The sequence below is a fragment of the Actinomyces israelii DSM 43320 genome (assembly GCF_000711965.1).
Classification (GTDB): domain Bacteria; phylum Actinomycetota; class Actinomycetes; order Actinomycetales; family Actinomycetaceae; genus Actinomyces; species Actinomyces israelii.
The window spans coordinates 1-57,671 of record NZ_JONS01000025.1 but is presented as its reverse complement, the minus strand read 5'-3'; the positions used below and the strand labels follow the sequence as shown (position 1 = coordinate 57,671).

Sequence of the window (57,671 nt, the reverse complement as noted above, 5' to 3'; positions counted from 1 at the left end):
CCAGGCCGGCGGCCCACTGCCCGATGGCCAGCAGGCTGCGCGCTCCGGACAGCACGGCCCCCACCGCCACGGCCAGGATCACCTCCAGCCGGTGCCTCATTCCCCGGGCGCACCTGGGATCGGGCACGGTGGACAAGACCTGCATCAGGCTCGGCTGGCGCCCAGCAATGTTGATAGGGGAAGATGGCATAGCGGCGCGGCTCCTGACGACGAAAGGGTGCGTAGGACACACCCATCGTCACCCCAGGAACCGCGCCGCACCCCCACCAACACACCCACGACTACGCCGACCCCCTGAAGTCCAGGTCGGTTGAGTAGCGCGGCAGACCATAGGCCAGCAGCAGGCCGGTGCCGCCCTTGAGGATCAGGTTGTTGCCGGTCTGGGTGGTTATCTCTTGGGCGACATGGCGCATCAGGTTGACGTGGCGCTGCCGCTCCGGAGTGAACTGGATCTTTTCGAAGGGAGCCGGGTCAACGTCCCAGCGCTCAGCAGGTGGAAGTGAAGGTTGATCCTCCTCCCCCATGCCTAGGCCGCTGCCAGCTCCTTACTGACCCAGTCAGCCAGGTGCTGCTGAGACTCCTGCGGCAGGAATGGCGTCATTCGCGTAGCCTGCTCCAGTACATACTGCTGCTGCTCAGGGGTGTCAAGCCAGTCCGTGGTGGCGCCGGTTAGGTTATAGACCCGCCTGTAATGGGTCAGCGAGTGATAGACCATGTCCAGGATGGCCCGGAAGTGGTTGGCCACGTAGACCGACGCCGTCTGACCAGGTATCTCCAGACCTTTAGCCAGCAGACTGTCCTTGCCATTGTAGATACCAAGGTCGCCATAAATATGGTTGGTGTCCACTTCGGCACTGCCACCGAGCATCACCTCGTCGGGATCATCCACGCCCTCGCGCCAATGAAACACATCATGCCAGTCCCCACTGGTCCCCTCTGGCGCCTGGACGTTCAGAGCATAGATGCCGGTGATATAGCGCTCTGGCGTAGTCGGAGGGATCTCGACCTGACGGGAGGGCACGATAAGGTACTCATGAGCAGACTGAGTGGATGATGACGTCACGAGCACCTCCTTTCGCGGACTGCTATTAAACTGGTATTGATGGGATTATAGCATATTCATGACCGCAGCGAAAACGATACGAGATGCAAGGGATGGTCGCAGACAGTTTGAATAGCTATTCCGTGGACATCGCGTTGGTGCTTTTCTGCGCAAGATGATGATACGCATTATCATACTCCGTACTACACGCCATCCAACGCCTCTACGGTATCCTCAACGAAATCGCCGATACGCTCAACATGAGCCAGTTCAACCTCGCTTAGGCTACGCTTGTCAGATTCGCACTGCTTTCGGATCAGCTCTAAGTGTTCTATCCCCAGAATCGCTCCCTCGAACTTCACCCATCGTGCTCGCGACAACGCCTTGGCCATGACTTCTGCATACTGGCGGCAGACCTCAGTCGACAGCGGCCGCCGTTCATTGCCCCATGCGCCAGATTGACGCACCGGTTCCACGAAAGCCAAGAAACGCTTTAAATCGCTACAGACCAATCGATTTGCTGCGCGGTACTCAATCTTGTGCTGCCGCCACTCAAGTACATAGTTAACCACCCCAGTGCAGATGACACCGAGAACAACACCTATAACACCGAATATGGCTGGGGACATAGAAGGTTATTCAGGTGTAGGTGTAAAGGACTAGTGTGGCTGTGATGGTTTCTTTGAAGGTGTGTAGGGGGCGCCTGTAGTCGTGGGCCAGGATCTTCCAGGCTTTGATGTGCGCGATGGTTCTCTTCACGACGTAACGGATCCTGCCCAGGGCCTTGCTCACCTGTCTCTGGGCCTGGGTGAACTCGCCGTTGGGAGATTTCTTACAGAGGGTGACAACCCCGGTTCCGATGTAGCCTTTATCGGCGATGCAGCAGGAGGGGTCGATCTGCTCGAGCACGCCGGAGGTGGTGATGGCCCTGGAGTCGTGGGTGGCCCCGGGCAGGGGGTCCGAGGCCCACCGCAGGTGCCCGGTGAGGCTGACCAGCACCTGCAGGCTCATACCGGTGCGCCTGTGCCTGCCCGACCACAGATCGGGCCGGTCCTTCCAGCTCCAGCACGGCAGGAGGGTCCCGTCGATGATGTGCACGCCCCCATGAGGGACCTCCTCGACGGTCGCCAGCACGGGCCCCAGGGCCCTGGCGATGATCCGGGTGACCACGCTGATCGTCCGCGAGATCGTGGGCTGGGACACGCCCATGATGTCGGCGATCGCCTCCTGGGAGGTGTTGGTGCGCAAATACATCAACGTCGCCCGCACCGCGGCCAGTGGGTTGAGGATTCTTGGCGCCAAGGCGATCTCAGCATCTTGTACCACCAGTTCCACCAGGCGACTCAACTGCGTTCTGTCCAGGCCTGTGATACCCTTACCCATGACGGCTCGTTCCTGAGAGGTTTTCTTTAGCATCTTGATTCTCTCAGATCAACGAGCCGTCACCTATTCAACACGCCGAACCACTAATTCCCCATACACACCCCCTGAATAACCTTCATAGAATCCTCCAATCTATAAATAACTGTCTAATTCTTCCACAAGGTAGGGAAGCCTATTCATGGAGCTACTTGCGGCAAGCATCTTAGCAGGTCAAGACCAGTTGGGATCGGACTGTGAACAACCCTCAGGGTATTAAAGCTCAAATATGACATACTTCATGATCACAGTTGCTCGGCATCGCATTTCTGAACCTTCCTCAAAATTTCTAGAACCATCACAATAATCGCCGCCATCCCAATACTTCCTAGTATGCACCGCCAGGGCAGCGATAATACATGTGGAACTTCATAATGAATATCAACTAGAATCCACATCCCTGCTATTAACATGATGACCGCCCCAATGGCGAGTATTATCAAAAGTTCTTTGCGATGCCTCTTACTAAAGCTATGTCTCCATGTTTCTATTCTCATTATTTCGGACAAGAAGAAAACGGCTATTGACCACTCGAAGAAACCGACAGCTATCGATATGTTATCAAACCACACAACAGATCTAGGATTATGCAACACTGCTGCCGTAAGGGTATAAAATAATGAAGCCACAATTCCCATGACAAGAAGGAGGCGGCGTAGGCCTAAAGCAATACTCACCTGCTCATGTTCTTCATTTAAGGCAAGGTAGGTCGCAACGACCGCCGGGGTTAGAGCTGCAACCGATAGAACGTCGGACCATTGATCGACATTAGTGGAAGTCGTAGGAGACATCTGCCGACTCCCATATATGACGCAGCATACAACAAAAAATGATACCAGCGATGAGAAGAATGCTGGGAACGCAAATAAACCACGTTTAGCGTTCATGAACACTCTGAAATCCACATCGATTGGTGCGGGTCGCTGACCATGCCCTGCGAGTCCGACGCACCCAGCTGGAGGACCAGCGCCGCAGCCTGCTCCAGGCCCACTACGCCGGAGCCGTCCCCCTGGAGCTGCTCAAGGAGGAGCAAGACCGCATCAGCAGAGAACTCCACACCATCCAGTGCCAGTTCGATGGCTACCAGGCCAACACCGCCCAGGTCCGCCAGCACCTCCAGCAGGCCCTGGACCTGCTCGAAGACTGCCACCGCATGTACATCGCCGCCCCCGACCACCTCAAGAAGCTGCTCAACCAGGTCTTCTTCAGCCGCATACTGATCAACCCCAAAACAGACCACCGCGGCAACGTCATCTTCCCGCCAGACAGGCTCAACCCCACAGCCACGCAGCCACCGACGGCACCAGACGCAGCAGACGACCCAGACCCGGCCCACGCCACCGACAGCGCGGCCATCATGACCAAGCTGCCCCTAGCCAAAGACACAGCCGTCGCCACCAGCGCCCTCGGACTGCTCACCCCGCTGTTCGACCAGCTAGCTAGCCCTGCCCTGCGCTCCGCCGCCCAGCACGCCCATGCCACCGCTCAACAGACACCCACTGACCAAGGCGCGCCCATAAGCGACCGGCCATCGCCAGGTACAGACCAAGACGCACCGGGCATCGGCCAGCAGGAGTCAGGCATAGGCCACGAGACGAAGATCACCAGCCTGCAGGCGCTAGGCACGGACCGGGAGACGCCTGCTACTGACTCTGACATGTGGGAGGCAGACACGGATCGAGAGACGTGTCTCGCCGACCAGGGACCTGATCCGGAACACAGGCCCCACGGACCTAGCAGCGGCAACGGCCAGTCTCCACAACGCAAAGCACCTGCCCTGAAGGGCAGGTGCTTGCAGACCCCCGACACAGACCCCAACCATGCGCTGCATGACGAGGGTTTGAGTAGGGGGGTTGTGGTGCCCCCTGTGGGGCTCGAACCCACGACCTTCGGATTAAAAGTCCGCAGCTCTAACCGACTGAGCTAAAGGGGCATGCCGTCGTGCGCGGGACGGCCCGGACCGGGCGGCGCGCCCCAGCATAGTCGCCGCCACCGCCGTCGGCGGCATGTCCCGGCGGCTTGCTCCACCCGCACCCGGCCGGGCGGCCCGCATCCGGAGACCCCGGTTCGCCTCGGTCCCTGCTCCCCGTCCGGCCGGGCGACCCCCCGCGCCTGGGGCTCGTTCCAGCGCCAGTGGATCCCTGGTCCGCACCCGGCCGGGCGGCTCCCAGGCGGCTGACTCCGGGGTTGGGGGCGCTGGTGGTGGGGAAAAGTGATCATCCCACGCAGCTTTAAGGCGATTGGTGTCATCGGGTACGACGGGAAACGGCGTGATTCCGCGGTTTTGTGGTGCAGGTCGGGCGGGGCAGGGGACTAAAGGTGCGTGGGATGATCACTTTTCGGGACGTCGGCATCCGGCCGGCATCCGGCTGGTGCCCGTCGGGCGCCCTGTCAGACTCCTTGGACCGTTCTCGGAGCGGAATTACGCTCGGGCTCAACGAAGGGCGCCACCCGAGGCCTCGGCGCGGCCGACAACCGCAGCCGATGCCGCACTGACCTGCGGGCCATGACACTGGCCGCCCTGCACCGCTTCGCCCGTGACGGGTGGGAGGGCTGCTCGTCGTGGGCGGTACTCAGCCCGATGCCGGCGCCATGCTCAGCCGGGTCTCCCAGAGGCTGCCGGCTCGAAGACCCCATCGAGATAGACATTGTCGTACGAGATCGGCGGTGGCACCGTCTACCTCGTACGAAAATGTCTATCTCGACGATGCGGGGCCGGCTAAGCGGGCCGGCTAAGCAGGCCGGCCAAGCAGACCGCCCGTCACGGCCGGATGGTCCACCCGGCGGCCGCGCGGCGCTCGCGCCAGAAGTCGGCGTAGCGGCCTCCTGCCGCCAGCAGGGCCTCGTGGTCCCCGGCCTCGACCAGGCGCCCGCCGTCGAGGAACAGGATGCGGTCGGCGTGCCGGACGGTCGCGATCCGGTGCGCCACGACGACCACGCTCCGCCCCTCCGCGACGAGCTCGCGCACGCCCGCGCCGACGGCGGCCTCGTTCTGCGGGTCGAGGGAGGAGGTGGCCTCATCGAGCAGGACGATCGGGGCGTCCTTGAGCAGGGCGCGGGCGAGGGCCACCCGCTGCCGCTCCCCGCCGGACAGGGCGACGCCGCCCTCGCCGGTGCGGGCCCGCCAGCCGTCGGGGTGGCGCTCGACGACCTCGTCGAGCCGGGTGGCGGCCGCCGCCCGCCGCAGCTGCGCGTCGGTGGCCTCCGGGGCGGCGATGCGAAGGTTGTCCTCAATGGTGCCGTCCAGCAGGTAGGCGTCCTGGAAGGCGATGGCCAGCGTGCGCATGAGCTCAGGCGTAGGGATCTCGCGCAGGTCGGCGCCCCCGATCCGGATGGAGCCGGCGTCGACGTCCCAGAACCGGGCGATGAGCCTGAGCAGCGTGGTCTTGCCGGACCCGGACGGCCCGACGACGGCGGTCAGGCCGCCCTGGGGGATGGCGACGGTGAGGTCGTCAAGGACGCGGGCCTCCTCGTAGCCGAAGCCGACGCCCTCCAGCGAGATACCGTGCCCGGCGGGGGCGCGTCCCGGCGGCGACGGCTCGGGCAGGGGCCGGGCCTCCAGGATGGCGCTCACCCGCTCCAGGGCCACGTCGGCGGCCTGGACCGCGCCTGACAGGCCGGCGATCTGGACGAGCGGCTCGATGAAGCGCGCGGCGAGCACGAGCACCGCGACGGCGTCGGGCACGGCGAGCTCGCCGCGGGTGGCCAGCCAGGCCCCGGTGACGATGATGAGGGTGAAGCCGGCCTGGACGACGCCGACGTAGGCGTACTGCGGCGCGCTCTGCCGGGCGAGGGCGCGGCGGAAGGCCCGCCGCTGCTCGTCCAGGGCGTGCTCCATGGGGGCGAATCCGGCGCCGGCCCGCCCGGTGGCGCGCAGGACCGGCTGGGCCTGGGCGAACTCGATGGCGCGGGCGGCGGCCTCCTCGGAGGCGTCGTCCAGCCGGCGCTGGGTGTCGCGGATGACCGGCGTCGCCCAGCGCATGACGAGCCCGACGGCGGGCACGGCCGCCGCGAAGGCCAGGCCGAGCCGCCAGTCGACGGCGAGCACGCCGACCGCGATGGTGGCGGGGGTGGCGATGGCCGCGATCCGCTCGGGCCACAGCAGGGAGACGACGCTGGCGGCCGAGGGCGCGCTCTGTGCGACCACGCGGGCGATGCGCCCCGGCGCCCGGCCGACGTACCAGCCGAGCGGGAGCCGTCCGAGGTGGTCGCCGAGGTCGTGCTGCAGGTCGCGCATAATCCGGTTGGCGGTCGGGTAGCCGACTGCGTGCCCCCGCCACACGCCCGCCAGGTGGGCGGCACCGACCGCCCCGATCGCGAGCAGCCACCCCGCGGCCTGGCGTGTGCGGACCGGCTCGGACAGCAGGGCGCGCAGCAGCGGCAGGAGCATGACCAGCACGACGCCCTGGCCGACGCCGGCCAGCGCGTAGCGCACGGCGAGTGCGCGGATCGGGCCGCGGTGCGGCCACAGCCTCAGGATGCGGCGGATCATCGGGTTGTCTCCCTCCCGCTCACGGCGGGCCCGGGGCGGGCCGCCCCGGATCGGTCGGCCCCGCCCGGAGCGCAGTCGTGCGGGGCGGGATCGCCCGGGGTCCGACGCCGGCTCCGGGGCTCGCCGTCGCCCCGACGCCGGTACCCGGGCGCGGGCCCATTCCGACGCCGGTCCCGCCTCCCGGCCCGGCCGCTGTCCTCCCCGCCCTGGCCTTGGCCGTCGTCCCCGCCCTGGGCGTCCCACATGTCCCGGTAGCGGTCGCCGGCGGCCAGGAGCTCCTCGTGGGTGCCGCGCTCGACCACCCGGCCGGCGTCGAGCACGACGATCTGGTCGGCTCGGCGGATCGTGTACAGCCGGTGCGCGATCACCACCAGCGTGCGCCCGCGCGTCAGGGCTCCCAGCGCCTCCTGGACGGCGCGCTCGTTCTCGGGGTCGACGTGGGCGGTCGCCTCGTCCAGCAGCACGATCGGGGCGTCCTGGAGGAGGGCGCGGGCGATGGTGATGCGCTGCCGCTGCCCGCCCGAGAGCGCCCCGGAGCGGCCGGTCACCACCGTGTCGTAGCCCTGCGGCAGCGCCATGATCGTCTCGTGCACGCGGGCCGCGCGGGCGGCCGCCTCGACCTCGGCGTCGCTCGCGCCGGGGCGGCCCAGGCGGATGTTCTCCCGGACCGTGTCGCGCACCAGTACGACGTCCTGGAACACGGTCGCGACCAGGGCCAGCAGCCGCTCCTGCGGGATGTCGCGCACGTCGACGCCGCCGATCCGCACCGCCCCGGCGTCGACGTCGAAGAACCTCGGGACCAGGAGGCTCAGCGTGGTCTTGCCGGACCCGGAGGGCCCGACGACGGCGGTGACGGATCCGGCGGGGCACTCCAGGTCCACCCCGCGCAGCACGGGGGAGGCGCCCTCGTAGCCGAAGGTCACCGCCTCGAAGCGGATGCCGTGGGCGCCCGGCACGGCCGGATCGCGCGGGGCGGGCAGGGGCGGCTCGGCGAGGACACCGAGCAGGTGCGCGGCGGCGGCCCGTCCCCTGCGCAGCTGCTGGGCGCCCTGGATGATCGTCATGAATGGCGCGGGCAGGCCCACGCCCACCAGCAGGAAGGGCAGGAGGTCCGCCGGCTCGAGCGCCCCGGCGAGGATGAGACCGGTGCCGGCCCCGGCGACCACCAGCAGGACCAGGGCGGGGGAGAGCAGCATCCTGGAGGCGAACATGGCGCGGCCCGCCTCGGCGACCCAGGCCGCCAGCGAGTCGCCCAGGCGGTCGACGGCGTCGGCCAGCCGCCGGCGCGCCCGCCCCGCGCCGCCGTAGGCCTTGACGACCTCGATGCCGTCGACGTACTCGACGACCGCATTGTTCAGGTCCACCTGCGCCCGGGTGAGCTCGGCCATGCGCACCGGCATGGTCCGGTGCGCCGCGCCGAGCGCGAGGGCCGCGGCCGGGAGCGCCGCCAGGGTGAGCGCGGTCATGCGCCAGTCGGTCGCCACCAGGTAGACGAGCGCGGCCGCGGGGAGCCCGACCGCACCGGCGAGGTCGAGGACGGCGTGGGCGACCATGTGGTGCATGTCCTCGATGTCGTCCTCCATCGCCTTCTTCAGCTCACCGGAGCCGCGTCCCGTGAACCAGCCCAGCGGCAGGGCCGCGGCGTGCCGGGCCAGCCGGGTGCGCAGCAGGCGCTGCTGGTCGGCGTCGGCGTAGTGGGTGATGAGGTTCGCCGCCACCATGAGCGCCAGGCGCCCGGCCGCGCCGGCGACGCCGACCGCCACCCACGCCCACACAACGGCGTCGCGGCGTGCTCCCAGCAGCTCGCGGCCGATCTGGGCGACGGCCGCATACGGCAGCAGGCCCGACGCCGAGCCGACGAGCGCCAGGGCGGCCCCGAGCGCCAGGCGCCCGCGGACGGGGCGCAGCAGCTCGGCCACCGCCCTCCACGACCCGGGCTCTCGGACGCCGTCCGACGGCGGGGCCGCGTCCGGGCTGTGCAGTGCCATACGACGCTCCTCCACGTACCAATATCGATGACTGACCGTCGGTCACTAATATAGTATGTGCTTCGCGCCGCGGAGAACAGGAGCGGAGTCGCGGGGGTAGGCTGTCGGCCTGCGGTCCGGGACTCGCGCGAGCCCGGGGCGGGACGACCCGGAGCCGGACCCGGCTCGGACAGGACCTGAGCGGGGCCCGGCCGAGTCCGGGACGGGCCGAGCCGGTGTGCGCCCCCGGCACCGGGGGGCGGCGGCGATTCTTGGAGGTGGCTGCATGGCACGGACGAGGCCGAAGGCGGAGCGCCGCGCCAGCCTGCTGGACGCGGCGGAGCGGCTGCTCGTCGAGAGGGGGATCAACCAGCTCACGGTCGAGGAGGTCACGACCGCCGCCGGGGTGTCCAAGGGGACGTTCTACCTGTACTTCTCAACCAAGGACGACGTGATCGCCTCGCTGCGCGAGCGCTATGCGACCCGCGTCCTTCAGCGCCAGGAGGTCGTCGTCAACCGGCTTGCCCCCGCCGACTGGGCGGGTCGCGTGGAGACCTGGCTCATCGCCGGGGTGCAGGACTACCTGGCGGACCCTGGGCTGCACGACGCGCTGTTCCACCACGCCCGCCACGCCGGGGCGCAGTCGTCCATCTACGCGGACGGGCAGTCCGGCGACCCCCTCTCGGGACCGGTCGCCACGCTGTCCGCGCTCCTGGAGGAGGGGGCCCGCGCGGGGGCGCTCGCGATCGCCGACCCGCTGGCCACCGCGGTCCTGCTGTTCGGTGCGGCCCACCACGCCGCCGACTACCTGCACCATGCGAACGACGAGGCCATGACCGACCGGGTGCTCATGGAGCTGCGGCACTGGTGCCGCATGGTCGTCCGCGCCGGCTGAGCGGGCGGACGGACGATGGCGGCGGGTCCCGCCGCGAGCTCCTCCGTGCCCGCTCCGTGCTCGCCCGTGCGAAGGAGCCTCCCCTCGCAGCTTCCGCTGAGGCTCGCCTGTGCTATATGATGACTGCCGGTCAGTCAGTAAGAGGAGGCGAAAGCAGTTGGGCGCGGTCACCATCGATGTCACGGCATTCCGCTACTCGGAGGCGGAGCGCCCCGCCCTGCGCGACGCCCACCTGACTATCGAGCCCGGCCAGTTCGTCCTTGTCACCGGTCCGAGCGGCTCCGGCAAGACCACACTGGCCAATCTGTGCAACGGCCTGATCCCGCACGTGCGGGGCGGCCTGCTCGAGGGCGGCGTCGTCGTCGACGGCCGAGACACACGCCAGACGTCCATCGGGGACCTGGGCCTGCGCGTCGGGACCGTGTTCCAGGACCCGCGCACCCAGTTCTTCACGCTCAACACCGCCGAGGAGGTCGCCTTCGGCTGCCGCAACCACGGGCTCGACCGCCCGCGCATCGTCGAGCGCGTGACGCAGGCCTTCGTCGAGCTGGGCATCCCGGCGCTCGCCGACAGGGGCGTCCTGGGCCTGTCCAGCGGCGAGAAGCAGAAGGTCGCCCTGGCCGCCTGCTACGCCCTGGGGCCGGACGTGTTCCTGCTCGACGAGCCCTCCGCGAACCTCGACCCCGCCTCGACCGCGCACCTGACACGGATACTCGCCGGCCTCAAGCGGCGGGGCGCGACCGTCATCGTCCTGGAGCACCGCCTGCACTACCTGACCGGGCTGGCCGACCGCGTCGTCTACCTCGCCGAGGGCCGCATCCGCAGGGACTGCGCCGCCGCCGAGTTCCTGGCCCTGAGCGCCCCGGAGCTGACCGCGCTGGGGCTGCGCCGCCTCGACCTCGCCGACCCGCCCGCCCGGCCCGGTCCGCCGCCGTCGAGCCCCTCCGCGGGCCCCGCCCCCGGCGGGGGCCTCCGCCCCGACCCCGCCGGCGTCTCCTTCGCCTGCGAGGACATCGTCTTCCGCCACCCGCGGCGGCGCGGCGACCGGCCGGCCGGGGAGGCGGGCGGGGCGGCGGGCCTGAGCGGGGTCACGCTGAGCGCCCGGGCCGGCGAGGTCATCGGCGTCGTCGGCCCCAACGGCGCCGGCAAGACGACCCTGGCGCGCGTGTGCGCCGGGCTGGAGAGGGAGCGGGCCGGGCGGATCCTGCTCGGCGGCGCCCCGGCGTCGGCGCGGGACCGGCTGGGGCGGGTGCACCTGGTCGTGCAGGACTCCGGCTACCAGCTCTTCTCCGACTCCGTGCTCGGCGAGCTGCACCCGGGACGACGGGGCGCCGGCGCGCAGGAGACCGACCGCCGCATCCTGGCCTCCCTGGGCCTGTGGGAGCTGCGCGACGCCCACCCGGCGGCGCTCTCGCGCGGGCAGCAGCAGCGCCTGACCATCGCCGCGGCACTCGCCGCCGACGCCGACGTGCTCTTCCTCGACGAGCCCTCCAGCGGGCTGGACCACCGGGCCATGACCGCCGTCGCGCGGGCGATTACCGGCCTGGCGCGTGGCGGGAGGATCGTCTTCGTCATCTCCCACGACCACGAGCTGCTCGCCGCCTGCTGCACCCGCCTGATCGCGATCGAGCAGGGGCGCGTGGCCCTGGACGCGCCCGCGGACGGGGTGTCCCTGGCGGCCGTGCTTCCGCGCTTCGACGACGGCGCCCCGCCGGTCGGCGGTCGGGGCGCGGGCGGCTCCGGCCCTGGCTCGCCGCGCGCCCCGGGGGACGCGTCCGTCCCGGCCGTGTCGCAGCGAGTCGCCCGGGCGCTGACGAGCACCGTGCGGATCGACCCGCGCATCCGGCTGCTCATCGCGACGGCCGTGACCGCGGGGTCATTCCTGGTCTCCGCGCCGGTGCCCGCCGGAGCGGTCGTCGCCCTCGCCGCGGCGCTGCTGGTCGTGGTCGGGCGGTGGCGCGCCGCCCTGGCCACGACGGCGGTCGCCGCTGCCGCTGCCGCCGGCGCCGCGGCCGTCCCCCGGATGGAGAGCAGCATGCTCATGCTCACGCTGGCGATGATCGTCTACCTGGTCCAGAAGCTCGTGGTCATGACCATGATGGGCCTGTTCCTGGCCGCCGACATGAGCGTCTCCCTGGCCGTGTCCGCCCTGGAGAGGCTGCGCGCCCCGGCCGCGGTGAGCGTCCCCTTCTCCGTGGCGCTCCGGTTCGCGCCCACCATCGGCCAGGACTGGCGGGCGCTGACCGACAGCCTGCGCGTGCGCGGGCTCGCTCCGGGGCCGTGCGCCTTGGCCGCCCACCCGCTGCGCACCCTGGAGCAGCTCGTCGTCCCCATCCTCATGCGCGCGCTGCGCAGCTCCGACGAGCTGGCCTGCGCGGGCCTGGTCCGCGGGCTCGACGCCCCCGGGCCGCGGACCGTCCTGCACGACCTGCGCATCGGGGCCGCGGACCTTGCGCTGGCCGGGCTCGCGATCGGCGTCACCGCGGCCGTCGTCGTCGTCCAGCGCCTATGAGCGTCCGAGCCCCGCGGCGCCGGGCTCGCCCCGCGGCCGCCGCCGTCCATGCGATCGGCCGGCCCTGCGGCCGCCGGCCTTCTCGCGCGGCCGCCCGCCGCCTTCCGACGGCGCCGGGGCCCGGCGGCCGCGCCGGCTCGCCCGGCACCCCCCGACCCCGCCCCGATCGCTCATTCGAAAGGACCACCGCATGGCCTCCCCCGACCAGCCCATGGCCTCCGCGCCCGCAGCCTCCCGGCCCCGTCAACGGCTCGGCGTCCGAGACCTCGTCACCATTGGCATGCTCTCCGCCATCGCGCTCGTCATCAGCACCGTCGTCGGCATGATCTGCGCGACGACGATCATCGGGGCATTCCTCTACATCGCTGTCGCCGCGTTCTTCGTGGCCATCGTGTTCCTGCTCGGCGCCGTCCGCATCCGCAAGCCCGGCACCATTTTCCTCATGGGGACGATCGTGAGCCTGCTCGGGATGATGAGCGGCAATGTTGTCGGCGTCGCCGGCTGCGTCGCGGGATGGCTCGTCGCGGATGCCATCGCCGGTCGTTACGCCAGTCGGGGGCGGATTATCGCCGCCTATGTCGTCGGGAGCGCGCTTCAGTTCGTCGGCTTCATGCTGCCGATCTTCCTGTCCGCCGGAGACTACCTGGCCGCGCGCAAGGACCTGTTCCACCTCAGCGACGAGGCCATTCAGGAGTACCTCGGCTACGTCAGCTGGCCCGTGTTCGCCGGTGCCACCGCACTCGTGGCCGTCCTCAGCCTCGCCGGGGCCCTGGTGGCGGCCAGGATTATCAGGAGGCACTTCGTGAAGGCAGGCCTGGTCCGGTAGCCAGGCGCCTGCGCGGGAGCATCGCCCCGCAGCCCGCCGGGGCGCCGTCGTCCCGGTGGCCTTCGCGAGGGCCGCCGGGACCGCAGGCCGCCATGGGGCCGGCCCCGCACCTGATGAGGAGGACCTCCATGACGCCCCGGGCTGACCACATCCACCACCTCCCGCTGATCCATGACCGCCGCAGGGATATCGCTTACTACGCTCCTTCGTGCCTTACTACGCTCCTCTTAGCCGTACAGAAAGGAACAAAGGAGCGTAGCAAGCGATGGCGCGCTCGCGTTGACGCCGCCGGGCTCACTGCGCCGCCTGCTGCTCGGCCCAGCGGCCGAGGCCCTCGCCCTGGATCGCGGCGGCGATCAGGTCGGGGAAGGCGTCCGGGGTGCAGCCGAAGGCGGGCACGCCCATGGCCCCCAGCGAGGCGGCGACCCCGTGGTTGTAGGAGGGAAGGCCGTCGTCGGACAGCGTGAGCAGCACGATCACCCGGACGCCGTCGCCCTGGATCCGGGCCACGTGCTCCAGCATGCGCTCGGGGCTGTAGTCGTAGAGGTCGCTGATGAGGATGAGGACTGCCGCCGACGGCCGGGTGATGGTCCGCCGGCAGTACTCCAGCGCGGGCGAGGTGTCCGTGCCGCCGCCCAGCTGGGTCCCGAAGATGACGTCGACCGGGTCCGCCAGCGCCGCTGTCAGGTCGACGACGTCGGTGGAGTAGGCCACCAGCGAGGTGCGCAGCGACCTCAGCGAGGCCATGACCCCCGCCATGATCGAGGCGTAGACCACGGAGGTCGCCATGGAGCCGGACTGGTCCAGGCAGATGGTGAACTCCCGCTGGACGCCCAGGTGCCTGCGGCCGTAGCCGACGAGCCGCTCGGGCACCACCGTGCGGTGCTCGGGCAGGTAGTTCTTCAGGTTCGCGGCGATGGTGCGGTTCCAGTCGATGTCGCCCGGGCGGGGCCGGGAGGTGCGCGCGGCCCGATTGAGGGCTCCGGTCACGGACTGGCGCAGGCGGTCGGCGATCCGCTTCTCCACGTCCTTGACGACCCGGCTCACCACGGCGCGCGCGGTGGCCCGGGACCTCTCCGGGATGATCTTGGACAGCGAGGCCAGGGTCGCCACGAGGTGGACGTCCGGCTCCAGGGTCTCCATCACCTCCGGCTCGGTCAGCAGGGAGCGGATGCCCAGGCGCTCGATCGCGTCGGTCTGCATCACCCGCACGACCCGGCTGGGGAAGTAGGTGCGGATGTCCCCGAGCCAGCGGGTGACCGACGGCGCGGAGCCGCCCAGGCCGCCCCGGCCCTTCTCGGCGCCGTCGTCCCCGACGTCGTAGACCGCGGCGAGCGCGCGGTCCATCGCCCGCAGCGGCTCGCTCAGCTCGCCGAGCCCCTCGTCCACCCCGAGCATGAGCCGCCAGCGCTGCTCGGCGCCGACCGGCCCGCCGGCCGGCGCCGAGCCCCCGGGGCCGGCCGGCCCGGACGCCCCGGCAGCGCTCGTCCTGCGGCTCATCGCCCGCCTCCCAGGATCGTTCCCACCGTCGCCAGGACGGGGGCGGCGAAGGCGAGCAGCTCGTCCTCGCCGCTCTCGCCGTCCTCGCCTCCGCCACCGCTGCCGGCCCCGGCCCGCCGCGGGCCTCCAGACGCGATCCGGCGCGCCAGCTCGCGCCTGGAGGCCCGCGACCAGGACCCCATGGCCCGCCGCAGCGCCGGCAGTACGTCGATGAAGGCCCGGTCGTCGATGCCGCCGACCCATTCGTCCAGCAGGCCCAGGATGCGCCGGTCCTCCACGACCAGCAGGGCGCTGCCGGACAGGAACCCCTCGATCCAGGCGGCCTGCTCCTCGGGGTCGGCGCCCCGGGACAGGGCGCGGCTCATGCGCTCGGCGGCCTCGGCGGCGGTCAGCCCCGCGGAGTCGAGCAGGAGGCGGACGATCCGCCCGGCCAGCAGCCCGGGCAGGGCGACGACCCGCAGGGTAGCCAGCAGGCACTCGCGCCACCGTCGGGCCTCCTCCTCGCCGAGCAGGGCGACGACGTCCTGCACCCCGTCCACCGCGGTGCGCAGTGAGGCGGCCGGCTCCGGTCCCACTCCGCTCGCGGCGGCGGGCAGGCCCGCGCAGGCCCGCGCCAGGACCGCTCGCGTGACCTGCGCCAGGCTCCGGGTGTCGGTGGCGCGCACGTCACCGTAGCGCTGGGCGCGCGCCAGGGAGGGGATCGAGGCCAGCAGGTGGACGACGTCGGGGTCCCCGGCCGCCCGTTCGTCCAGGGCGCGCAGCAGCTCGGGCAGCACCTCGCCCAGGTCGGCGGCCAGAGCCTCCTCGATCGCGCCGGTCACCTCCGGCAGGGTGGCGGTGCGCGCCAGCAGGGCGTTGCCCGCCGCGGAGGCCACGGTCGTGCCCCAGGCGGCGGCCTCGACGACGTCGACCGCCAGCTCGGGGCGCCACTGGAGGTCCCAGGCCTCCTTGAAGGTGCCGGTGCCCGACACCCGCCGCGGCGACCCCCACCCGATGCCCAGGACGGCCAGGCGCCGCAGCAGGTGGGAGCGGGCCAGGTCGTTGGGCTTGCGCAGGTCCAGCACCAGGGAGCGCGCCGAGGCGGAGAAGGCCAGGCGCAGCCGGCGGGCCGTGGCGCGCATGTCGGCGTCCAGGGGGACCATGGGCACGCCGTCGGGCACCCTCCCCAGCGCCTGGCCGACGACGACCTCGCGGGTGACCAGCTCGGCGCGCAGCCCGCTGCCCTCGCACAGGACCGACCAGGTGGCCTCGCCGACCTCGTCCAGGCCCGGCATGGGGCGGCCCCGCAGAGCCGCGAGCGCCTCGGCCAGGCGGGCGGCCTCGATGACGTGGGCGCTGGAGGCGGGCAGGTCGTGCTCCCGCAGCGAGCGGGCCACCAGGGTCAGCCAGCGCACGATCGGCTCGTCGGGGGCCGTGAACAGGTGGTGGTACCAGCCCGGCGAGCCCACGCCCGCGCGGTAGCCGGTGGCGGCGGCGAGGCGCTCGTGCGTCCAGGGCACCCAGGTCAGCCGTGCCCTGACCTTCGGCAGGCCGGACAGCAGCGCGTTGTCGGACTTGACGGTGGGCGGGCGGCCTTTCAGCGCCGGGGCGTGCCAGGCCCCGCAGACGACGGCGACGCGCTCGTGCCCGCGCCTGCGCGCCGCGCGCAGGACCCTGCGCATGTGGGCCTCGCGGCGCAGGGTCCACGGGTCGGTCTCCGGGGCGGCCTCGCGCAGCATGCCGATGGCGTCGGCGAGCGGGTCGAAGGGATCGGCGTCCATCCGCAGCTCGACGGCGTCCTCCCACCAGGCCTCGGGGTCCTCGTAGCCGGCCAGGCGGGCGAGCTCGGCAACGGGGTCCACGCGCGGGGGCGCGGCCGTCGCCTCGTCGCGGTCCTCGGCCGGCCCGGCGTCGGCGGGTGCGGGCTCGGCCGGTTCGGCGGGTGCGGGCTCGGCCGGTTCGTCGGGTGCGGCGTCCTCCGGCGCGGGGGCCGGCTCGCCCGCACGGGGGCTTGCGCCGCTGCCGGGGGCTGCGCCGCTACCGAGGCCCGTGCCGTCACCGGCGCCGGGCCCGGACTCGTCGCGGTCCTCGGCCTCCCGGGCCAGGACGTGGCGGGCCGGCAGGTCCATGAAGTGGGCCTCGACGTCGTTCTCCGCGGCCCAGCGCAGCGCCTGCCACTCCGGGGAGAAGACGCCCAGCGGCCAGAAGGAGGCCACGGAGGGCTCGTCCGTCTTCCACGCGAGCAGCGCCACCGGGGGCTCCATGACGGCCTCGGCGCCGGCCGGGACCTCGTCGTCCCGGCGGCTCCGGGCGTCGTCCGGGCCCGCCTCACGGGCGCCGACCCAGGCGAGCAGGTCGTCGGCGTCGGCGGGACCCTCGACGAGCACGCAGTCCGGCCGGTAGGCCTCCAGGGCGGCCACCAGGGCGCGCGCCGATCCCGGGCCGTGGTGGCGCACGCCGAGCACCCGCACCGGCGGCGCCTGGGCCGGGCAGGACGGGGCGGCGGCCCCCGCCCCCGCGGGGGCCGCCGCCTTCTGCGCGGTCGTCTTCCCCTGGGCGACCGCCCCCGCCTTGGTCACCGGCTCACCTCGCGGCAGGCGCGGTAGAAGTCCTTCCAGCCCTCCCGGTCGCGCACGACGGTCTCCAGGTACTCCGACCAGACGACGGCGTCGCCCACCGGGTCGGAGACGACCGCGCCCAGGATCCCGGAGGCGACGTCGCCGGGCCGTAGGACGCCGTCGCCGAAGTGGGCGCTCATGGCCAGGCCGTTGGTGACCACCGAGATGGCCTCGGCGGTGGACAGCGTGCCCGAGGGGGACTTGACGGTGGTGCGCCCGTCCTCGGTCACGCCCCGGCGCAGCTCGCGGAAGACGGTGACCACGCGCCGGATCTCGTCCAGGGCCCCCTCGGCCGGCGGCAGGCGGAGGGCGGAGCCCAGGTCGGCCACCCGGCGCGAGACGATGGTGACCTCCTCCTCGGCGGAGTCGGGCAGGGGCAGCACGACGGTGTTGAAGCGGCGGCGCAGCGCGGAGGACAGGTCGTTGACGCCGCGGTCGCGGTCGTTGGCGGTGGCGATGAGGTTGAAGCCGCCGCGGGCCTGGACCTCCGCGCCCAGCTCGGGGACCGGCAGCGTCTTCTCGCTGAGCACGGTGATGAGGGCGTCCTGGACGTCGGAGGGCATGCGGGTGAGCTCCTCGACGCGGGCGATGCGCCCCGAGCGCATGGCCTCCATGACCGGGGAGGCCACGAGCGCCTCGGGGGAGGGCCCATCGGCCAGCAGCCGGGCGTAGTTCCAGCCGTAGCGCACGGCCTCCTCCGCGGTGCCGGCGGTGCCCTGCACCAGGAGGGTGGAGGTGCCGCAGATGGCCGCCGCCAGGTGCTCGCTCACCCAGGACTTGGCGGTCCCGGGCACGCCCAGGAGCAGCAGGGCGCGGTCGGTGGCCAGGGTGGCCACGGCGATCTCCATGAGGCGGCGGCTGCCCACGTACTTGGGGGTGATGACGGTGCCGTCGTCCAGGGCGCCGCCCATGAGGTAGGTGACCACGGCCCAGGGGGACAGCCGCCAACCCGCGGGCCGGGGGCGCTCGTCGAGCGCCGCCAGGGCGGCCAGCTCGGCGGCGTAGCGCTGCTCGGCGTGCGGGCGCAGGAGCTCGGTGGACTCTCCGGAGGAGCCGTCTGCGTCCGTTACGGTGCTGGTGGTGGTCACGGTGTCTCCTGGTTGGTCATCCCGAGCAGCTCGCGGCGCAGCTCGAGTGCGGTCATGATGGTGCGCATGTCGCTGGTCTGGAGCGCCTCCGCCGGCGCGGCCTCGAGGATCGTCAGGGCGTCCTGGACCGTCTCGGGCGCGCACCGGCCCGGCAGCAGGCCGCCGAGCGTGGTCAGCAGGGACCTCTCGGACGCCCCGTGCGAGGGGGCGGCCGCCTCGACGATGCAGCGGGCGATGAGGCCGGAGTGCCTCGGCGAGAGCGTGAGCGGCCACGCCTCGCAGGTGGCGGCGGCCCGAAGACAGTGCCCTGCGGCCACGAGGCGGTCGATGAACGCGTCGCGGTCCGGCGTGTCGAGCAGGGCGACCAGCCGCGTCGCGGTCTCCGACGGCACTCGGTCCACCAGGGCGTTCGCGAGCCGCCCGTCCTGCCACTGCAGGGCCGCGCGCGTCAGTGCCTCGGACAGGTCGGTCCGCTGCCCCTCGCAGCGTACCTCCGCCTCCAGCAGCTCGACTGCGGACAGGCCCACGAGGTGGTGCCACCGGCCGGTGGGCACCCGGGCGACCATCTCCAGGGCCCGCGTGAGCGCGGCGGAGGCGCGGTGAGCCTTGGCGGGGTACTGGTCGCGGGCGAGCTCGTCGGTCAGCTCCACGGGGACCAGCTCGATTCGCGGGGCACGCAGGAACCGCCTGGTGACGACGACGTGCGTCCTGGCGAGGGTCTCGGTGCGTCCGATGAAGGCGGAGGACGGCAGGCGGCGCAGCAGGCTGGCAGCCGCGCGGCGCACGCTCTCGGCGCGGTCGTCCAGGCGGGCCTCCAGGAGCTCCTCGTCCTGCGGCCCCAGGCCCGTGGCCAGGGCGTCGAGGATCTGGGCACGCTCGGCCGCCCTGGCCTCCAGCCAGGCGCCGTCAGCCAGGAGTGCGCGGCCCGCGGCGGGGTCGTGGGTGCGCACCCGGGCCAGGTGGGCGGCCCGCTCCTGGCCGGTGCCGGACTCCCAGCGGGCGGGGTCGGGTGGCGCGGCCGCGCTCTCGACCTCGTCGATGAGGCCGGCCCAGCGCTCGTCCATGGCGAAGACGGCGCGCGCCCGCGCGTCCATGAGGTCCACGACCAGCGCCCGGTCCCCGTGCGAGAACCTGCTCGCCACCCGCTCCAGGATGACCGGCGGCAGGCGCAGGCCCCGGCGTCGGACCAGGCGGAGGGTGCGGGTGACGAGCTCGTCCTGCCCGCTCAGCGCCAGCATGCGCTCCAGCAGGTCGGACAGGTCGTCGGGGATGACCGGGGCCGACGAGGCGGCGGGCAGGTCCAGGGCGGTCACCGGCGCGGAGGGGATCGTGCTGCGTCGCGCGATGGCGTAGGCCGCGGCCGCCTCCAGCACGAGCTCGGGCCCGGTGGCGGCGTGCAGCGCCCCCGCCACCGGTTCCGGCAGGCCGGCCGGGGCCAGGGGGTGGTTGCGCGCGCCCAGGGCGGCGGAGCGCACGACGTCGTTCAGGCCGCTCATAGCGGCACCACCGTTCCCTCGGTCACCAGGGTCAGGGGCTGCAGCCCCGCCGGCGACAGCACCCCCGCCACCACGGCGTCGTCACAGGCGGCGCTCAGTGCGAGCCGCCGGTGCCGGTCGGGCCCGCCCGTCAGCGGCAGCATGGCGGTGTCGTCGGCCAGTGCGAGGCGCCCGCCGTCGTCGGTGGCGAGCCGCCCGACGACGATGGCCGGGCGCGCGTCCGCCCACGGGTCGGCGGCCAGGGCGTCGCGCCACGCCTCGCGGGCCCCGGCGATCGACAGCGGGACGGGGGACCAGCCGGTGACCGCCCCGGTCGAGGGGTACTCCTGCTGCGACAGGGCGCGCAGGGAGGTCCCCGGGTAGAAGTGCAGGCCAGCCTCGACCTGGGTGCCGGCGGTGTAGGTCCGCGGCAGGTCCTCGCGCTCGCGCGCGTAGGCGACGATCCGCGCCCAGCGGCCCGTCCGCCTGCCGTACAGCCAGGAGTGGCGGGCCACGACCCGGCCCTCGCCGCGGTCCTGCGAGCCCGCCACCACCCAGTGGTCGGCGACCTCCGGCTCGGCGCGCACGGTCTCGGAGCGCACGCTCAGGCCCAGCTGCTGGTGCACGGCCGCCACCAGGTCCGCGGGCAGGTGCTCGCGGACCTGCCAGGCGCGCACGAGCAGGTGGACGGTGCCCAGCTCGGCGGTGAGGGAACGCGCCCAGTCGGGGGCCGTGTCGCCGGCGTCGGCCAGCTCGGTCAGGCGGAGGGCCAGCGCGGGCGCCTGGGCGTCGACCATGCGGGCCGCGAGCCGGCGCAGGGCCGCGGGCAGGCCCTCGCTGGTGGTGGCGATGCCCTGCTCGACCTGGTCCGTCAGCCAGCGGTCGAGCTCGTCCAGGCCGTCGGTGACGCGCTGCTCGCGGCGGGTGGAGGCCTGCGAGCCTGCGCGCCGGCCGGCCGGCGAGGCGTCGTCGGCGTCCGCGGCGGCCCCGGTGGCCCTGGCTGCCGCCTTGGCGGCGCGCGCCTCGCGCCGCTGCGCCCACTGCCGGACGAAGTCGGCGGGCTCCGCCTCGCCGGCCCTGCCGTCGCTCCACAGGTGCATGAGGCCGACGACGTGCTTGCAGGGGATCTTCCGGGACGGGCAGGAGCAGCGGAAGGCGGGGCCCGACAGGTCCACGCACACCTGGTAGGACTTCTTGCCCGACCCCTGGCACCGCCCCCACAGCAGGTCCCCGCGGTGGCCGACACCGGTCCATGAACCTCGTGTGGACAGCGTCAGTCCTGCGGCGGCGACCTGGCCGTCAGGGGCGATGGAGGCGACCCGTGCGGGGCTCCAGGCCTCGGTCGTCGTTGTCATGACCATAGTCCCCCGCAGGGGAGATCGGTCGGATGGGCGTGTGCCGTGCTCATGGGCCGGAGCTCCTCGAGGACGTCATGGATTGTGAAAGATCGTGCGGCGCCCGGGGCGGGGCTCAGGGCGTTGAGCCGAGACATCGGCATGCCGAGCCGTCGGGACCGTGCAGCGCAGAATTACGATTTGGCAACGGATCGTAGTCCTCATAACAGTCGTGTCTCGGAAGCGCGCCGGAGTGGCGCCGCCCGCTCGTCGAGACTTCCTCGGCCTCGGATATGATGCGGCGGGCTCCGAGGGGGCCATTGCGGGCCTCGGTCTGAAGCCCTGGAGACGCACAGCAGAGGAGGACCATGTCGATGCCACTGGGCTGCGCGACCTGCCGGACGTCGGCCCCGAGCCGGAGGGCGCGGTCCGCGGAGCCCCCGAGCGGGAGCTCGACGGCGCCATTCGTGAAGGGCGCGGGCGGGTGGCGGCAGATGGTTGAGCCCCTGCGCCTGGACAATGTCATCCTTCAGGTTCCCGACGTCGGGGCCGCGGTCCAGTGGTACCGGTGCACGGCCGGGCTGACCCCCGTGCTCGTCACGCCCGAGGTCGCGGTCCTGCACCCCGCCGACGGCGGTGCCGGCGTGGTCCTGCGGCACGGTGACGGCGCCGGCCGCTCGACCGTCTGGTTCGAGGTCGCCGATGCGGCCGCGGCCGGTCGTGAGCTCGGCGTCGAGCCCTTTGAGATCGGCACCGGGCTGTGCGCGCAGGTCCGGGACCCGTGGGGCAACACCGTGGGTTTCGCCGACTACAGCACCGCGGGCCGGGGCGGAGCGCCGGGGTAGCCTCGACGTCATGCCGTGTGCCACCTGCTCCGACCCGCGCCGGCGGGGCTCTGCCCCGGCGGTCCTGCGCGATGAGCGGGAGCGGCGCGCATGAGCGCCGGATCGTTGGCGCCCTGTGGCTCGCGGAGAACCTGGCGACCCTCCTGGGCCTGGTGCTACCCCGACCAGCGCGACAGGCGGCACCTCGTCCACGTCGGCAAGCCCGGCTCCTGAGCGCTGCTGGTGACGCTCAACTCCGTGCTCGTCGCCGCCGTCAAGGCCGGGAGGGCGCTCTCTACGGCGACGGCGCCCCGCGAGTGACCCGCGCTCGTGCCGTCGAGACCGGTTGAGCTCAGGCCCGAGACTCCGCGTCGAAACCGGTTCTGGTCGCGCTGCCCGTCGCCCGATGACGACCTGGAGACGGTCATGATGGTCCTGGTCTGCGGGTGCGGCTGGGCGGCCGCGCTGGCGGTATTGCACATGGGAGGGCGGGGCCTTTTATAGGGCCAACGCTATTTTGCCGCGAGATTCTGCGACTCCTGGAGATTTGTCAAGATCGATTGACGTTCTCCCATGTGCGCCCAGGGGGTGCCGCGCACATAGGAGAGATGGTTCGCGCTCGCCGAAACCTGGTTTCCGCATGATTCCGCGGCTCGGGTTCGCTCGCGCCGCCAACGAATGTGCAACAGGGCTCCGCGCGGTTCGCCCTGTGCGCCGAGGCCGGCTTTCTCGCCCGCGCGGCGGCGCCGCCGTTGTGCCGTCGCCGTGGGTCCCGTGAGAAAATACCTCTCTCAACGGGGCGAGGCGCGCGGACGTCCGCGGGCGGGCGCCCCACCCCGGCACGTGTGAGGAGGCCAGATGACCCGTCAGTTCCACCGCCCCGCCCGCCTCGACCCGGAGGCCGCCGAGAGCATCGAGGGCGCCATCGACACCGCCGCCGCCTCGGAGCTCGCCCACCAGGCCGCCCAGGCCCTCTTCGGCGGCTCCCCGACCGACGACGGGCCCGGCACCGGCGACCCGGGGGAGCGGATCACCCGCCCCGGCGTCGTGGCGGCGGTCACCGCCCACGGCGTTGACGCCGTCGCCGAGCTGTGGGCCGACTCCCCGGCCGTCACCCTGCCGGGCGCGCTGTGGCGCCTGTTCCTCGTGCGCGAGTGGATCCGCCGCGACCCGGCGCCGATCGCCCGGCGCTACGCCACCGTCATCGACCTCAGCGCCGCCGACGACAGCGCCCTGTCCCGCTTCGAGGCCGCCCGTGCCGAGGCGAGGCCGGCCCCCTCTCCCGACGACCTGCGCGCCGTGCTGGACCGGGTTCTCGCCGGGGGCCTGGCCGACACGGCCGCCCTGGCGCCCGTCCTGCTGGTCGTCGCCGGCTTCCTGCGAGCGCTCGCGGCCGGCTCGAACCCGGTGTGGATCGCCGACGACGCCGACGAGCTCGCCGACCGCGTCACCCGCCGGGACTCCGCGCTCCTGGCCACCGCCGACGAGCTGACCGAGGCCGCGCGCCGGGCGGAGTCCGGCCGCCTCGACTGACTCGGGACGTCTTCCCGGCGCGTCCTGGCCGGCGCCTTCGGCCGGCCAGCGCAATATTCGTCCGCCGACGGCCTCCTCTCGGCGCCCCGGACGTGGGAACATGCCCTTATGACGACGCCTGACTCCTCCGAGACCCCCCAACCGAGCCGCGCGCGGCTGTCCGCCTTCCTCGGAGGCTGGGCCCGCTTCCAGTCCAAGGGCGGTGACTCGCCCGACGACGCCGAGTCGCCGGCCGGCGCGCCGGATGCCGCCGGCGGGGCCGACGAGTCCGCAGAGGCCGCAGAGGCCGCAGAGGTTGGCGGGCCCGCGGAGATCGGCGAGGCCGCCGACGCCGATGCCGGATGCGGCGGGGACGACGGCGCCGGTGCCGGAGAGCCCGCCGACGCCGAGGCGGGCCGGGCCGCCGACGCCGGTGTGGGCGGGACGCCTGAGGAGGACGGCCCCGCTCCTGGGGGCCCCGCCGCCGCACCCGGGGCCGCCGACGCGGATGAGGACGTCGTCGTCGATCCGGCCGAAGAGCTCGCCGAGCTCGACGACACCACCGAGCTCGTGGACCACATTATCGAGGCCGCCGACCCGCGCGACTTCGCCGACGACGCCGGCCCCCAGTACGAGGACGAGGACTTCGACGAGGACATCGAGGAGGACGGCGAGAGGGGCGGCCGTGCGCCCACGACCGGGCGCGCCGACGCCGTCGTCGCCCAGGAGGACGCGGAGCCCGCGCCGGCAGTCCCGCCGTCAGCCGATGAGACCGGCGCCGCACAGGCGGGGCGGAGCGAGCCCCCCGCCCCGCCCCGCCCCGACCCCGAGGACGAGCTGCCCCCGCTGGAGTCCTTCTCGGACCGCTACACCGACCGCGAGCTGACCTGGATGGACTTCAACGAGCGCGTCCTGGAGCAGGCCGAGGACCACGACCTGCCGCTGCTGGAGCGGGCCTGGTTCGTGGCGATCTTCTCCTCCAACCTGGACGAGTTCTACATGGTGCGCGTGGCCGGGCTCATGCGGCGCATCAAGGCGGGCATCACGCCGGTGCGCGCCTCCGGCCTGGACGCCAACCAGGTCCTGGCCCAGGTGACCCGCCGCGCCAAGGAGCTCACCGCCCGCCAGGCCGCCCTGTTCCAGGAGGACATCCGCCCCGCCCTGGCCGCGCACAACGTCGACATCCTGGGTTGGGACGACCTCGACCCCAACCAGCAGGAGCGGCTCACCCGCTACTTCCGCCACCACATCTACCCGGTGCTCACGCCCCTGGCCGTGGACCCCTCCCACCCCTTCCCCTACATCTCGGGCCTGTCCCTGAACCTCGCCGTCATCCTGCGCAACCCGCGGTCCGGCAAGGAGCACTTTGCCCGCGTCAAGGTCCCCGACTCACTGCCGCGCCTGGTCACCGTCCCCGGCCGCGAGCTGGGCGCCACCGACAAGGCCGCCGGCTCCGCCGTCATCCCCCTGGAGGTGGTCATCGGCCGGCACCTGGACCACCTCTTCCCGGGTATGGACATCCTGGAGCACCACCTCTTCCGGGTCACCCGCAACGAGGACCTCGAGGTCGAGGAGGACGACGCTGAGAACCTCCTGAAGGCCATGGAGAAGGAGCTGGAGCGCCGCCGCTTCGGGGACTGCGTGCGCCTGGAGGTGGAGGACACCATCTCGCCCTTCGCCCGCCGCTACCTGGTGCGCGCCCTGGACCTGAGCCCCGACGACGTCTTCGAGCTCCCGGCGCCCCTGGACCTGACCTGCCTCAACCAGCTCCACGACCTGGACATCCCCGGCCTGAAGTACCCGCGCTTCGTGCCGGTCACCGCCGCGGGCCTGGCCTCCCACGAGTCCTCCACCGCCCCCGACGTCTTCGCCGCCATGCGCGACCACGACGTCCTGCTGCACCACCCCTACGACTCCTTCTCCACCTCCGTGCAGGAGTTCGTCTCCCAGGCGGCCGCAGACCCCAAGGTGCTGGCCATCAAGCAGACCCTCTACCGCACGTCCGGCGACTCCCCGATCGTGGACGCCCTCATCGAGGCGGCCGAGGAGGGCAAGCAGGTGGTGGCGATCGTGGAGATCAAGGCCCGCTTCGACGAGGAGAACAACATCTCCTGGGCCCGCAAGCTCGAGCGCGCCGGGGTGCACGTCGTCTACGGCATGGTGGGGCTCAAGACCCACTGCAAGCTGCTGCTGGTGGTGCGCCAGGAGGGCGACAGCCTGCGCCGCTACTGCCACGTGGGCACCGGCAACTACCACCCCAAGACCGCCCGCGGGTACGAGGACCTGGGGCTGCTGACCTGCGACCGCGACGTCGCCCAGGACATGACCACCTTGTTCAACATGCTGTCCGGCTACGCCCCGCGCGCCCGCTTCCGGCGCCTGCTGGTGGCGCCGCGCACCGTGCGCGACGGCCTGATCGAGCGCATGGAGCGGGAGATCGCGAACAAGCGCGCCGGGCGCCCGGCCTGGATCCGCATCAAGGTCAACTCCATTATCGACGAGGCCTGCATCGACGCCCTGTACCGCGCCAGCCGCGCCGGGGTGCCGGTCGACATCGTCGTGCGGGGCATCTGCGGCATCCGCGCGGGCGTGCCGGGGCTCAGCGACAACATCCGGGTGCGCTCCATCCTGGGGCGCTACCTGGAGCACTCGCGCGTCTACGCCTTCTGCAACGACGGCGACACCGACCTGTTCATCGGGTCGGCCGACCTCATGCACCGCAACCTGGACCGGCGCGTGGAGGAGCTCGTGCGCATCACCGACCCGGCGATGGTCGAGCAGCTGGAGTGGCTGGTGACCCACGCCGCCTCCGACGCCGTCTCCTCCTGGTGGCTCGAGCCCGACGGCGCCTGGGTCCGTCACTCCCACGGGCCCGACGGCGAGAAACTTGAGGACATCCAGACTACTCTCATGGCGCGGGCGCGCTCGCGAGTCAAGGGCCGCCACTGACAGACCGCTGATACTTCACTGAGACACTGCCGAGGAGGCAGGTATGTCATCTTCATCGCGTGCCAAGCACGTGGTGCGTGCCGCGGGTGCGCTCGTGTGGCGGGAGCGCCGCGGCCGCCTCGAGGTGCTCCTGGTGCACCGGCCCCGGTACGACGACTGGTCCTTCCCCAAGGGGAAGGTGGAGCCGAGAGAGTCGGTGCGCACCTGCGCGGTGCGGGAGGTCGCCGAGGAGACCGGTGCGTGCATCGCCCTGGGCCAGCCGATGGGGACCATCCGCTACAAGCTCTCCGACGGGCGGCGCAAGCACGTCTACTACTGGGCCGCGCGTGGGCTCGCCGACGACGAGCCGGGCGCGCGCGCCCGTGCCGCGGTGACCCCGGCGTCGGCCGACGAGGTCGACAGCGTGGTGTGGACGCGCGCCAAGAACGCCCGCGGGATCCTGACGCACGCGGTGGACCGCGACCTGCTGGGCAGCCTCGTGGACCTGTGGGAGGACGGCAAGCTCGACACCTGGACCTTCGTCCTGGTGCGGCACGCCCGCGCGGTCAAGCGCTCGGTGTGGAACCGTCCCAAGGTGCGCGACAAGGAGACCGACGAGGCCACTCGCCCGCTCACCGATGACCAGGGCGAGGTGCGCGCCCGCGCGCTCGTGCCGGTGCTGGCGGCCTACGGGGTGGGGAGGGTCGTCTCCAGCCCGTGGCGGCGCTGCATGGACACGGTCGGGCCCTACGCGCAGGCCGCCGGGATCGACATTGTCGCGGAGCCCGCCCTCACCGAGCTCGCGCACGCCGGCTCCCGCAAGGCCGCGCGCAAGGTCGTCTCCGACGTGCTGCGCCACCGGGACGTGCCGGTCGCCCTGTGCACCCACCGCCCGGTGCTGCCCTCCGTCATGGAGGTCGTCTCCCGCTATGCGCCGGGCAAGCTGCTGCGCTCGGTGCCCGACCGCGACCCGTGGCTCAAGACGGGGGAGATCATGGTGGTGCACCTGGCGCGGCGCCCGCGCGGCAAGATCCGGGCCGTGGCCATCGAGAAGCAGCGCCCGGTCCTGTCCGAGGGCCGCTGAGCCGGCCGGCCCGCCGCCCACCCCTTCGCCGAGATCGGTCGTACTCCGGCTCGAGATCGGTCCAGTTCCGCGCCGAGATCGGTCCGGCCGGCGGAGCGCGGCCGTCGTTGGCTTACTGCTGCGTGCCCCGCCGTCGGCTCTCAGACGGCGTGCGCAGCGCCGCCACCGGCTTCTCCTCGCACAGGGTCGGTGGCAGGATCTGGCGCAGCCTGGCGAGGAAGGCCTCGCCGTCGGCGATCTCCGCCGGCGTCGAGCGTTCCACGTGAATCCCCGCGTCCTCCATCGCGGACTGGCGCCAGTGCTGCGCCGCGAGCACGGCCTCGACGTCCTCCAGGTACTTGATCAGGCCGTCGATCTCCAGGACCAGCCGCACGATCCACCAGCCCAGGTCGGCGTAGAAGGTGCCGACCGCGGTGCGCACGGGCATCTGGGGATCCGGCGGCGCGATCCCGCCGATGAGGCACAGACGCCGTGCCTCGGTCTCCCACACCGACTGGCTCCACGGTGTCGCGACCATGATGACGGCGCGAGCCCGCCGCACGCCCCGCTCGCGGGGGCGGGCGTCGAGCCGTGCGAGCAGCTCCTGGCGGAAACGGGCGGCCCGGGCGTTGATCTCCTCGCGGCGGTCCCAGGGGCGCTCGCCGGCTCCGGCCGCAATGGCGAAGAGCGAGTCGACGACGGCGAGGGCGCGGTCGGGCGGCAGGAATCGGGCGCAGTCCTCGGCGGTGCGCTCCAGCGAGGTGACGCGCAGGCCGTCGAGGTCGACGACGTCGGAGCCGGCGAGGTCGTAGCGGTGCCGGATGAACGGTCGGCTGCTGAGCGCCCTCCGGTGATCGCGTGGCCCGAGCTCGCGCGAGGTCGGTCGGTTGGGCGGGCGCTTGCGGGAGCCGCGCTTGAGGCCCGCGGCGTTCCAGTCCACGATGAGGTGGACCGTGGCGGGCTCGTAGAGCGTGCGCCCCTTATGGAGGAGTGCGGCGGTCTCGAGTGCGACGACGCCGTCGAGCCTCTCGTTGCGGACCGCACGCAGGAGGATCTCACGGGTGGCGCGGCGGCTGGTGAAGTCGGGGGCGTCTGGGGCGGCTGGTATGTAGGTGCTGCGGCGCACCCGGCGGAGTTCGCCGATGGCGAGATAGTTCTCGATCTCGCGCGGGGTGCGCTGGTTCTGAGGGGGTTGCGGTGCGGGGCTCGTCGTTGAACTCATACAACGACGGTGCCCGATGATGGGGGGATCGCGCCAGGGCTCGGCCTGCCTGTGGATAACTTCGGCTCTCTGCTCGACGCGGGCGATGCGCAGGTCTGCTCCGCAAACTGAACCGATCTCGGCGCGGAAGTGAACCGATCTCGAGCCGGAACTCGACCGATCTCGGCGGGTCAGCCTGCGATGAAGCTGCCCATGAGGCGCGCGATCACGTAGACCGGCGCGCCCAGCGCCAGGATCGGCACGATCGCGCTCGCCACCGCGGCGCGCCCGCCCGGCACCCACCGGTGGGTCCACAGCACCCGGTTCGCGGTCGCCATGAGCACGCCCGCCACGAAGCCGACGATCACGCACGCGGCCGCCGACTGGAGCTCCTGCCGGAGGCCGATGTGACCCGGCCCGAAGAAGCCCACCGCCGCCAGGATGCCTCCGGCCACTCCGGCCACGAGAGCCGGGACCGTCAGCGTCAGCGCCTCCAGAATGGTGGCCCGCACCTCGAGCACCGTCAGCAGGGCGCCCGCGAACAGCGCCAGCGCGCAGGGGACGATGACCGCCGGATCGGCCAGGCCCGGAGCCAGAGCGCACCAGGCGGCGCCCGAGACCACCATGAGGTTTCCCGCGACGGTGGCGGACAGGTCCTCCACGAGGTCCTTGCGGCCGTCTTGACGAGCCATCTGGGCGAGGAAGGCCGCCAGCACGCTGAGCGCCATGACCACGCCCGCGGCCCCGTAGTCTCCGCGCACGGCGACGGCGACGGCCGCCGTCAGCCCGGTGAGGGCGACGACGGCGGTGGCGCCCTGATCGTGCTGGGAGCGCACGAGGGCGGGCCAGCCCTGCGCGGTGAGCGGCACGAGCAGGGAGATGACGATGAGCCGCACCCATGTCGGCAGCGCCGCCGAGGCGGCCAGCAGGATGGGCACGACGCCGGCCATGGCCAGGCGCGTCCAGGCCGGGTCCACCAGCCCGGGCTCGATCGGGCGGTGCGCGCCGCGACGGGTGCCGTACGCGCCGTGAGTCGCGGTCGCACCGGGCGACGGCGCGGCGACCGGAGAGACCGGAGAGGCGTCCTGGGTGTTCACGGAGGCATCGTCCCATACCTGAAACATGTGCATGTGGTTCACTGAGGTCCGGAATCTCACCGCAGCGGAAGGAGTCCGGAGTATGCGCGTCATCATGTTCACCCATGAGGGTGATGTCGCCACCGTGCTCCCATCGGCCTCCTTCCTCGACTCCCACGTCGAGTGCCGCCCTCCCACGCCCGCCTTCTACAGCGCGATCGACGACGCCGACGTCGTCATGGTCGATGCCCGCGGGGACCTCATGCGGGCGCGGGCCCTGTGCCAGCTGCTGTCCGGCCCGATGGACTGCCCGCCGATCATCCTGGTGATGGAGGAGGGCGGCGCCGCTGTCGTCCAGCCCGACTGGGGAGCCTCCGACTTCGTCATGGCCGGTGCGACTCCGGCCGAGCTCTCCGCGCGCCTGCGGCTGCTGCGCACGCGGGCGCTCGCTCCCGAGCCCGTGGGCGACGACCAGATCGAGGTCGGCGACCTCGTAATCGATGTGACCGCCTACACGGCGCGCATTCGCGGCACGATCCTCGACCTGACCTACAAGGAGTTCGAGCTGCTGAAGTACCTCGCTCTCAACCGGGGGCGGGTGCTGACCCGCGAGGTGCTCCTGGACGAGGTGTGGGGCGAGGACTACATCGGCGGCTCGCGCACGGTCGACGTCCACATCCGCCGCCTGCGCGCCAAGCTCGGCACCGAGCACGACCACCTCATCGGCACGGTCCGCAACGTGGGCTACCGCCTGGACGCCCCCGACGACGAGTAGGGGCGCGGGCCGGGCGGGTTGCGCGCTCAGCGGACGCCGCGGCCGGCAGCCGCCGCCCCCGTCCTGCGGCTGCGGCTCGCGCGCCCGGGGCGGCGCGCGGCGGGCATCCGATTTCCGGCGGGCCGTGAGGCGCCTGTACCCTTGGGGGCGACGTCGGGCCGCGACGGGCCCCGGGCTCCACCTGAAGCCGCCGCGAGCGGCATACGCGCCGACTGGCGCTCTCCGGCCCGACGTCCTCTTCCATCTGATCTCTTGCGGGTCTCCGCGCGCGATTGGCGCGCCCGCGCCGCCTTCGACCGGTCTCGACGCGGAAGTGAACCGATCTCGGCGTTGTAGCCTGCGGGCATGGCATTCACGCTCCCCGACGACCTCGCGCCCGAGACCTACCCGCTGGCCTGGCTGGTCGGCACCTGGCGCGGCTACGGCATCCTCACCTACGGCGAGACGGTGCCCGAGCAGGCTGTGGTCCAGGAGATGACCTTCGACCACGACGGCGGCCCCTACCTGCGCCAGGTCACCACCATCTGGACCGTGGACGCCACCCGCTCCGCCGACCTCGACTTCGAGACGCCCGGCCTGGAGGGCGCCTCGCGCCTGACCCCGGCTCAGGTCTGGTCCACCGAGACCGCCTACTGGCGGCCGGCCGGCCAGGAGGCGCCCGGTCAGGGGGCCCCGGACTCCGACGGCGAGGAGAGCACCGGCAGCGGCAGCAGCGCCGATAATGCCGGTGCCGCTGGCGCCGCTGGCGGGGGCGCGCCCCCACGCGCCCCCGTCACCCGGCTCGAGCTTGTCTCCGCCGACCCCGCCGGGCACGTCGCCGTGTGGGAGGGCTGGATCCAGGGCCCCCGCGCCCGGGTCGGCACCCAGGCCGTGGGCCGCGCCCGCACCGCCGCGCCACTGACCGAGATGACCCGCATGTTCGGGCTCGTCGGCGGCGACCTCATGTGGACCCAGGACATGGCGGCCTTCGGCGTCGAGGAGCCGACCACCTACGCCTCGGGGCGGCTCGGCCGCGTTGAGGACCCCAGCGAGCCGGCGGACGCCCCTGGCGCCGCGCTGCGCGCCGAGACCGGCGGGGCCGACAGAACCGCCGGGACCGCCTGATGCGCCCCTCCCCGCTCCTGGACCGCGCCGGCGCCGTGCCCAACGCCGTCGGCGACCCCGACGAGCCCGTACCCGCCCACTACGGCGACCCCCCGCGCGAGCAGCGCCTGCTGGAGGCCGGCGCCGCGGCGGTCGCACTGGCCCGCGACGCCGTCGCCGTGACCGGTCCGGACCGCCTGTCCTGGCTCACGACCCTGTCCAGCCAGGTGCTCACGGACCTGACGCCCGGCGACGGCGGCGTCGAGGCGCTCGTCCTGGACGCCCGCGGGCGCATCGCCCACGCCCTGGCGGCCCTGGACGACGCCGAGACGCTGTGGCTTCTCACCGAGGCGGGCCGCGGCCCCGCGCTGGCCGAGCACCTGGAGCGCATGCGCTTCATGCTGCGCGTCGAGGTGGCGGTGCGCGACGACGTCGCCGCCCTGGCGGCCATGGGCGAGGGCGTGGCGCGCCTGGAGGAGGCGGCGCGCGCGGTCCCCCGGGGCGGGACGGGCGAGGCTGCGCTTGACGCGGAGACCCCGGCGGCCCCGGACGAGGCGGTCCCGAGCCCGACGGCGGCGGCCCCGGCCACCGCCTGCCTGGGCGTGTGGCGCGACCCGTGGCCCGGCGTCGCCCGGGGCGGCACCAGCTACGACGTCGGGCTCACCCGCCCCCACCCCGGTGCGGCACGGCGGGCCGGCCTCGTGCTCGTGCCCGCGGGCGAGGCGGGCGCCGTCGTCGATGCCTTCCTGGCGGCCGCACCCGGGCGAGGCCTGGCCGGGTCGCTGGCCTGGGAGGCGCTGCGGGTCGAGGCGGGACGGCCCCGGTGGGCGCGGGAGGTCGATGAGCGCGCCATCCCGCACGAACTCGACTGGCTGCGCACCGCCGTCCACCTGGCCAAGGGCTGCTACCCGGGGCAGGAGACGGTCGCCCGCACCCTGAACCTGGGGCGGCCGCCGCGGCGCCTGACCGTTCTCCAGCTCGACGGGCTCGCCGGCCGGCTGCCAGCGCCCGGCGCCGTCGTGCGAATGGGGGAGAGGGCCGTGGGGGCCGTGACCTCGGTGGCCCGCCACCACGAGCTCGGGCCGATGGCCCTGGCCCTGCTGCGCCGGGGCGTGCCCGTCGATGCCGTGCTCACCGTGGACGCCGAGGGTCCGGCGGGCGCCGAGGGGGAGGCCGAGCCCGGGCCGCGCCGCGCGGCTGAGCCCGTGCGCGTGGCCGCTGCCCAGGAGCCGCTCGTCTCGCCCGAGGGCAAGGCGCAGGCGAGCCCGGCTGAGCGCCCGGGCGCGGGGCTGCGCAGGGGCCTGCTGCGCTGACTTCTCAGGGTTCTCCGTGCCTGCTCCAAGGCACGACGCCGCTCGGCCGGTAGGGTGGCACCGTGACCGCTCTTATCCTCACCGCGTACTACCTGGCCGTGGCCGTGAGATGGACCTGGAACCTCGCCGGCTTCTGCGCCATCGGCCTGGGCGCCTGGGCGCTTATCGACACCCTCCGGCGCCCGGCCCAGAACTTCATCGCCGCCGACAAGCGCACCAAGGGCTTCTGGCTCGCCGTCAACGCCGTCGGGGTGCTGGTCGTCGCGTTCTCGGGACTGACGTCGTTCTTCGGCCTGCTCGGCGTGGTCGCGAACGCCGTCTACCTGGCCGACGTCCGCCCGGCCCTGAACTACTACCGGCCCGTGCGGGTGCGCGTCCGCATCCGCAGGCGCGGGCAGGACGGGCGCGGCGGCGCGGGCGGCCGGCGGCGCTGATGCGCGCGGTCCTCCAGCGGGTCAGCCGCGCCGCGGTGCGCGTCGATGGCGAGGGCGGGCCGGTGACGGTCGGGGAGATCACCCGGCCCGGGCTGCTGGCGCTTGTGGGCGCCACCCACGACGACGGCCCGGCCCAGGTCGCCGTCATCGCCCGCAAGATCGCCGAGCTGCGGCTGTTCGACGGTCCGGGGGACGACGGCGGCGCCCCCGGCCGCGAGGCCTCGGTGAGCGACCTGGGGGCGCCGGTGCTCGTCGTCTCCCAGTTCACCCTCTACGCCGACGTGCGCAAGGGGAGGCGGCCCTCCTGGAACGCCGCGGCGCCCGGGCCCGTGGCCGCCCCGCTCGTGGACGCCGTCGTCGAGGCGCTGCGCGGCCGCGGCCTGGAGGTGGCCACCGGGAGCTTCGGGGCGCACATGCTCATTGACATGGAGGCCGACGGGCCGGTGACCATCCTGGTGGAGGCGTGAGAGGGCGGTACGGGGAGCTCATTATGGTGCGGCACTGCGTCGCGGAGGCGCTCCGGAGTGAGCACCCGCTGCTTGCCTTCGATCGGGGGGCGATTCCCTGCCGCCGTCACTTCAGCGAGAAGCCGTCGCTTCAGCGAACCCGGCGCAGATAGGCGCGTACCGCGAGCGGTAGCAGCACAAGGTGCATCACGAGGACGGCGACGAGGCTGATCGTGAGCGCCCGCATGACGTCACCGCCGAGCATAAGGGCCCGGGTGGTGTCAACGAAGTAGGTCACCGGGTTCACCTTGGTCCACGCCTCGAGCCATCCCGGCATTGTGGACGGGTCGGCGAAGATATTCGAACCGAATGTGAGCGGGAGGATCACTGCCGTGGCGATACCCGGTACTGCCTGAGGACTGGAGACGATCATGCCGACAAGCACGGATAGCCAGCACAGGGTAACGCCGAACAGGATCACGAGCGCACAGGCGAGCATCGCCGACAGCGGATTGGTCTTGACACGGAAGCCGAGTGCGAATGCGAGGCTGAGAAGGGCCGCGAGTGCCACTATGTAACGGACGATGTCCCCCAGCACAGCACCTATGAGGGGGGCGGACCGGCTGATAGGAAGGCTGCGGAAGCGATCGAAGACGCCTTTGTCGATGTCGGTGTTCAGCGCCATGCCTGTACCCATTGACGCGTACATCACGATCTGCACCATCAGGCCCGGCACAATGAGCTGCAAGTAGGCCCGCCAGCCACCGGAGATGGCTCCGCCGAAAAGAAACACGAAGACCACCAGGAACAGGACGGGCTGAATTACGGTGTCGACTAGAGTCGTGGGCGTCCGCACCACATAGCGGAGGTTGCGTCCAGCGAGGACGAGACTCTCCGACAGGGCCGAGAGCGGCCTCTTGACGGGGACGTCGTGATGGCTTTGGCCTGTGTCGCGCTGCGAGATCGACAGCGGGGAGGAGTCTCGTGCCGTGCGGTCGGTGGGCTGAGCGGTCATGCGGGAACATCCTCAACAGAATCAGCAATGGCAGGCGGGTTTGCGGGGCGCTCGGTGGCCGGTCGGCCGGTCAACGCGAAGAAGGCGTCGTCAAGACTGGGGAGACGCAGCGCGACCTCGTCGGTGGCGATACCGTCTGCGTCAAGACGACGGACGATCGCTGACAGCATGAGCGGGTCATCTGTCGGGACGGTCACTGTAACGCCGTCGGGTGCGACGACTGGCTCGGATCCGTGTATATCGCGCACGATCTGCACCAGTCGCCCTACCCGGCCAGGGTCGCTCGCCTTGACGACAAGGGTTTGAGCGCCAGTCTCGCGCTTGAGCTCCTGCGGCGTTCCCTCGGCGACGACGACGCCGTGATCGATCACGGTGATGCGGTCTGCAAGCTGATCCGCCTCCTCCAGATACTGGGTGGTGAGCAGAACCGTCATCCCGTCGCTCCGGAGCTCGCGCACGATCGACCAGAGGTCTTCGCGGCTGCGGGGGTCAAGACCAGTCGTCGGCTCGTCGAGGAACAGCACCTCAGGGCGGCCTACGAGACTCAAGGCAAGATCGATACGGCGACGCATACCTCCGGAGTAGGTCTTCACGGGACGTCCGCTGGCCTCCTGCATCCCGAATCTGTCCAGGAGGTCGTTGGCTCGGGCGCGGCTGTCGGCGGGTCGCAGGCCCAGGAGCCTGCCGATAAGAATCAAGTTCTCCTGCCCGGTCAGCTCCTCGTCAACTGACGCGTACTGTCCCGTGAGCCCGATGCGGGCCCGCACCGCCACAGGATCTCTCACAGCATCACATCCTGCGACCCGGACTGTTCCCGAGTCAGGTCGGCTCAACGTCGCCAGAATTCTGACGAGTGTCGTCTTGCCCGCGCCGTTCGGACCGAGTACGCCGAGCACTGATCCGCGAGGCACCGCAAGATCGACACCATCGAGCGCGAGCGTCTTACCGAACGTTTTGACGAGCCCTTCGGCCCGCACATCCATCTTCATATCTCTTCTCCCGGAGGCAGTTGTCGTCGGGTCTCGCAGAACCAGCTGTCCGGGGCAGGAGTCGGACATGGGGCGGACGGGTCCTGGCCCGGCCCGGTGTCGTTCTCGGGTCCAGGGGATCGGCAAAGCTATGGGGTGGCGGGGGCGGCGCGGTCCCCTGGGGTGACAGTGGGTGGTGCCCGGATTCGTCATGAGAGGGCCGCGCCGCCATGTCATCTCCCATCGGCACCGGCGGGCGCCGGCGGTGCTTGCCGGCTCGACGGTGCAGCAGGTGACCGTTTCTGCTGGTGACGGACGGCTTCCCCAGAGCTGCCCGCGACCGCGTCGCGCGTTCATTCCTTCTGCCCGATGACATTGACAGGCGCCTGGCGCAGCGCCACCCTGACCGGCAGCATGACCGAGATCACGCCTACCGCCATGGCAGTGCCGACGATAGCGGCGTAGATCCACGGTGGACCTGCAGGCACCACCGACCCGAGGAAGCCGATGGCCTGGACGATCAGGGGCAGGCCTCCCGCGACCGTGCCGAGAAGCACGGCGCACACGACCACCATGAGGGTCTCCCAGCGCATGGTGCTCAGGACCTGCCTGCGCGTGGCGCCGACCAGCCGCAGCAGCGCGAGCTCTCGACGTCTCGCGTTCGTAGCCACCACCAGGCCGTTCACGACCGCGATAATCACGTACCCCATGATCACCAGCAGACCGAGAAGGTTGACCCAGGCGGCCATCGTCGCCTCCGCCCGCGACGAGGTCGCGAACCCCGCCCGGTCCGTCGTCGTCATTGCCGGGTAGGGTGCGAGCGCCGCACTCACGCTGCCGGTCAGGTGCTCTTGCGAGGTGCCTTCGGCGCCCGCAACAAGAAGGCGGGTCGGCGGGGCCACATGCCCCTGGGCCGCGCTCTGCGGGAGCAGCGCCTCCCCCAGCCCGAGTCCGCGCTGGTAGATGGCGACGACACGGAGCCGAGCAGGCGCTCCGTCGCCGAGCCGTACGTCAATGAGGTCCCCGAGCCCGCGGCGCAGAGTCGCGCTGGTCGAGCTGTCCAGGGCGATGGCATTGCCACGGAGGTCCAGCAGCGATCCTTTCGTGACGCCGGGGTCGAGCACCTCCTGCGCGTCTTCGCCGGACAAGACTGAGGCGCTGAGCTCGGTCACCTCAACGTCATCGAAAAGACCCACGGGGACGAAGACCTTGCTGTCACTGACGCCCAGGACGCGACGGACATCGGGCGCGCCCTGCACGGCCGAGGTCACCTGGGGCGCAATCGGGTCTCCGCCGATGCCGGCGACCACCACGTCCGCCACCACGCCGTGCTCCGCCTGCGTCGCGACGGCGCTCGAGAGGGTCATCTGACTGTAGACCATCGAGAGGGTGAAGCCCACGGCGAGGACCAGTGGAATGACCACGCCGCTCATGCGACGGGTATCGGCTCGCGCGGACTCCGCTGCCATGAATCCGCTGGCCCCTATGCGTCGCACGGGAGCCGACACCAGGTGCACCACGGGCCTGAGGAGGAACGGGCCGGCGAGGGCCACGGTGATGACGAGCACGAGCGCGGCACTGCCCGTACCTGCGGCTCCCATATCGTTGTGGAGGAACAGCGGCATGGTCATGGCCATGCAGCCCAGGGCCAGTGTGATCCCGGCGGCCATGACGCGCCAGGGGCGCACCGGCCGCACAGTCGGGGCCGCGTCCCGCAAGGCGGAGACCGGGCTCATGGACGCCACGCTGTAGGTGACCAGCCACGAGGCCAGGAGGGCGCAGAGCACGACCAGTGCCACGCCGATCGCACCCGCCCACGGCGTCACGACCAGCCGGAGCGAGGCCGGCATGACTCCCAGGCTCACGAACACGTTCCGCAGCAGCGAAGCCACCCAGGTGCCAAGGGGCGCGCCGACGGCGCCCGACGCGAGGCACAGGATCCCCACCTCGGCGAAGACCATGGAGATCAGCTGCCGCGGCGTTGCGCCGAGCACGCGGAAGGCCGCGAACTCGCGCCTCCGGCTGCCGAGCACCAGATTCATCATCGAGGAGATGACGAAGAAGGAGACCAGGACGGCCACCCCGCCGAACGAGCCGGCGAGCAGAAGCAGCAGCGATCGACCGGATGCCACGTCCTGGTGCTCGGCGTCCGCCACCTGCTGACCCGTGCCGACGGCGAGTCCCTTGGGCAGGACTCTCTCCACCGCGGTTCTCACCTGCGCGGCACTCACTCCATCAGCGCCTCGCAGCAGGAGGACGTCGCCGGCATCCGGGTCGCGCACCAGCGAGTCCGCCTGCGCGTCGGTGAGGAACGCCGTGGGAGCCTCACCCGTCTCGACGTCGGCGGCGACCAGCCCTACCACGCTGTAGCCCTGCGGCACCCCGTCGACCGACGCCGTGACCGTCTGCCCGAGGCCGATGCCGCGACGACGCGCCTCATCGACCGTCAGCACCATCTCCTGCCCGGAGTCGGGCTGCCTGCCCTCGACAATATGAAAACCGCCCGCCGCCGCTGTAGACCACCTCCGGGCCTCCAGAGCCCGATCACTCGGGGAGGTCTCGGCCGCGTCGCCTGTGATCCGCATGGTGATCCGGTCGTCCATCACCGCTGAGTCGACTTCCGGCAGGGCCTCGACCTCCGCCGTGAGCGCACGAGGAACCCTTATGGTCTCGGGCAGCCGGACACCCGACAGAACATCACTGCCGGGAACGCGCATGGTCTGCTCGCCCACGACGACAGCATTGACGCGGGCATAGCGCTGCGCCTGCGTCGTCGAACGGAGACCGGACTCCACGAGATAGGAGGTCGCCGACAGCAGGGCCGCCGAGCAGACCAGCGCCACGAACGCGCCGGCGAATGCGGCCATCCGGCCGCGCACGGTGGACAGGGCGAGCGAAATCATGACCGCCGCTCCCCCAGGCGGGCCATCCGGGCCGCAATATCCTGGACCGAGGCGCCCGCCAGTCTGTCCACCAGCTGGCCATCCGCCAGGAAGAGGACCTCGTCGGCATAGGCCGCTGCGCGGGCGTCGTGCGTCACCATCACCACCGTCTGCCCCAGGCGTGAGGAGACAACAGCCAAGAGCTCCAGCACCTGCGTCCCGGTCGCCGAGTCCAAGGCGCCGGTGGGCTCATCCGCCATGAGCAGGTTGGGGCGCGCGATGAGCGCGCGCGCAATGGCCACACGCTGCTGCTGCCCGCCGGAGAGCTCACTCGGGCGCCGATGCAGCTGGTCGGCCATGCCGACCTGCTGAACCACCTCCAGCGCCCACTTCTTGTCGACGGGCCTCCCGCTCAGACGCAGCGGCAGGGTGATATTGTCCTCCACCGTGAGCGTAGGAATAAGGAGGTAGGCCTGAAAAATAAAGCCCACGTGATCGCGCCGGAATAATGTCAGGCGGCGTTCAGAATAGCCCGATAGATCCTGACCGCCGATCATGACCCGCCCCGACGTCGGGGTGTCAAGCCCCGACGCACAGTGCAGGAAGGTGCTCTTGCCGGACCCGGACGGCCCCATGACCGCGGTAAAGGTGCCGGGTTCCAGGCGCACGCTGACGCTCCGCAGCGCATGCACGTCTTCACCGGAGAGCCGATAGGTCTTGGTCACCTCCGTCAGCTCGAGCGCGGCGCCAGAGGAGAGGGCGTCGGAATTGCTGGGCAAAGGCGGTCTGTTCGGCAAGGTGGTCTCCAGGGCGAGGGCTTCACTTAATAGCACGAGCACCCTACCAAAGGACCACGGACAATCTCCGGACAGAACCGGGACTCATCTCAGAGGCTCATCATCCGCTGCCAGCGCCCACACGCCCGTGGCGCCGAGCCCCGTCGCCCGTCCTTCGTCGTACAACCAGCGGAAGTTCTCGGTGCCGAGGGCCTGGGTCAGGCGCTCGCCGAGGACGACAGGCGCCTTCCCCGACGCCGTACCGCCGCCCCGCAGCCGGTCGGCCATCCCGAGGGCGCGAGCAGCCATCTCCGGACGCCGGGTCGCCTCGAGGACCAACGCGGTCGTGTCTATGACGTCGGCGTCGAGCGTGGGATAGGCGATGCCGGCGACCCCTGCGGCCGCCTCGCGGATCGCCGCTTCGGCCAGCCTGACCTGACCGCGTTGCAGGTACAGCCGCGCCGTGACGAGCTCTATCTCGACCTTCAGGTATTCCGGGTCGGAGACCAGCCGAGCGGCCATCACCTCCCGTACCTCGGCCAACGAGGTTCCCGCTGCGCGGGTGTCCTCATCATCCAGAGCTGCGGCCATCATCCCCACATGGGCCAGGATTCGGTACTCCGCCGAGATGTTGCAGGCCTGCCCCAGTGTGCGAGACAGTACGCGTCGGCCCTCCTCTGTCCGACCGGCACGCACCAGGAGCCTTCCCAGCTCCACCTGGGCCAGTACCGTCACAACGCCCGAGCGCTCCTCCATTGTCGCACTATCGCGCAGAGCCTCGACCGCGCCGTCCAGGTCTCCGCGGCGTGAGCGGTGCCGTGCGATCAGGGTGACCATATGGCCGGCGCTCCAGTGATCGCCGATCTTATTGAACTCGGCTGCCGCCGTTTCCGCGCACTTCTCGGCGGCCTCGGTATCCCCCGCCGTCTCCGCGGCGATGGACTGGGCGGCGTGCCCGGCGGCCCTGACCCACGGCTCCTCATGGTCATGCGCTATCTCGAGCAATGAGGCGACTGCAGTAAGATCCCCCGCCAGCAGGGCGGACTTGCATGCGATCATCACCAGAGGCGGGTAGGTGCGAAGGGTGTCGGCGTCAACGCCCGACCACAGGGGCCGCCGCCCACCGGAGTCATCTTGGCCCGGGCACAGCGAGGCGACGAGGTCGAGAATGAGGACGACGCCGGTCGGGAGAGCATCTCGCGCTGGCTCCAGCTCGCGGAGCTGGCGCGAGATCTCATCGACGCGGCCGTGCATGATCCAGTACCATGACAGAGGAATCACGAACGCCACCAGGTCTTCCGCCCGGTCTAATTGGCGCATGGCTTCCACAATGTTGTCGTACTCTGCGTCCAGCCAGGCGAGCGACTCCGCCTGACAGCCGTACAGCAGGCCTCGGAAGGTGTCCTGCAGCCGATCCCGGAAGTACTCGACAGCAGAATGCGCAATGCGATCCGTTTCTCCGGCCTCGTCCAGACGGAGGAGCAGATAGCGCCGTGTCGTCTCGAGTAGCTGGTAACGGGCCTGCGTGTCGCTCGAGGACGAGATCGTAAGGAGAGACCTATCCACCAGAGACGAGAGCAGGAATGGGATCTCTTCCTGCGGTAAGTCGCCTCCGGCGCAGATATGCTCGGCGGTTTCCACCCTCGCACCTGCGGGGAACCACGCGAGCCGCCGCGCGAGTATCCGCTCGTCGGGGCTGAGAAGATCCCAGCTCCAGTCCAGGGTCGCGCGGAGGGACCGCTGTCGCGTCGAGTCAGTACGCCGAGCCGACGAGAGGAGCTGGAACATCTCGTTCAGGTGGCCGGCAATGCCCTCGATCCCCATGGACCTGGTGCGGGTGGCCGCCAGCTCGATTGAGAGTGGGAGTCCATCGAGTCGCTGGCAGACGTACTCCACGAGGGCGCGATTGCCGTCATGGATGCAGAAGCTCGGGTCCGACAGGCCGGCGAGCTGCTCGAACAGCTCGACGGCGCCACTGCTGGCGCCGCTCCCGTCGGGCAACGGGAGCGGCGGTACTCTGAGTACAGCCTCGCCCGCCACCATAAGGGGTTCCCGGCTGGTCGCCAGGATCCGCAGGTCGGGGTGCAGCGGCAGCAGCTCAGAAACCAGAGCAGCAGCGGGCTCGATCACGTGCTCGCAGTTATCGAGGATGAGCAGTGTCGGCATGTCGGACAGTGCCGAGGCGATGCGGGGAATGCAGGCCGGCGAGCGCGAGGGCGTGAGCATGCCGTGGGCGCTGAGCGCGGCGCTCACTCCCTCCTCGAGGCTGTCCCCGTCCCGCAGGGCGGCGAGCCCCACGAAGCAGATGCGCGGCGCGGGGCCGCGGTCGGACGGGCGATCAGTCGCGCGCGTCGCGTACTCGACGGCGAGACGCGTCTTCCCGACACCGCCGGTTCCCGTCAGCGTGACCAGGCGAGTGCGGTCCATGAGCTCGTCGATCAGGTGGATCTCCCGGTCGCGGGCCACCGCCCGAGTGAGGTACGGGCTCCTCCACCCCGTGGGCGTGGCCTGCTCGTCGCGCAGGATCTCCTCGTACAGCGAGGTCACCCGTCGAGCGGGGGCCACGCCGAGCTTGTCGTTCAGCGAGTGCCGCAACCTGTCGTAGGTCGTCAGTGCGGCACCTCGCTGGCCCGAATCGTGCAGCGCCCTCATGAGAAGATAGTGGGTGCGCTCACGCAACGGGAAGGCGCTCGCCAGCGACTGCAGGTCGCCAACCGCCGCCTCTGGCCCCTCAAGGCTGGACACGGCGACAAGGCGGTCCTCCTGGCCCTGCAGGTGCAGGTCCTCCAGCCGTGCCGCCTCGCGTAAGGCGAACTCCGACCTGATTCCCGAAAGAGGCGCTCCTCCCCATAGCGATAACGCCTGGACCAGCGCCTCGTTCGCCCGCGCGGGCGCGTTCTCGCGCAGAAGGCGTGCGCCCTCGGTCACCAGGTGCTCGAACCGATGCGCGTCGACGCGCATCGGTTCGATGACGAACCGGTAACCGCCGCCGTTGGGGACGGGCCCGACGGCAAGACGGTGCTTTGCGAGCCTCGATCGCGTCCGCGAGGCCAGCCGACGGAGCGTCTCGGTACCGCCGTCGGGGATATCGTCTTCCCAGATGTCGTCAAGCAGCGTCTCCGCCGGTACGACGACCCCTGCCGAAAGCGCCAGGCGCGCGACTAGCGCGGCCGTGCGCCGGCCGGACAACCGGATCGCAGTCCCGTCCGCATCGAGCACCCGTACCGGACCCAGAAGCCGGACGAAAGCGCTGTTACTCTCTTCCATCCTACACCATTCTCAAGTCATAGAAACATTGTGCTCAAGCTCCGCGGCGCAGTGACGGCCCGGCCATCGGTCGCACAGCCCGGGCTTAGGCCCGGCTTCACGAGGACGCGCCGGTCGACTTGTTCGTTCCGCCGCAGATCCGGCGCAGGTGCCGGGCGGCTACCGTGTTTCCGATCCCTGCCACTATAAGAGTGAGAACATTCTTCTCGCAAGGCATGAGGACCGATTGCTGGGGCGCGGTCCGCGTGGGCGAGGAGCCGGCGGGCCGGGGCCCGCGCGTTCGGTGCGCGCTCCTGGCGCCCTCGCCGCGTAATCTCGATCGTACCCTTCGGGCGAGTCCTCCTCGCCCTGGGCGTTGGCCGTCATGTTGTTCTCGCGCCTGGCCGATCAGTCGAGACGAGGGGCTTTGGACGTGTTGAGGTGCGGAGGCCCGCGGCCTCCGCACCTCAACAGGGCGACGGTGTCAGCCGTCAGTCGACCTGATCAGGCTGTTCGGGCGCATATCCGTCCAGTTCTTCTCGACGTAGGCCAGCGCGTCGGCGCGTGAGCTGTCGCTCAGAACCTGATCCCATCCTTCGGGCACGGGAGAGAAGGCGGGCCATAGCGAGTACTGCCCCTCGCTATTCATCAGCACGTGATAGCTGGCATTGTCGTCCTCGAACGGGTTGGTGTTATTCATGGTGAGTCACTTCCTTCTTGTAGTGGGACGGGACGGCTCGTCTCTCAGGTGCTGCCGTGCAGGCGTCTCAGCGGCCAGCCGGGTGAGAGTCTCGACATGGCTGTTGGCCAGTCGCTGGACGGTGTTCTCGCGATGACGGTTCTTCGAGTACGTCCAGCTGAATGACAGTGAACCGTCTATCAGCGCGCCGGTGATGTCGAGCAGGTTCGACCGCGCCTCCTGCGGGGCGTGGTCGAAGCCCGGGGTGGGGAGCATGCGGGCCACAACCCCGTCTCCCCGGATATCCTCGCCGAAGCGCCCGAGGTAGTTGAAGACCACGGGGGCGGGTGCGTCGGGAACGAGGCCCTGGTCGGGCGCGCCTCGCAGGTAGCGGAGGGCGCCATAGCTGATTCCCTCCGGCACCTGCCTCGTCTGCCGCTTCACGCTCGCGACGAGCTCGACCAACGTACTTGCAGGCGAGGTTTTGAGAGCGAGTGGATAGAGCGTCGTGAACCACCCCACGGTACGGGAGAGATCCACGTCTTCGAAGAGATCGTGGCGGCCGTGGCCCTCCTTCTCGATCACGATCTCCGGCTGGCCCGCCCAGCGGGTCATCACGTGGGCGAGAGCGGCGAGGAGGAGATCGTCGATCCGGCATCGGAGCACCCCGGTTGTATGACTCACAAGGTGCTCGGTCACATCCGCTGGGACTGACGCCACTACGGTGCGCTCCGACGCCACATTATGCGCTCCGTCGTTCATGTCTGTGGGAATCGAGCGGATTCGGCTCACCGTGTCGGTCCAGGCCTCGAGGTCGCTGTCGAAGGCGCCGGCGCGCGTGCAGTCGATCAGACGTCGCATCCAGGTGGGGAACGAGGTGGTTGACAGGCGTGCGGCTGTTGTGCCGCCGGCGTCGTAAAGGGTCTGAAGATCCTCCAGGACGATCTGCCAGGAGACGGCGTCCACTACCAGGTGATGGGCGCTTAAGAGAAGCTCTCGCGGACACCCGTCCTGTGCGAGGACGAAGGCCTCGAACAGCGGTCCGTTCTCGAGCCTGCTCGCACTGCGCTCTCGCCTCGCGCATTCCAGCACTGCCTCGTCGGCGGGGCGCCCACCGATCTCAACGACATGCACGAGTCCGGGGTCCACCCCGCCGTTAAGGTGCTGGTGCCAGCCATCGGCGTCCCGGTGCGCGCGTAGCCGCAACATGTCGTGATGCTCGACGAGCGCCAGCAGAGCGCTCCTCAGGCGATCGATGTCGATGCCGGAGGCCAGCTCGTAGCGCAGCGACATGTCGAAGTGCTGCGGAGCCAGTACGTGCGAGTCGAAGAACCAGTGGCTGATCGCCGACGTGCTGACGGGCCCCTCGACCTTCTCGTACTCAGTTCTCCTCGCCGAGGCGGGACGGCGCTGGTCGAGCGCGGCCGCAAGAGACTCGACAGTCTGGTAGGTGAAGAGATCCTTGGTGGTGACTTCCCAGCCGGCAGCGCGGATCTGCGACACGAGCCGGATGCTCAAGATGGAATCGCCGCCGAGGTCGAAGAAGTTATCGTGCGCCCCAACACGGCTGACCCCCAGCTGCTGCGCCCAGATGGCCGCGAGGCGCGTCTGGGTGTCCCCCTCCGGGGCGACGAACGCGGCGGTGCTGAAGGCCTCGTCGGGCGGTGGTGGAAGCAGCGCACGTACCGTCTTACCCGTGGAGCTCAGGGGGAGAGCCTCGAGAGGCACCAGCGCCTGGGGGACCATGTACTCGGGTACGACCTCGCGCAGCATCGATCGCAGCGTCACCATGTCCAGCGACGCTCCGGAATCCGGCACAACATAGCCGACCAGCCGGCGGACGCCCGGGACGTCCTCGCGCACCGCGACGGCTGCCCGGGCGACATCGGGCAGCGCTGTTAGGGCGCTCTCGACCTCGCCCAGCTCGATTCGGAAGCCTCTGACCTTGACCTGATTATCGTTTCGGCCGAGAAACTCCAGCTGCAGCTCTCCCGTCCAGCGGACAAGGTCACCTGTGCGATACATGCGAGCGCCGTCCGCACCGGGGCACGCGACGAAGCGCTCTGCGGTCAGCCGAGGCATGTTGTCGTAGCATGCCGCGACATTGGCGCCGGACAGGTACAGCTCTCCGCGGACCCCGGCGGGGACCGGCCGGAGCCGGTCGTCGAGCACATGGGCGGTGAGACCGGCCACGGGACGGCCGATGAGCGGCCTCTCCCCGTCGGTGACGCGCCACACCGTGCTGTTGACCGTGCTTTCGGTAGGCCCGTAGAAGTTGAGGACGGCCGGGATGCCGGCGGCGGCCAGCCTATGGTGCAGGGTGCTGCCGAGGGCCTCTGCGCCGACCGTGAGCACGGTCTGGCGATGGTGCCCCTCGTCGAGCAGCCCTGCGGTGACAAGCTGCTCCAGGTAGGACGGGGTGGTGTCGAAGTAGTCGATACGGGCGTCAGAGAGGTACGCGCACAGGGCCTCGGGGTCCGTCCGGGTCTCCTCGTCGATAATGTGGAGGTGATGGCCGTTCAAGAGCCACGCCAGCGGGTCCCAGGAGGCGTCGAAGGTCCAGGCCGACAGGTGCGCGGCAGTGAGCTCGCGGCCTGTGTCCGAGCGGTCGATCTCATCGAGCACCGCGATGCGGTAGGCGGTGAGCATGGCCGAGACATTGGCACGGGTGACGACGACGCCCTTCGGCTCACCCGTAGAACCCGATGTGTGGACAATGTACGCAGCATCGTCCGGCCGCGGTTCGCGCACCGGGGCAGTCGCCATGCTCGCCGTGCTCTCGTAGTCCTCAAGCGCGCGCATGGGCAGGATCGGCAGATTCTCGCCGACGAGTGCTCGCAGTTCGCGGGCGTTCACGTCCGTGAGCACGGCCCGCGCCCTGGACTGCGACAGGATGTGGCGTACGCGGTCCGCCGGGCCGGCCGGGTCGACGGGCACGTACGCCGCTCCCACCTGCAATACTGCGAAGATGCCGGTAACAGCGTCGACGGAGCGTGACAGCGCTGTCGCCACCCGGTCGCCGACGCCGATGCCCCGCGCCGATAGGGCCGCCGCCGTGCGCTGAACGCGGGCACTGAGCTCGCCGAAGGACACCGTTGCGCCGTGCGCGGTGACCGCGGGGCTGTCCGGCCGCTCGTGGGCGTTCTTCGCAAGCAGGGCCTCGGGCAGCAGCGGTGGGGCGTCTGCGCCGGCCGGGCCGGTGCCCGCTGCGAGAATCCTCTCGGTCTCCGACGGAGTCATGAGGGCGGTGTCGCGGACCAGCTTCTCCGGATGGTGCGCGAGCTCGGCCAGGACGGTGACAAGATGCTGCGCGAGCTCAGCCATGCTGCCGGGGTCGAACAGGTCGGCGTCGTACTCGACGATGCCGGTGAGCATCCCGTCGGCCTCGGCGAAGTCCACGCTGACGTCGAACAGCGAGTGGTTGCGGGAGACCGGGTACTCCTCGACCTCGACCCCCTCCAGGGCCCACCCGTCACCGGTCGGGGCGTTCTGCAGCGAGATGAGAGCCTGCACGAGCGTCGGACGCGAAGGATCCCGTGCAGGGCTGATCGCGTCGACCACGCTGTCGAACGGGATGTCAGCGTGCTGGAACGCGTCCAGGAGGCGGTCGCGGACCCTGCCGACCAGCGTCAGCAGGTCCTCGTCCTCGTCAACTGCGATACGGGGCGCGATCGTGTTGACGAAGAAGCCGACCACATTCTCCAGGCCGACGTGATCGCGGCCGGAGGTGACGGTTCCGAGGGCGATATCCTTCTGCCCCGAATGGCGCGATAGGACAAGCAGCGTCGCCGCGTACAGGACCATGAAGAGAGTGGCCCCTGATCGCTGCTCAAGATCTTGCAGACCCGCGAGGGTCGCAGCCGGGACACTGAAGGCGCAGGTATCTCCCCGGCCGGTGCGGACGCTGCGGCGGGCGTGGTCGGTCGGAAGATCCAGGGGCTCGAGACCAGCCAGCTGCTCCCGCCAGAATGCGAGGCCCGACTCATAGTCCGGCGACTTCCAGAAACGGTCCTGCCAGGCCGCGTAGTCGATGTATCGCACCGTCGCGGGCGGGAGGGCGGGCGTTTCGCGTCCGCTGCACCGCGCGTACAGCGCCATGAGATCCCGTGAGATAATCGATAGGCTCCACGCGTCCATGATGATGTGGTGCATGCCAACAGCGAGAACGTGCTTCCCGGGCGCCTCCCGGACCAGGAGGCAACGGGTGAGTGGCCCGGCGGACAGGTCGTAGGGCGCGTGCATGAATGTCTCCACCGCCTGCGAGACGGCATCCTCACGCTCATGCTCGGGCAGGTGGCTCAGATCGACGCGGTTGAGGACCGGAGCGTCAGGGGCGGGCAGGATGGTCTGCATCGGGGTGCCGTCCTCATCACTCGTGAACACCGTCCGCAGACACTGGTGCCGGTCGAGCAGCCTGCGCAGGGCCTGCTCCAGCGCCGAGGCGTTCACGCCGCGTAGCCGCAGTGCGATACCGGAGTTGTAGGAGGTGTCCTCGGGATCGTGAGTCTGGAGGAACCAGAGCCGGCGCTGGGCGGCGGAAAGGGGATAGCGGTCGGCGTCGGCGACTCGCTCGAGGACGGCTGCCGGCGCGGTGCCGGTACCATGGCGCTCCTCCAGCAGCGCTGCGAGCTCGCCGATCGTCGGGCTGTCGAAGACTCTGCGGACCGGTAGCCGGTCTCCCAGCTCTTCGGCGATCTTCGCCACCATTCGCACCGCCGTGACGGAATCGCCTCCAATACGGAAGAAGCTGCTGCGCACCCCTACGTGGTCGAGCCCCAGGAGGTCGCACCAGATTGCTGCCAGCTTCCGCTCGATGTCGGTCCGCGGCTCAGCAGGCTCTTGGCCGTCGAGCTTGGACCAGTCGACGGCCGGGAGCCTCCTCCTATCCACCTTGCCGTTGGGAGTCAGCGGCACCTCAGGAAGATCGACGAATGCGGCGGGCACCATGTAGCTCGGCAGGACGGCGGCGGCCTCGGCCGCCAAGGAGTCCGATGAGACCGTCCTCTCCTGCGAGGGGACCACATAGGCGACAAGACGCGTGCTGCCCGGCTGGCCCGTCACGGTCGCGACGGCGCGCTCGACTCCCTTGAGCGTCGCGAGCACGTTCTCGATCTCACCGAGCTCCACGCGATAGCCGCGGATCTTGATCTGGGTATCGGTGCGCCCCAGGAACTCGAGCGCGCCGTCGGGCCGTCGCCGTACGAGGTCGCCTGTGCGGTACATCCTGCTGCCGCGCGGGCCGTGCGGATCTGCGACGAAGCGTTCGGCCGTGAGGCCGGCGCGGTTCCAGTAGCCCAGGGCCAGGCCCTCGCTGCCGATGTACAGCTCGGCTGGAATGCCGTCGCTCACCGGCCGCAGCCAGCGGTCCAGCAGCTGCAGACGACACCCAGGGATCGGCTTGCCGAGCGGCGGTACATCATCGCCGGACAGTCCCTGCAAACGCCTGGAGACGGAGGCGCAGACGGTGACCTCGGTCGGGCCGTAGCCGTTGTACACGGAGCGTGTGGAGCCGAATCTCTCCACGAGCTCGCCGCTCCACGCCTCTCCCGCCAGGACCAGGGTGGTCACTCCGGCGAGGTCCTCGTCCTCCAGGGCTGCGACGAGGGCGGGAGGGATGACGGCGTGGGTCACTCCGAGGTCGGCGAGTGTGGATCGCAGTGAGGAACCGGCGAGCATCGGCGGCGGGACAACGACGAGTGCCGCCCCCCGCGTGAGCGCCATGAGGAATTCATAGATGGACGCATCGAAGCTGGGCGATGCGAACTGTAGGACTCTGGAGCCGGTGCCGATGCCCCACACGTCTCGCTGCATGGCGGACGCGGCCGCGAAGCCGCGATGGCTGAGGAGCACGCCTTTGGGACGCCCCGTGGATCCCGAGGTGTAGATCATGTAGGCGGGCTGGTCCACCCGACTGGCCGCACGAGTCGGCTCGCCCTCACCCATATGAATGCAGGCAACGTTCTGCGGGAATCGGTCGGACTGCTCCTCGCTCGTGAGCACCGCCGCCATCCGGGCGTCGGCCGTCATGTACGCCAGCCGATCGGCTGGATAGTCAGGGTCTAGAGGAACATAGACGACACCGGCGTAGAAACAGGCCAGGAAAGCCGTGATCAGCTCGGGCCCGCGCGGCAGGCAGACTCCGAGGCGGTCGCCTTTCCCCAGCCCCCGGGCCAGCAGGTGTCCCGCCAGACGCGCGGCCCTTTGGTCGAGCTGGGAGTAGGTCATCACCGTATCGGGGCCCACGACGGCCGGTGCCTCCGGCGTGTCCGCCACGTGAGCCGTGAACAGCTCCATCAGCGTGGCGGGGGCGGGGGCATCCGGCCCACACCACGCACCCGGCTCAGGGGCCCTCAGCGGCTGCTGCCGGAGAGGAGCGGTGTCCGGCGCCTGGCGCAGAACGCTGTCGAGATCATCGGCCATTCGAACAATAGTCTTCGTCTCGAACAGCCCGCGGTCGAACTCGAACGACACGTCGAGGCCGGTCTCGGACTCGACGACCTCGATCGCAATGTCGAAGACGGACTGTTTTCGCGCGACGGGAAAGCTTGACACGGAGAGGTCGCCGAGCGCGGGAGTGACAGTGCCGACGTTCTGCAGGATGAGCGCCACCTGCACGAGTGGAGGAACCGCCGGGTCGCGTTCATCGAGCACCGCGTCGACCACGAGATCGAAGGGCACCTCCACATGATCGAAGTCTGCCAGCACCTCGTCCCGCGTCCGGCGCAGGTTCTCGCGGAACGACAGGGTCTCGTCCACAGCGCCCCGCAGCGCCAGCGTATTGACGAAGAAACCCACCAGTGGCTGCAACCGGGGATCATCGCGACCCGCGGTCACGGTGCCCAGCACGACGTCGTCCTGGCGGGACCAGCGCGCCAGGACGATCCGGGTCGCCACCAGCAGCGTCATGTAGATGTTCGCATGCTCTTCCTTTGCGAGATTGCGCAGTCGGGCCGTCGTCTCGCTGTCGATGCTCATGCGGTGGTTGGCGCCGCCTGTGAGGCGCCGCTTGTGTCGCGGGTGGTCGTGCGGAAGGTCGATCACCGTCGTGGCGTGCGCCAGCTTGTCGTGCCAGTACTGCAGGGAGGCGTCGAACGCCGGTCCCGAGAGCCGTGCTCGCTGCCATGCGGCGTAGTCCGCGTACTGGAACGGCAGCTCCGGCAGGGTCTTGGCGAGGGAGTCCGCAGACATGTCGGCGTTCGCGGCCGCGGCACGGTACAGGAGGTCGAGCTCCCTCTGGAGGATACCCATCGACCAGCCGTCGGTGACGATGTGATGGATGGTGACGAGCAGGACATGATGGTCATCCCCGGTGCGGAAGAGGCAGGGTCGCCACAGCGGTCCCTCCGTGAGGTCGAACGGAGCGCCGTAGGTCTCGGCGACGGCGTCGGCCAGACGGGACCGATCCGTCTGCACGGGTGCCACGGCGACCGGGGACGGCGCGTGCACAACCTGGCGGCCCTGCCCGTCCACCTCCGTGAAGGTCGTCCGCAACGACTCGTGGCGGCGCTCCAGCGCCGTCAGGGCCCGGTCGAGCGCGGAGACGTCCAACCGGCCCCGGATCTCGAGGGCGAATCCGGAGTTGTAGTCGGTGCGGCCGGGCTCCATCTGGTCCAGCAGCCACAGACGCTGCTGGGCGTGGGAAAGTTCCAGCGGACCCGAGCGCGGCACGACGGGTATGTCGTCCTGTCGCCCTGCGCGGTTCTTGAGTCGGCGCATAACCTCCTCTTGCAGTCTGGCCCGATGGCTGTCTGTCGTCTCGCTCATGTTCCTGCTTCCTGGTAGGTGCTCGTCTGTCAGAGGCCCTTTGACAGGTGGTCCTCCACCGCCTGCGCATAGGCCTGGACCGTCTGGGCGTCGAATAGCGTTCGGGTTGGAATCGAGAGGTCCAGTGCCCGATGGATCTCGCCCGCGACCTGAATGCTCTTCACCGAATCACCGCCGATGTCGAAGAAGTTGTCGTGGCGGCCGACGCGCTTGCGGTGCAGGATCTGAGAGAAGATCTCGGCCACGAGCTCCTCGGTCGGCGTCCTCGGCTCCTCGAACCCGCTCTGCGCGGCGCTGTCCCAGTCCGGGGCGGGCAGCGCCCGGCGGTCGACCTTGCCGTTGGGGTTCAGGGGCAGGGCGGGCACTATGACGATCGCCGTCGGCACCATGTAGCCGGGCAGGATCGCCGAGAGGGCGTCGCGCATCTTCTGCGTATCGGCTTCGCTCCCGGTGTCGAGCATCACGTGCGCGACGAGAGCCTTCCCCCCGGATGGTTGCCTGAGGACCGATACGACGGCGAGCGCCACGTCTGGCAGGGACCGCAGCGCCGTCTCGACCTCGCCGAGCTCGATCCGGAAGCCGCGCAGCTTGACCTGGGAGTCGGCCCGCCCGACGAACTCGAGCCGCCCGTCCCGGTCCCACCGGACCAGGTCGCCGGTGCGGTACAGGCGAGACCCCCCGGAGAACGGATCGGCTACGAAGCGCTCACAGGTGAGGCCTGGGCCTCCGTCATAACCCAATGCGGTCCCCGCACCAGCGAGGTACAGCTCGCCCACCGCGCCCACCGCCACTTCACGCAGGCTCGCATCAAGGACCCGGGCCGTGGTGTTGTCCATCGGGACTCCGATAGGACAGTATCCCGCAGCGGCCTGCTCCCTCGTGATCGGGGTGGCAGTGGCGAACGTCGTCGTCTCCGTAGGGCCGTAGACGTGGTGCACGGCCGTTGTCGGACACGCGTCAATGACGCGAACGAATGATTGCGGATCAGCCGCCTCGCCGCCCGTCCAGACCTGGTGCAGACCCTCGAAGCAGGAGGCGTCCTCCTGCGAGAAGAGGTTGAACAGCGCCGTCGTGAGAAAAGCAGACGTGATCCTGTGCTCCGCCACCAGCTCCTTGAGGGACTGGGGCGAGAGGGCCTGCCCGGGAGCGACCACAACGGTCCCTCCTCGCAGCAGCGGAACCCAGATCTCGTAGGTCGCGGCGTCGAACGCATGGGGGGAGTGGAACAGCACTCGCTCATGCCCCTTGTCCCAGCGGTGGTCGCCGGCGAGCGAGACGACGTTCTGATTCGACACCACGACACCCTTCGGCGTCCCCGTGGAGCCGGAAGTGAACATCATGTACACGGGATGGCCCGGGAGAAGCGCCGTGGCCGGCAACGCGCTGGTGCCGCTGCCCTCGCGCACTGTCCCGTCCTCCGCCATCTCGACAACGGTCATGTCGGGCGGGAAGCGCCCCGCATCCTCCGCACTGGCAACAGCGATAGACATATCGTGCGTCCGCGCCAGCCGGGCCACGCGCTCGGCTGGGAGGGTATCGTGCAGCGGCACGTATGTCCCGCCGAGCATGAGTGTCGCGAGCATGGCGACCACGACGCAGCGGTCGCGCTTCATGGAGAGCATCACGCGCGAGCCGGGTGCCGCGCCCGCTGCCGCCAGGGCCTGAGCGGCCCGGGTCGCCCGCTCGTGCAGCTCGCGGTAGGTGAGGGCGCCGTCGGCACTCACAAGAGCGGGCGCCTCCGGGGCGCGGCGGACCTGTTCGCGGAAGAGGTCGACCACGCTGAGACGCGCTACGGGCGTGCTGCCGCCATCACTGAAGACCGCGATCCGGTCGTCGGATGCGCCGGCGACCTGTGCGAGTGGTCGTTCACCGTCTTCGACGAGCGACAGGAGGATCCTCTCAAGGTCGTCAAGGAGGCGCCGGGCGGTCCTCGGCTCGAACATCGAAGGCTCGTGCCCGAGGATCAGGCGGATCCTGTCATCGGCGTAGACGCTCAGGGCCAGGGGGTAGTTGGTGGCTTCTTCGGCGGTGACGTGGGTGATGGTGAGGTTGTGTTTGTTGTTGTGGTCGGGGTTGATGGGGTAGTTCTCGAAGACGACGAGGCTGTCGAACAGGGGTGTGTCGCCGGGGAGGTCGGCTTGGGCCTGGATGCGGTTGAGGGGGAGGTAGTCGTGCTGGCGGGCGGTGAGCTGGTGGTCCTGGAGGTTGTGCAGCCAGGTGGTGACGGGTGTGGTGGGGGTGATGGTGGTGCGTACTGGGAGGGTGTTGATGTAGATGCCGATGGCGTTCTCGATGTCTGGTTGGTCGGCGGGGCGGCCGCTGGTGGTGGCGCCGAAGATGATGTCGGTGTGTCCGCTGTGGGCGGCCAGGAGGAGTGCCCAGGCTCCCTGGATGATGGTGTTGAGGGTGAGTCGTTCTTGTCGTGCGAGGTCCTGGACGGCGGTTGTCTGGGTGGTGCTCAGTGTGGTCTCGGTGCGGCGTCGTGAGCGTGCTTCCCGTCTTGCGGTGGGGGTCTTGTCGTAGGGGAGGGGTGTGGGGGACTCGATGTTGGCGAGGGTGTTGTGCCAGTAGGCGAGTCCTTGCTGGTGGTTCTGGTGGGTGAGCCAGGCGAGGTGGTTGCGGAAGCTGGGGCGTGGTGCGGGGGTGGTGCCGGTGTAGGTGGTGAGGACGTCGTCAAGGACCAGGGGCAGGCTCCAGCCGTCGAGCAGGATGTGGTGGAAGGTCCATATGAGGGTGGTGGTGGTGTCGGTGGTGCGGACGAGGTTGAGTCGCATCAGGGGTGCGGTGGTGAGGTCGAGGGGGGTGTTCTGGTCGTTGTGGCGGAGCTGGTCGAGGTCGGTGTGGTTGGTGCGGGGGTCCTTGTGGCGCCAGTCGTGGATGGTGGCGGGGATGGTGGCGTGGGTGGTGATGGTCTGCAGCGGGGTGGTGAGGTCGTCCCAGACGGGGGCGGCGCGCAGGGCGGGGGTGGTGTTGATGACCTGCTGCCAGGCGCGTACGAGGTGGTCCGGGTCGTCGAGGCCCTCGATGGTCAGGGTGATCTGCTCCAGGTAGGCGTTGTCGCCGTTGAGCAGGGAGTGGAACAGCATGCCCTGCTGCATGGGGGTCAGGGGCCAGATGTCCTCGGTGGTGGTGGTTGCGAGGCGGTCGGTGGTGGCCTGGTCGATGTCGACCAGGGGGAAGTCGGAGGGGATCGCTCCGCCGGCTTGCTCGGACTGGCAGAACGTGACCAGTTCTTTGAGCTCCTGGGTCAGGTTGTCGGCGAGCCGCTGGATGGTCTCCGGCTTGTGCGCTGTGGAGGAGGCGAGCCAGGACAGGGCGAGCCTGTCGTCCTGATCGACGTAGGCCACGATGTCGATCAGGTGGGGCCGCTGCTCCTGGGGGTGGCACTCGTCGCCGTTGTTCAGGGCGAGGCGGGTGTGCAGCGGGCCGTCGTGGTCGAAGCGGCCGAGGTAGTTGAAGCTGACGGCGGGCGCGGGCGCGGGGACGTCGTGGTGGGTGCCGTAGCGCAGGGCGCCGTAGCCGATGCCGTGGCGGGGGACGTCGCGCAGGGTCTGCTTGGTGGTCTTGATCTGGGTGTCCCAGTCGGGGGCGTAGGCCAGGGCGAGGGGGAACATGGTGGTGAACCAGCCGACGGTGCGTGACAGGTCGACATCCTCGAAGAGGTCCTCGCGGCCGTGGCCCTCAAGATCGATGAGAAGGGTGTCGTGCTGGGTCCAGGTGCGCAGGACACGGGTGAGGGCGGCCAGGAGGAGGTCGTTGACCCGGGTGCGGTAGACGGTGGGGATCTTGCGCAGGAGGGCGCGGGTGGTGTCGGGGTCCAGGCGGACGGTGGTGGCGGCCTGGGTCGCGACGGTGCCGTTGCCGGTGCGGTCGTAGTCCCGGGGGATGGTGGTGGGGGTCTCGGCGAGACCGTGCCAGTGGTCGATCTCGTCGTCGAAGTAGCCGTCCTGGGCGGCGGTGGTGAGCCGGTGGGCCCAGTCCTGGAAGCTGGTGGTGCGGGCGCCCAGGTCGAGGGGCCTGCCGGTGGCGGCCTGCTCGTGGCAGGTGAAGAGGTCCTCGACCAGGATGCGCCAGGACACGCCGTCGACGACGAGGTGGTGGACGAGGAGGAACAGCTGGTCGGGGCCGTGACCGGTGAACAGCGCGATGCGGGCCAGCGGGCCGTCGGCGAGGCTGAGACTGGTCTGAAGACGGTGGATGCGGTGCTCGCGGGTGGCGGCGGCAGCCTGGTCGTCCAGGCCGGTCAGGTCGATGGTCTCGACCGGGATGCCGGCCTGGTCGGGCGCCAGGATGCGATGGGTGCCGTCGGGCAGGACCCGCAGGCGCAGCATGTCGTGGTGCTCGGCGAGCGCCCGGGCGATCGCGGGCAGGTGCTCGGGCTGGAAGGTGTCGGCCAGCTCGAGGCGGACCGACATGTTGAAGTGGTCGGGGCCGACGGGGTGGGTGCGGTGGAACCAGCGCATGATCGGGGTGGGCTCGACCGGGCCGACAACCGGGCCGGTGCCGGTGGCGCCCGCGGCCCCGCTCGCAGCGGCGACCTCGGCCAGGGCGGCGACGCTGGGACGGGAGAAGACCTGCTTGGTGCTGATCACCAGGCCCTCGCGGCGGGCCCGCGAGACCAGCTGGATGCTCAGGATCGAGTCCCCGCCCAGAGCGAAGAAGTCATCGTGGACGCCGACGCGCTCCAGCCCCAGGACCTCACAGAACACCGACGCCAGAATCCGCTCGACAGCGGTACGGGGCTCGACCGGATCGCCCTGCGCGCCACCGCCCCACTGCGGGGCGGGCAGCGCCCGGCGGTCGACCTTGCCGTTGACCGTCAACGGCATCGAGTCCAGCACCACCACCGCCGCCGGCACCATGTAACCCGGCAGACGACCCGCCAGCAGCTCGCGCAGCCGCGAGGAGGAGACCCCCTCCCGCCCGACGACATAGGCCACAAGAGCCGCACCCCCCGGCGCCTGCGAGGACACGACGACCACAGCATTGTGAACCCCGGGCAGGGACCGCAGCGCCGCCTCGACCTCGCCGAGCTCGATCCGGAAGCCGCGCAGCTTGACCTGGGAGTCGGCCCGCCCGACGAACTCGAGCCGGCCCTCCCGGTCCCACCGGACCAGGTCGCCGGTGCGGTACAGGCGGGACCCCCCGGAGAACGGATCAGCCACGAAACGCTCCGCAGTCAACCCCGCCCGACCCAGATAACCACGAGCCACACCCGCCCCACCCAGATACAGCTCACCCACACACCCCACCGGAACCCGACGCAACGCCCCATCCAGCACACGCGCCACCACACCATCCAACGGAACACCGATGTTCGGCTCGACGTCGGCAGTCATGGGGCTGCTCATCGTTGCGGCGATGGTCGCCTCGGTGGGTCCGTAGGCGTTGATCATGGTGCGTCCGGGGGCCCAGATCCGCACAAGCTCGGAGGAACAGGCCTCGGCGCCGACAACCAGGGTGCGCAGCTCGGGGCAGCGCCCCTTCGGCACGGTGGCCAGGATTGATGGAGGAACAAGCGCAAGGTTGACATGCTCCGCCTCCATCGTCGTGGCGAGCTCCTCGCCGACAAGAGGTCCCGGCGCGGGCATAACAAGACACGCGCCGGCGTCGAGTGCCATGAGGACCTCCATGATAGAGGCGTCGAAGCTGCTTGATGCCATCTGCAGGACCCGCCAGGAGGGGTCCGTCCCGAATCTCCTGCTCATGGAGCGGCCAAGAGAGGTAAGACCGGCATGGGTGACCGCCACGCCCTTGGGGCGGCCGGTCGAGCCCGACGTGTAGATGATGTACGCGAGATCGGTGCCGAGGACCGACGGGAAGCCGTGCCGCTCGGGACCGGCCAGCAGCTCCTCGAGCGTGATGCGCTCAGCGGCATCGCAGGCGGTCATGGCTCCAGAGCCGGTCTGACCCACGATAAGAGTGATTCCCGAGTCGCCGGCCATGTAGGCGAGCCGGTCGTTGGGGTAGCTCATGTCCAGCGGCACGTAGGTGCCTCCGGCGGCCGAGATGCCGAGCAGCGTCGCGAGCATCCAGGGGCCCCGCTCCAGGGATACGCCCACCCGCGTACCGGCCTCGACGCCGCGCCCGCGCAGGTGGGCTGCAATACGGGTCGTGCTGTCCAGCAGGCGTGCGTAGGACCAGGTCCCCTCGGGGCTGGTGACAGCGGGTGCGTCTGGACGCCGCTCGGCGTGCCGGCGCAGCATCTGGAAGAATGTACGAGCGGGAAGAGCCTCGCCGGTCTGCTCCCAGGCGCGCAGCCGCTCCTCGTCGGAGGCCGGGGCGAGGCTCAGCTGGCGGAGTGGAAGGTCCGCCCCTGACACCAGCTCCTCGACCCGCGCGCACAGCTCATCCAGCAGGCTCTGCGCCGTGCTCGCACTGAACAGGTCCGGATCGTAGCGCAGCTGCATCTTCATCCGGGAACCGTCGTAGGCCACAAGAGTGAGGGGGTAGTTGGTGGCTTCTTCGGCGGTGACGTGGGTGATGGTGAGGTTGTGTTTGTTGTTGTGGTCGGGGTTGATGGGGTAGTTCTCGAAGAC

Annotated in this window: 37 protein-coding genes and 1 tRNA gene (1 of these 38 running past the window's edge); 13 read left to right on the top strand and 25 right to left on the bottom strand. The window is 70.6% G+C overall.

Features of this window, described 5'->3' with window-relative positions; genetic code table 11:
* The 10 genes from O145_RS18170 to O145_RS09870 all read right to left on the bottom strand — a co-directional run.
* The coding region annotated (locus tag O145_RS18170) for a transposase family protein (RefSeq protein ID WP_169740340.1) crosses the window boundary (this coding region is incomplete at its 3' end): on the bottom strand, positions 1–190 show 190 of its 219 nt. 29 nt of the annotated region lie to the left of the window's left edge.
* 91 nt (positions 191–281) lie between these two features.
* Positions 282–524: a nucleotidyl transferase AbiEii/AbiGii toxin family protein gene (locus O145_RS19200; RefSeq protein ID WP_043562508.1), complete on the bottom strand. Its 243-nt coding sequence runs from the start codon at positions 522–524 to the stop codon at positions 282–284.
* Positions 525–526: 2 nt separating this feature from the next.
* On the bottom strand, positions 527–1,063 hold the full coding sequence (locus O145_RS09895; RefSeq protein WP_043562507.1) for a hypothetical protein: 537 nt from the start codon (positions 1,061–1,063) through the stop codon (positions 527–529).
* Positions 1,064–1,245: 182 nt separating this feature from the next.
* Positions 1,246–1,671 (bottom strand): hypothetical protein, encoded by a 426-nt coding sequence (locus tag O145_RS18165; protein ID WP_156966700.1) that lies wholly within the window; start codon positions 1,669–1,671, stop codon positions 1,246–1,248.
* A gap of 10 nt (positions 1,672–1,681) precedes the next feature.
* Positions 1,682–2,425 (bottom strand): transposase family protein, encoded by a 744-nt coding sequence (locus tag O145_RS09890; RefSeq protein ID WP_229118489.1) that lies wholly within the window; start codon positions 2,423–2,425, stop codon positions 1,682–1,684.
* A gap of 281 nt (positions 2,426–2,706) precedes the next feature.
* Positions 2,707–3,354, bottom strand: a complete 648-nt coding sequence (locus tag O145_RS18160; RefSeq protein ID WP_156966699.1) for a hypothetical protein — start codon at positions 3,352–3,354, stop codon at positions 2,707–2,709.
* Positions 3,345–3,701: a hypothetical protein gene (locus O145_RS09885; RefSeq protein WP_043562506.1), complete on the bottom strand. Its 357-nt coding sequence runs from the start codon at positions 3,699–3,701 to the stop codon at positions 3,345–3,347. Before O145_RS09885 ends, O145_RS18160 begins: the two co-directional genes overlap by 10 nt.
* Before the next feature lie 616 nt (positions 3,702–4,317).
* Positions 4,318–4,394, bottom strand: a tRNA-Lys gene (locus O145_RS09880).
* Between the two features lie 828 nt (positions 4,395–5,222).
* Positions 5,223–6,953 carry an ABC transporter ATP-binding protein gene (locus tag O145_RS09875; RefSeq protein WP_043562532.1) on the bottom strand — a complete coding sequence of 577 codons (1,731 nt, stop codon included), beginning with the start codon at positions 6,951–6,953 and terminating at the stop codon, positions 5,223–5,225.
* Positions 6,950–8,941, bottom strand: a complete 1,992-nt coding sequence (locus tag O145_RS09870; RefSeq protein ID WP_084682526.1) for an ABC transporter ATP-binding protein — start codon at positions 8,939–8,941, stop codon at positions 6,950–6,952. Before O145_RS09870 ends, O145_RS09875 begins: the two co-directional genes overlap by 4 nt.
* Positions 8,942–9,206: 265 nt before the next feature.
* Here O145_RS09870 and O145_RS09865 point away from each other — a divergent pair, with 265 nt between their 5' ends.
* From O145_RS09865 to O145_RS09855, 3 genes are all read left to right on the top strand, one after another.
* Positions 9,207–9,815, top strand: coding sequence for a TetR/AcrR family transcriptional regulator (locus tag O145_RS09865; protein WP_052374955.1), 609 nt, complete (start codon positions 9,207–9,209; stop codon positions 9,813–9,815).
* A 157-nt stretch (positions 9,816–9,972) separates the two neighbouring features.
* A complete protein-coding gene (locus O145_RS16550; RefSeq protein WP_052374954.1) occupies positions 9,973–12,327 on the top strand; it encodes an ATP-binding cassette domain-containing protein in 2,355 nt (784 codons plus the stop codon).
* 190 nt (positions 12,328–12,517) lie between these two features.
* Positions 12,518–13,153: an MptD family putative ECF transporter S component gene (locus O145_RS09855; protein WP_084682524.1), complete on the top strand. Its 636-nt coding sequence runs from the start codon at positions 12,518–12,520 to the stop codon at positions 13,151–13,153.
* A gap of 294 nt (positions 13,154–13,447) precedes the next feature.
* Here the strand turns inward: O145_RS09855 and O145_RS09850 are convergent, their stop codons facing one another.
* Genes O145_RS09850 through O145_RS09830 form a run of 5 tightly spaced genes read right to left on the bottom strand, consistent with a single transcriptional unit; the run spans position 13,448 to position 21,168 of the window.
* Positions 13,448–14,653: a VWA domain-containing protein gene (locus O145_RS09850; protein WP_084682523.1), complete on the bottom strand. Its 1,206-nt coding sequence runs from the start codon at positions 14,651–14,653 to the stop codon at positions 13,448–13,450.
* The gene (locus tag O145_RS09845) at positions 14,650–17,211 is read right to left on the bottom strand and encodes a DUF5682 family protein (protein WP_052374952.1); all 2,562 of its coding nucleotides are present in this window, start codon (positions 17,209–17,211) and stop codon (positions 14,650–14,652) included. Before O145_RS09845 ends, O145_RS09850 begins: the two co-directional genes overlap by 4 nt.
* Positions 17,208–18,338 carry an ATP-binding protein gene (locus O145_RS09840; RefSeq protein WP_052374951.1) on the bottom strand — a complete coding sequence of 377 codons (1,131 nt, stop codon included), beginning with the start codon at positions 18,336–18,338 and terminating at the stop codon, positions 17,208–17,210. Before O145_RS09840 ends, O145_RS09845 begins: the two co-directional genes overlap by 4 nt.
* Complete coding sequence (locus O145_RS09835; RefSeq protein ID WP_052374949.1) at positions 18,335–19,834, bottom strand: DUF5691 domain-containing protein; 1,500 nt, start codon at positions 19,832–19,834, stop codon at positions 18,335–18,337. Before O145_RS09835 ends, O145_RS09840 begins: the two co-directional genes overlap by 4 nt.
* The gene (locus tag O145_RS09830) at positions 19,831–21,168 is read right to left on the bottom strand and encodes an SWIM zinc finger family protein (RefSeq protein WP_043562516.1); all 1,338 of its coding nucleotides are present in this window, start codon (positions 21,166–21,168) and stop codon (positions 19,831–19,833) included. Before O145_RS09830 ends, O145_RS09835 begins: the two co-directional genes overlap by 4 nt.
* Before the next feature lie 211 nt (positions 21,169–21,379).
* Between O145_RS09830 and O145_RS18155 the strand changes: the two genes are divergently transcribed.
* From O145_RS18155 to O145_RS09805, 5 genes are all read left to right on the top strand, one after another.
* Positions 21,380–21,649 (top strand): hypothetical protein, encoded by a 270-nt coding sequence (locus O145_RS18155; RefSeq protein WP_156966697.1) that lies wholly within the window; start codon positions 21,380–21,382, stop codon positions 21,647–21,649.
* Entirely contained in the window at positions 21,642–21,992 is a 351-nt protein-coding gene (locus tag O145_RS09825; RefSeq protein WP_043562515.1) for a VOC family protein, read from the top strand. Before O145_RS18155 ends, O145_RS09825 begins: the two co-directional genes overlap by 8 nt.
* 837 nt (positions 21,993–22,829) lie before the next feature.
* Positions 22,830–23,504 carry a hypothetical protein gene (locus O145_RS09815; RefSeq protein ID WP_043562504.1) on the top strand — a complete coding sequence of 225 codons (675 nt, stop codon included), beginning with the start codon at positions 22,830–22,832 and terminating at the stop codon, positions 23,502–23,504.
* A 108-nt stretch (positions 23,505–23,612) separates the two neighbouring features.
* The gene (locus O145_RS09810; protein WP_043562503.1) at positions 23,613–26,432 is read left to right on the top strand and encodes an RNA degradosome polyphosphate kinase; all 2,820 of its coding nucleotides are present in this window, start codon (positions 23,613–23,615) and stop codon (positions 26,430–26,432) included.
* 43 nt (positions 26,433–26,475) lie between these two features.
* Positions 26,476–27,495: an NUDIX hydrolase gene (locus O145_RS09805; protein ID WP_043562502.1), complete on the top strand. Its 1,020-nt coding sequence runs from the start codon at positions 26,476–26,478 to the stop codon at positions 27,493–27,495.
* 112 nt (positions 27,496–27,607) lie between these two features.
* On the opposite strand, the gene O145_RS16545 is transcribed toward O145_RS09805, so the two are convergent.
* A complete protein-coding gene (locus O145_RS16545) occupies positions 27,608–28,696 on the bottom strand; it encodes a hypothetical protein (RefSeq protein WP_156966696.1) in 1,089 nt (362 codons plus the stop codon).
* A gap of 170 nt (positions 28,697–28,866) precedes the next feature.
* Complete coding sequence (locus tag O145_RS09795) at positions 28,867–29,805, bottom strand: hypothetical protein (RefSeq protein WP_043562501.1); 939 nt, start codon at positions 29,803–29,805, stop codon at positions 28,867–28,869.
* Between the two features lie 49 nt (positions 29,806–29,854).
* Here O145_RS09795 and O145_RS09790 point away from each other — a divergent pair, with 49 nt between their 5' ends.
* From O145_RS09790 to dtd, 5 genes are all read left to right on the top strand, one after another.
* Positions 29,855–30,526 carry a winged helix-turn-helix domain-containing protein gene (locus O145_RS09790; protein ID WP_043562500.1) on the top strand — a complete coding sequence of 224 codons (672 nt, stop codon included), beginning with the start codon at positions 29,855–29,857 and terminating at the stop codon, positions 30,524–30,526.
* A gap of 345 nt (positions 30,527–30,871) precedes the next feature.
* Complete coding sequence (locus O145_RS09785; protein ID WP_043562499.1) at positions 30,872–31,630, top strand: heme-binding beta-barrel domain-containing protein; 759 nt, start codon at positions 30,872–30,874, stop codon at positions 31,628–31,630.
* A complete protein-coding gene (gene ygfZ / locus O145_RS09780) occupies positions 31,630–32,922 on the top strand; it encodes a CAF17-like 4Fe-4S cluster assembly/insertion protein YgfZ (RefSeq protein ID WP_043562498.1) in 1,293 nt (430 codons plus the stop codon). The genes O145_RS09785 and ygfZ overlap by 1 nt, the downstream gene beginning before the upstream one ends.
* Positions 32,923–32,984: 62 nt before the next feature.
* The gene (locus O145_RS09775) at positions 32,985–33,356 is read left to right on the top strand and encodes a DUF2516 family protein (RefSeq protein WP_043562497.1); all 372 of its coding nucleotides are present in this window, start codon (positions 32,985–32,987) and stop codon (positions 33,354–33,356) included.
* Entirely contained in the window at positions 33,356–33,823 is a 468-nt protein-coding gene (gene dtd, locus O145_RS09770; protein WP_043562496.1) for a D-aminoacyl-tRNA deacylase, read from the top strand. Before O145_RS09775 ends, dtd begins: the two co-directional genes overlap by 1 nt.
* Before the next feature lie 130 nt (positions 33,824–33,953).
* Here the strand turns inward: dtd and O145_RS09765 are convergent, their stop codons facing one another.
* The 8 genes from O145_RS09765 to O145_RS09730 all read right to left on the bottom strand — a co-directional run.
* The gene (locus O145_RS09765) at positions 33,954–34,817 is read right to left on the bottom strand and encodes an ABC transporter permease (protein WP_043562495.1); all 864 of its coding nucleotides are present in this window, start codon (positions 34,815–34,817) and stop codon (positions 33,954–33,956) included.
* Positions 34,814–35,806 carry an ATP-binding cassette domain-containing protein gene (locus tag O145_RS09760; RefSeq protein ID WP_052374943.1) on the bottom strand — a complete coding sequence of 331 codons (993 nt, stop codon included), beginning with the start codon at positions 35,804–35,806 and terminating at the stop codon, positions 34,814–34,816. Before O145_RS09760 ends, O145_RS09765 begins: the two co-directional genes overlap by 4 nt.
* A gap of 332 nt (positions 35,807–36,138) precedes the next feature.
* The gene (locus tag O145_RS09755; protein WP_043562494.1) at positions 36,139–38,688 is read right to left on the bottom strand and encodes an ABC transporter permease; all 2,550 of its coding nucleotides are present in this window, start codon (positions 38,686–38,688) and stop codon (positions 36,139–36,141) included.
* The gene (locus tag O145_RS09750) at positions 38,685–39,506 is read right to left on the bottom strand and encodes an ABC transporter ATP-binding protein (RefSeq protein WP_229118488.1); all 822 of its coding nucleotides are present in this window, start codon (positions 39,504–39,506) and stop codon (positions 38,685–38,687) included. The genes O145_RS09755 and O145_RS09750 overlap by 4 nt, the downstream gene beginning before the upstream one ends.
* Before the next feature lie 42 nt (positions 39,507–39,548).
* Positions 39,549–42,710, bottom strand: a complete 3,162-nt coding sequence (locus O145_RS09745) for an AfsR/SARP family transcriptional regulator (RefSeq protein WP_052374942.1) — start codon at positions 42,708–42,710, stop codon at positions 39,549–39,551.
* A gap of 463 nt (positions 42,711–43,173) precedes the next feature.
* Positions 43,174–43,389 carry an MbtH family protein gene (locus tag O145_RS09740; protein WP_043562493.1) on the bottom strand — a complete coding sequence of 72 codons (216 nt, stop codon included), beginning with the start codon at positions 43,387–43,389 and terminating at the stop codon, positions 43,174–43,176.
* A gap of 6 nt (positions 43,390–43,395) precedes the next feature.
* Positions 43,396–51,084: a non-ribosomal peptide synthetase gene (locus O145_RS09735; RefSeq protein ID WP_267489928.1), complete on the bottom strand. Its 7,689-nt coding sequence runs from the start codon at positions 51,082–51,084 to the stop codon at positions 43,396–43,398.
* 77 nt (positions 51,085–51,161) lie between these two features.
* On the bottom strand, positions 51,162–57,671 hold a 6,510-nt coding region (locus O145_RS09730; protein ID WP_156966695.1), incomplete at its 5' end, for a non-ribosomal peptide synthetase.

Bases quoted from the DNA above. Each gene is read 5' to 3' on its own strand.
- O145_RS09805 (WP_043562502.1), top strand. From the start codon at position 26,476: ATGTCATCTTCATCGCGTGCCAAGCACGTGGTGCGTGCCGCGGGTGCG.
- O145_RS19200 (WP_043562508.1), bottom strand. From the start codon at position 524: ATGGGGGAGGAGGATCAACCTTCACTTCCACCTGCTGAGCGCTGGGAC.
- O145_RS09825 (WP_043562515.1), top strand. From the start codon at position 21,642: ATGGTTGAGCCCCTGCGCCTGGACAATGTCATCCTTCAGGTTCCCGAC.
- O145_RS09785 (WP_043562499.1), top strand. From the start codon at position 30,872: ATGGCATTCACGCTCCCCGACGACCTCGCGCCCGAGACCTACCCGCTG.
- O145_RS09810 (WP_043562503.1), top strand. From the start codon at position 23,613: ATGACGACGCCTGACTCCTCCGAGACCCCCCAACCGAGCCGCGCGCGG.
- O145_RS09830 (WP_043562516.1), bottom strand. From the start codon at position 21,168: ATGACAACGACGACCGAGGCCTGGAGCCCCGCACGGGTCGCCTCCATC.
- O145_RS09815 (WP_043562504.1), top strand. From the start codon at position 22,830: ATGACCCGTCAGTTCCACCGCCCCGCCCGCCTCGACCCGGAGGCCGCC.
- O145_RS09755 (WP_043562494.1), bottom strand. From the start codon at position 38,688: ATGATTTCGCTCGCCCTGTCCACCGTGCGCGGCCGGATGGCCGCATTC.
- O145_RS09875 (WP_043562532.1), bottom strand. From the start codon at position 6,953: ATGATCCGCCGCATCCTGAGGCTGTGGCCGCACCGCGGCCCGATCCGC.
- O145_RS16545 (WP_156966696.1), bottom strand. From the start codon at position 28,696: ATGAGTTCAACGACGAGCCCCGCACCGCAACCCCCTCAGAACCAGCGC.
- O145_RS09795 (WP_043562501.1), bottom strand. From the start codon at position 29,805: ATGCACATGTTTCAGGTATGGGACGATGCCTCCGTGAACACCCAGGAC.
- O145_RS09735 (WP_267489928.1), bottom strand. From the start codon at position 51,084: ATGCGCCGACTCAAGAACCGCGCAGGGCGACAGGACGACATACCCGTC.
- O145_RS09890 (WP_229118489.1), bottom strand. From the start codon at position 2,425: ATGGGTAAGGGTATCACAGGCCTGGACAGAACGCAGTTGAGTCGCCTG.
- O145_RS09790 (WP_043562500.1), top strand. From the start codon at position 29,855: ATGCGCGTCATCATGTTCACCCATGAGGGTGATGTCGCCACCGTGCTC.
- O145_RS09740 (WP_043562493.1), bottom strand. From the start codon at position 43,389: ATGAATAACACCAACCCGTTCGAGGACGACAATGCCAGCTATCACGTG.
- O145_RS18165 (WP_156966700.1), bottom strand. From the start codon at position 1,671: ATGTCCCCAGCCATATTCGGTGTTATAGGTGTTGTTCTCGGTGTCATC.
- O145_RS09865 (WP_052374955.1), top strand. From the start codon at position 9,207: ATGGCACGGACGAGGCCGAAGGCGGAGCGCCGCGCCAGCCTGCTGGAC.
- O145_RS09850 (WP_084682523.1), bottom strand. From the start codon at position 14,653: ATGAGCCGCAGGACGAGCGCTGCCGGGGCGTCCGGGCCGGCCGGCCCC.
- O145_RS09855 (WP_084682524.1), top strand. From the start codon at position 12,518: ATGGCCTCCCCCGACCAGCCCATGGCCTCCGCGCCCGCAGCCTCCCGG.
- O145_RS09745 (WP_052374942.1), bottom strand. From the start codon at position 42,710: ATGGAAGAGAGTAACAGCGCTTTCGTCCGGCTTCTGGGTCCGGTACGG.
- dtd (WP_043562496.1), top strand. From the start codon at position 33,356: ATGCGCGCGGTCCTCCAGCGGGTCAGCCGCGCCGCGGTGCGCGTCGAT.
- O145_RS09760 (WP_052374943.1), bottom strand. From the start codon at position 35,806: ATGAAGATGGATGTGCGGGCCGAAGGGCTCGTCAAAACGTTCGGTAAG.
- O145_RS09765 (WP_043562495.1), bottom strand. From the start codon at position 34,817: ATGACCGCTCAGCCCACCGACCGCACGGCACGAGACTCCTCCCCGCTG.
- ygfZ (WP_043562498.1), top strand. From the start codon at position 31,630: ATGCGCCCCTCCCCGCTCCTGGACCGCGCCGGCGCCGTGCCCAACGCC.
- O145_RS09870 (WP_084682526.1), bottom strand. From the start codon at position 8,941: ATGGCACTGCACAGCCCGGACGCGGCCCCGCCGTCGGACGGCGTCCGA.
- O145_RS09835 (WP_052374949.1), bottom strand. From the start codon at position 19,834: ATGAGCGGCCTGAACGACGTCGTGCGCTCCGCCGCCCTGGGCGCGCGC.